This window comes from Streptomyces sp. OR43, from assembly GCF_008042275.1.
Classification (GTDB): Bacteria; Actinomycetota; Actinomycetes; order Streptomycetales; family Streptomycetaceae; genus Streptomyces.
Genome location: NZ_RDBK01000006.1, coordinates 67,476 through 124,466 on the forward strand (window position 1 = coordinate 67,476; position 56,991 = coordinate 124,466).

General features: G+C 72.4%; 49 protein-coding genes (1 of these 49 cut by a window edge). 19 read left to right on the top strand and 30 right to left on the bottom strand.

All coding sequences use genetic code 11. The features are described from left to right. The 16 genes from EAO72_RS42730 to EAO72_RS03460 all read right to left on the bottom strand — a co-directional run. Positions 1–438: alkaline phosphatase family protein (locus EAO72_RS42730; RefSeq protein WP_261991298.1), on the bottom strand; the 438-nt coding region annotated here is incomplete at its 3' end. Beyond that, complete coding sequence (gene eboE, locus EAO72_RS03390; protein WP_148015707.1) at positions 435–1,583, bottom strand: metabolite traffic protein EboE; 1,149 nt, start codon at positions 1,581–1,583, stop codon at positions 435–437. The genes EAO72_RS42730 and eboE, both read right to left, overlap by 4 nt. 4 nt (positions 1,584–1,587) lie before the next feature. Beyond that, entirely contained in the window at positions 1,588–2,436 is an 849-nt protein-coding gene (locus EAO72_RS03395) for a TatD family hydrolase (protein ID WP_148015708.1), read from the bottom strand. Then, positions 2,436–3,107 carry an EboA domain-containing protein gene (locus EAO72_RS03400; RefSeq protein WP_148015709.1) on the bottom strand — a complete coding sequence of 224 codons (672 nt, stop codon included), beginning with the start codon at positions 3,105–3,107 and terminating at the stop codon, positions 2,436–2,438. The genes EAO72_RS03395 and EAO72_RS03400 overlap by 1 nt, the downstream gene beginning before the upstream one ends. Continuing rightward, a complete protein-coding gene (locus EAO72_RS03405) occupies positions 3,104–3,988 on the bottom strand; it encodes a sugar phosphate isomerase/epimerase family protein (protein WP_148015710.1) in 885 nt (294 codons plus the stop codon). The genes EAO72_RS03400 and EAO72_RS03405 overlap by 4 nt, the downstream gene beginning before the upstream one ends. A 55-nt stretch (positions 3,989–4,043) precedes the next feature. Beyond that, positions 4,044–4,928 carry an SCO3242 family prenyltransferase gene (locus tag EAO72_RS03410; RefSeq protein WP_148015711.1) on the bottom strand — a complete coding sequence of 295 codons (885 nt, stop codon included), beginning with the start codon at positions 4,926–4,928 and terminating at the stop codon, positions 4,044–4,046. Then, the gene (locus tag EAO72_RS03415) at positions 4,925–6,043 is read right to left on the bottom strand and encodes an inositol-3-phosphate synthase (RefSeq protein WP_148015712.1); all 1,119 of its coding nucleotides are present in this window, start codon (positions 6,041–6,043) and stop codon (positions 4,925–4,927) included. The genes EAO72_RS03410 and EAO72_RS03415 overlap by 4 nt, the downstream gene beginning before the upstream one ends. Before the next feature lie 227 nt (positions 6,044–6,270). Further along, positions 6,271–9,990, bottom strand: a complete 3,720-nt coding sequence (locus tag EAO72_RS03420) for a ThuA domain-containing protein (RefSeq protein WP_148015713.1) — start codon at positions 9,988–9,990, stop codon at positions 6,271–6,273. 385 nt (positions 9,991–10,375) lie between these two features. After that, positions 10,376–11,380: a sugar phosphate isomerase/epimerase family protein gene (locus tag EAO72_RS03425; protein ID WP_148015714.1), complete on the bottom strand. Its 1,005-nt coding sequence runs from the start codon at positions 11,378–11,380 to the stop codon at positions 10,376–10,378. A gap of 12 nt (positions 11,381–11,392) precedes the next feature. Then, positions 11,393–12,631 carry a Gfo/Idh/MocA family protein gene (locus tag EAO72_RS03430; RefSeq protein WP_148015715.1) on the bottom strand — a complete coding sequence of 413 codons (1,239 nt, stop codon included), beginning with the start codon at positions 12,629–12,631 and terminating at the stop codon, positions 11,393–11,395. A gap of 68 nt (positions 12,632–12,699) precedes the next feature. Beyond that, positions 12,700–13,740, bottom strand: a complete 1,041-nt coding sequence (locus EAO72_RS03435; RefSeq protein WP_148015716.1) for a substrate-binding domain-containing protein — start codon at positions 13,738–13,740, stop codon at positions 12,700–12,702. An 82-nt stretch (positions 13,741–13,822) separates the two neighbouring features. Further along, positions 13,823–14,872 (bottom strand): ABC transporter permease, encoded by a 1,050-nt coding sequence (locus EAO72_RS03440; protein WP_148015717.1) that lies wholly within the window; start codon positions 14,870–14,872, stop codon positions 13,823–13,825. After that, positions 14,869–16,401, bottom strand: coding sequence for a sugar ABC transporter ATP-binding protein (locus EAO72_RS03445; protein ID WP_148015718.1), 1,533 nt, complete (start codon positions 16,399–16,401; stop codon positions 14,869–14,871). The genes EAO72_RS03440 and EAO72_RS03445 overlap by 4 nt, the downstream gene beginning before the upstream one ends. A gap of 224 nt (positions 16,402–16,625) precedes the next feature. Next, positions 16,626–17,807, bottom strand: a complete 1,182-nt coding sequence (locus EAO72_RS03450) for an ROK family transcriptional regulator (RefSeq protein WP_148015719.1) — start codon at positions 17,805–17,807, stop codon at positions 16,626–16,628. A 210-nt stretch (positions 17,808–18,017) separates the two neighbouring features. Next, positions 18,018–18,695: a GntR family transcriptional regulator gene (locus EAO72_RS03455; protein WP_148015720.1), complete on the bottom strand. Its 678-nt coding sequence runs from the start codon at positions 18,693–18,695 to the stop codon at positions 18,018–18,020. Positions 18,696–18,758: 63 nt separating this feature from the next. Further along, positions 18,759–19,709 (bottom strand): beta-ketoacyl-ACP synthase III, encoded by a 951-nt coding sequence (locus EAO72_RS03460; RefSeq protein ID WP_148015721.1) that lies wholly within the window; start codon positions 19,707–19,709, stop codon positions 18,759–18,761. 308 nt (positions 19,710–20,017) lie between these two features. On the opposite strand from EAO72_RS03460, the gene fdhD reads away from it, so the two are divergent. Then, positions 20,018–20,866, top strand: coding sequence for a formate dehydrogenase accessory sulfurtransferase FdhD (gene fdhD, locus EAO72_RS03465; protein WP_148015722.1), 849 nt, complete (start codon positions 20,018–20,020; stop codon positions 20,864–20,866). 26 nt (positions 20,867–20,892) lie between these two features. Here fdhD and EAO72_RS03470 read toward each other — a convergent pair whose 3' ends face one another. Beyond that, positions 20,893–21,918 (bottom strand): bile acid:sodium symporter family protein, encoded by a 1,026-nt coding sequence (locus EAO72_RS03470; protein ID WP_187284918.1) that lies wholly within the window; start codon positions 21,916–21,918, stop codon positions 20,893–20,895. 117 nt (positions 21,919–22,035) lie between these two features. On the opposite strand from EAO72_RS03470, the gene EAO72_RS03475 reads away from it, so the two are divergent. The 4 genes from EAO72_RS03475 (at position 22,036) to EAO72_RS03490 (ending at position 26,811) form a co-directional block, all read left to right on the top strand. Further along, a complete protein-coding gene (locus tag EAO72_RS03475; protein WP_148015724.1) occupies positions 22,036–22,938 on the top strand; it encodes a LysR substrate-binding domain-containing protein in 903 nt (300 codons plus the stop codon). Positions 22,939–23,405: 467 nt separating this feature from the next. Beyond that, positions 23,406–25,205, top strand: a complete 1,800-nt coding sequence (locus EAO72_RS03480; protein ID WP_148015725.1) for an AMP-dependent synthetase/ligase — start codon at positions 23,406–23,408, stop codon at positions 25,203–25,205. A 190-nt stretch (positions 25,206–25,395) separates the two neighbouring features. Further along, positions 25,396–26,232 (top strand): aldo/keto reductase, encoded by an 837-nt coding sequence (locus EAO72_RS03485; protein ID WP_148015726.1) that lies wholly within the window; start codon positions 25,396–25,398, stop codon positions 26,230–26,232. A gap of 99 nt (positions 26,233–26,331) precedes the next feature. Next, on the top strand, positions 26,332–26,811 hold the full coding sequence (locus EAO72_RS03490; RefSeq protein ID WP_148015727.1) for an RICIN domain-containing protein: 480 nt from the start codon (positions 26,332–26,334) through the stop codon (positions 26,809–26,811). Positions 26,812–26,821: 10 nt separating this feature from the next. Here the strand turns inward: EAO72_RS03490 and EAO72_RS03495 are convergent, their stop codons facing one another. Then, positions 26,822–27,757 (bottom strand): class I SAM-dependent methyltransferase, encoded by a 936-nt coding sequence (locus EAO72_RS03495; RefSeq protein WP_148015728.1) that lies wholly within the window; start codon positions 27,755–27,757, stop codon positions 26,822–26,824. Positions 27,758–27,804: 47 nt separating this feature from the next. Beyond that, positions 27,805–28,749 (bottom strand): AraC family transcriptional regulator, encoded by a 945-nt coding sequence (locus EAO72_RS03500; RefSeq protein ID WP_148015729.1) that lies wholly within the window; start codon positions 28,747–28,749, stop codon positions 27,805–27,807. An 81-nt stretch (positions 28,750–28,830) separates the two neighbouring features. On the opposite strand from EAO72_RS03500, the gene EAO72_RS03505 reads away from it, so the two are divergent. Beyond that, positions 28,831–29,697 (top strand): Rossmann-fold NAD(P)-binding domain-containing protein, encoded by an 867-nt coding sequence (locus tag EAO72_RS03505; protein ID WP_148015730.1) that lies wholly within the window; start codon positions 28,831–28,833, stop codon positions 29,695–29,697. Between the two features lie 31 nt (positions 29,698–29,728). Here the strand turns inward: EAO72_RS03505 and EAO72_RS03510 are convergent, their stop codons facing one another. Beyond that, a complete protein-coding gene (locus EAO72_RS03510; RefSeq protein ID WP_148015731.1) occupies positions 29,729–30,469 on the bottom strand; it encodes a class I SAM-dependent methyltransferase in 741 nt (246 codons plus the stop codon). Positions 30,470–30,689: 220 nt separating this feature from the next. Between EAO72_RS03510 and EAO72_RS03515 the strand changes: the two genes are divergently transcribed. Together EAO72_RS03515 and EAO72_RS03520 are read left to right on the top strand one after the other, a co-directional pair. Then, the gene (locus EAO72_RS03515) at positions 30,690–31,295 is read left to right on the top strand and encodes a dihydrofolate reductase family protein (RefSeq protein ID WP_148015732.1); all 606 of its coding nucleotides are present in this window, start codon (positions 30,690–30,692) and stop codon (positions 31,293–31,295) included. 214 nt (positions 31,296–31,509) lie between these two features. Then, positions 31,510–32,472, top strand: a complete 963-nt coding sequence (locus tag EAO72_RS03520) for a LysR family transcriptional regulator (RefSeq protein WP_148015733.1) — start codon at positions 31,510–31,512, stop codon at positions 32,470–32,472. Positions 32,473–32,485: 13 nt separating this feature from the next. Here EAO72_RS03520 and EAO72_RS03525 read toward each other — a convergent pair whose 3' ends face one another. Further along, positions 32,486–32,791 (bottom strand): 4a-hydroxytetrahydrobiopterin dehydratase, encoded by a 306-nt coding sequence (locus EAO72_RS03525; protein WP_148015734.1) that lies wholly within the window; start codon positions 32,789–32,791, stop codon positions 32,486–32,488. 170 nt (positions 32,792–32,961) lie between these two features. Here EAO72_RS03525 and EAO72_RS03530 point away from each other — a divergent pair, with 170 nt between their 5' ends. Beyond that, positions 32,962–33,768: a helix-turn-helix domain-containing protein gene (locus EAO72_RS03530; RefSeq protein WP_148015735.1), complete on the top strand. Its 807-nt coding sequence runs from the start codon at positions 32,962–32,964 to the stop codon at positions 33,766–33,768. On the opposite strand, the gene EAO72_RS03535 is transcribed toward EAO72_RS03530, so the two are convergent. From EAO72_RS03535 to ligA, 3 genes are all read right to left on the bottom strand, one after another. After that, complete coding sequence (locus EAO72_RS03535; protein WP_148015759.1) at positions 33,758–34,501, bottom strand: YoaK family protein; 744 nt, start codon at positions 34,499–34,501, stop codon at positions 33,758–33,760. The genes EAO72_RS03530 and EAO72_RS03535 overlap by 11 nt on opposite strands. 142 nt (positions 34,502–34,643) lie before the next feature. Then, positions 34,644–36,923 (bottom strand): protein translocase subunit SecD, encoded by a 2,280-nt coding sequence (secD, locus tag EAO72_RS03540; RefSeq protein WP_148015736.1) that lies wholly within the window; start codon positions 36,921–36,923, stop codon positions 34,644–34,646. 463 nt (positions 36,924–37,386) lie between these two features. Beyond that, a complete protein-coding gene (gene ligA / locus EAO72_RS03545) occupies positions 37,387–39,486 on the bottom strand; it encodes an NAD-dependent DNA ligase LigA (protein WP_148015760.1) in 2,100 nt (699 codons plus the stop codon). Positions 39,487–39,763: 277 nt separating this feature from the next. Here ligA and EAO72_RS03550 point away from each other — a divergent pair, with 277 nt between their 5' ends. From EAO72_RS03550 to EAO72_RS03560, 3 genes are all read left to right on the top strand, one after another. Then, on the top strand, positions 39,764–40,708 hold the full coding sequence (locus EAO72_RS03550) for a DUF1996 domain-containing protein (protein WP_148015737.1): 945 nt from the start codon (positions 39,764–39,766) through the stop codon (positions 40,706–40,708). A gap of 74 nt (positions 40,709–40,782) precedes the next feature. Next, positions 40,783–41,367 carry a DUF305 domain-containing protein gene (locus EAO72_RS03555; RefSeq protein WP_148015738.1) on the top strand — a complete coding sequence of 195 codons (585 nt, stop codon included), beginning with the start codon at positions 40,783–40,785 and terminating at the stop codon, positions 41,365–41,367. Between the two features lie 74 nt (positions 41,368–41,441). Continuing rightward, a complete protein-coding gene (locus EAO72_RS03560) occupies positions 41,442–42,494 on the top strand; it encodes a LacI family DNA-binding transcriptional regulator (RefSeq protein WP_148015739.1) in 1,053 nt (350 codons plus the stop codon). Positions 42,495–42,513: 19 nt separating this feature from the next. Here EAO72_RS03560 and EAO72_RS03565 read toward each other — a convergent pair whose 3' ends face one another. Continuing rightward, positions 42,514–44,619 carry a phage holin family protein gene (locus EAO72_RS03565; RefSeq protein WP_148015740.1) on the bottom strand — a complete coding sequence of 702 codons (2,106 nt, stop codon included), beginning with the start codon at positions 44,617–44,619 and terminating at the stop codon, positions 42,514–42,516. 144 nt (positions 44,620–44,763) lie between these two features. Beyond that, positions 44,764–45,168 (bottom strand): hypothetical protein, encoded by a 405-nt coding sequence (locus EAO72_RS03570; protein WP_148015741.1) that lies wholly within the window; start codon positions 45,166–45,168, stop codon positions 44,764–44,766. Positions 45,169–45,343: 175 nt separating this feature from the next. Here EAO72_RS03570 and EAO72_RS03575 point away from each other — a divergent pair, with 175 nt between their 5' ends. Beyond that, entirely contained in the window at positions 45,344–46,126 is a 783-nt protein-coding gene (locus EAO72_RS03575) for an MBL fold metallo-hydrolase (protein WP_187284919.1), read from the top strand. Then, complete coding sequence (locus tag EAO72_RS03580) at positions 46,126–46,743, top strand: DedA family protein (protein WP_148015762.1); 618 nt, start codon at positions 46,126–46,128, stop codon at positions 46,741–46,743. Before EAO72_RS03575 ends, EAO72_RS03580 begins: the two co-directional genes overlap by 1 nt. A gap of 12 nt (positions 46,744–46,755) precedes the next feature. On the opposite strand, the gene EAO72_RS03585 is transcribed toward EAO72_RS03580, so the two are convergent. Then, the gene (locus tag EAO72_RS03585; protein ID WP_148015742.1) at positions 46,756–47,820 is read right to left on the bottom strand and encodes an MBL fold metallo-hydrolase; all 1,065 of its coding nucleotides are present in this window, start codon (positions 47,818–47,820) and stop codon (positions 46,756–46,758) included. Between the two features lie 38 nt (positions 47,821–47,858). Continuing rightward, positions 47,859–49,109, bottom strand: coding sequence for an aminotransferase class I/II-fold pyridoxal phosphate-dependent enzyme (locus tag EAO72_RS03590; protein ID WP_148015743.1), 1,251 nt, complete (start codon positions 49,107–49,109; stop codon positions 47,859–47,861). A gap of 320 nt (positions 49,110–49,429) precedes the next feature. On the opposite strand from EAO72_RS03590, the gene EAO72_RS03595 reads away from it, so the two are divergent. From EAO72_RS03595 to EAO72_RS03605, 3 genes are all read left to right on the top strand, one after another. Continuing rightward, positions 49,430–50,584: a mandelate racemase/muconate lactonizing enzyme family protein gene (locus EAO72_RS03595; RefSeq protein WP_148015744.1), complete on the top strand. Its 1,155-nt coding sequence runs from the start codon at positions 49,430–49,432 to the stop codon at positions 50,582–50,584. Continuing rightward, a complete protein-coding gene (locus EAO72_RS03600) occupies positions 50,581–51,609 on the top strand; it encodes a zinc-dependent alcohol dehydrogenase (protein WP_148015745.1) in 1,029 nt (342 codons plus the stop codon). Before EAO72_RS03595 ends, EAO72_RS03600 begins: the two co-directional genes overlap by 4 nt. Before the next feature lie 108 nt (positions 51,610–51,717). Next, complete coding sequence (locus EAO72_RS03605) at positions 51,718–52,701, top strand: hypothetical protein (RefSeq protein ID WP_148015746.1); 984 nt, start codon at positions 51,718–51,720, stop codon at positions 52,699–52,701. Positions 52,702–52,758: 57 nt separating this feature from the next. Here the strand turns inward: EAO72_RS03605 and EAO72_RS03610 are convergent, their stop codons facing one another. Both EAO72_RS03610 and EAO72_RS03615 read right to left on the bottom strand, forming a co-directional pair. Continuing rightward, complete coding sequence (locus tag EAO72_RS03610; protein ID WP_148015747.1) at positions 52,759–53,610, bottom strand: SMP-30/gluconolactonase/LRE family protein; 852 nt, start codon at positions 53,608–53,610, stop codon at positions 52,759–52,761. Further along, a complete protein-coding gene (locus tag EAO72_RS03615) occupies positions 53,607–54,380 on the bottom strand; it encodes an IclR family transcriptional regulator (RefSeq protein ID WP_148015748.1) in 774 nt (257 codons plus the stop codon). The genes EAO72_RS03610 and EAO72_RS03615 overlap by 4 nt, the downstream gene beginning before the upstream one ends. Before the next feature lie 250 nt (positions 54,381–54,630). Here EAO72_RS03615 and EAO72_RS03620 point away from each other — a divergent pair, with 250 nt between their 5' ends. Then, positions 54,631–56,136 carry a bifunctional phosphatase PAP2/diacylglycerol kinase family protein gene (locus tag EAO72_RS03620; RefSeq protein WP_148015749.1) on the top strand — a complete coding sequence of 502 codons (1,506 nt, stop codon included), beginning with the start codon at positions 54,631–54,633 and terminating at the stop codon, positions 56,134–56,136. 195 nt (positions 56,137–56,331) lie between these two features. Continuing rightward, a protein-coding gene (locus EAO72_RS03625) for a class I SAM-dependent methyltransferase (RefSeq protein ID WP_148015750.1) crosses the window boundary here: on the top strand, positions 56,332–56,991 show its 5' portion. The gene runs 150 nt beyond the window's last position; the window shows 660 of its 810 coding nt (coding positions 1–660); it begins with the start codon at positions 56,332–56,334; its stop codon lies off the right edge, out of view.

Sequence of the window (56,991 nt, forward strand, 5' to 3'; positions counted from 1 at the left end):
GGTGTAGCAGTCGGGTTCCTTGCGGCCGTCGGCGTAGTAGACGGGGCGTGGGGTCACGGTGTAGTCGGTGTCGGCGCCCATGGCGTACCACCAGCAGATGTTGGCGACGGTGTAGCCGGGGTGGGTGCGGCGGGCCGCGTCCCAGAGTCTGTCGCCGGCGACGAGTCCGTTGTGCTGGCGCCACAGGAGGACGTCGCCGAGTTCGCGGAAGTACCAGCCGTTGGCGACGATGCCGTGCTCGGCGGGCGTGGTGCCGGTGAGAAAGGTGGACTGGGCGGCGCAGGTGACGGCAGGGAGCACGGTGCCGAGCGRGGCGTGGGTGCCGGACTGTCCGAGGGCCTTGAGGTGGGGCATGTGGTCGAGGAGGCGCGGGGTGAGCCCGACGACGTCGAGGACGAGGAGGGGGGTGGGCGCGCCGGTCGTCCCGGTGGTGGTCATGGCAGCTCCTTGAGGCCGAGGTCGGTCAGGAGGTCGCGGGCGAGGGTGAGTTCGGCGGCGATGCCGTCGGCGAGCTGGGCGCGGGTGCGGGGGCGCAGTTCCGCCGGGAGTGCCTGCCAGGTGTACGTCTCGACCTCCAGGTGCCGGGTGAGGGGGCGTGCACTGCCGACCAGCCGGCTCAGCGTGGCCCGGAGCACGGGAAGGGTGGAGGTGAGCACATGGAAGTGCGCGCGCCACGGGGCGCTGTCGGGCAGGGCCTCGCCGGCGACGGCTTCGTCGAGGTCGTCGGTGCCGCGAAGTCCGGCGGCGGTGGCGACGCGGGTCTGGTGCAGGAAGCGGGGTTCGGCGAAGGCGGCGAGGGCGGCGCGCACTTCGGGGAGGTGGGGGTGTTCGGCGTGCAGGGCCGCGGAGAGCTGGGTCTTGACGGCGGGGATCCCGGCGGCGGTGAGCGCGTCGAGGGCGGTGCCCGGGTCCTCGAAGGAGGTGGCGAGGTGGCAGGTGTCGATGCAGACGCCGATGCGCGGGTGGCCGACGGCGGTGAGGGGCGCGATGGCGTCGGAGGTGGTCTCGACGGTGCATCCGGGTTCGGGTTCGAGGCCGATCCGGATGGACTTGCCCGTGAGTTCGGCGAGGGCGTCGAGGCGTTCGCCGAGGGTGGTGAGCGCGGCGAGTGCGGTGCGGCCCGCTTCGGGGTCGCCCGAGTACGGGGTGCGCCAGGCGAGCGGGAGGGTGGAGATGGTGCCCTCGGTGACGTCGTCCGGCAGGAGCGTGGCGAGGAGCCGGGCGAGATCGGTGGTGTGGGCCAGGCGCTCGGGGTCGGTCCAGTCGGGCTTGTACACCCGGTACTTGACCTCCTCGGCGCCGAATCCTTCGTACGGGAAGCCGTTGAGGGTGACGACTTCGAGGCCGCGGCGGTCGAGTTCGGCGCGCAGGGACCGCAGCTGGGAGGGGTCGTTGATCAGGGAGCGGGCGGCGTCCCGGGCGAGCCAGAGACCGATGCCGAGGCGGTCGCGGCCGAGCCGTCTGCGTACGGGTTCGCAGTGGTCGCGCAGTTGGGCGCGGACGCCGTCGAGGGTTTCGGCCGGGTGCACGTTGGTGCAGTACGCGAGGTGGACGACGGAGCCGTCGGGGTGGCGGAAGCGCATGGCCTCATTCCCCGCCGCGCAGAATGGAGTTGCCCTCGTGGAGCGGTTCGGGGGCCGCGGTGTCGAGGTGGAGGCGGCCGCTCTGGCCGTAGAAGGCGACGGGGTTGCGCCACAGAACCTGGTCGACGTCGTCCTCGGTGAACCCGGCGGCGAGCATGGCGTCACCGACCCGGCGGGTCTTCAGCGGATCGCTTCTGCCCCAGTCGGCGGCGGAGTTGACGAGGACCTTCTCGGTTCCGTGGAGCTGGAGGACGGCGACCATGCGGTCCTCGTCCATCTTGGTGTCGGGGTAGATGGAGAACCCGGCCCAGCAGCCGCTGTCGCGGGCGTCCTTCACGGTGGTCTCGTTGAGGTGGTCGAGCAGCACCCGTTCGGGGTCCAGGCCGGATTCGCGTACGACGTCGATGGTGCGGCGCAGGCCGGCGAGCTTGTCGCGGTGCGGGGTGTGGACGAGGGCGGGCAGGCCGTGGTCGGCCGCGAGCTGGAGCTGGGCGGCCAGGGCGTGGTCCTCGGCCGGGGTCATCGAGTCGTAGCCGATCTCGCCGACGGCGACGACGGAGTCCTTGACGAGATAGCGGGGCAGCGCGTCGAGGACGGGCGTGCAGCGTGGGTCGTTCGCCTCTTTGGGGTTGAGGGCGAGCGTGCAGTGGTGGGCGATGCCGTACTGGGCGGCGCGGAAGGGCTCCCAGCCGAGCAGGGCGTCGAAGTAGTCGAAGAAGCTGGCGGGCGAGGTGCGGGGCTGGCCGAGCCAGAAGGAGGGTTCGACGAGCGCGCGGACCCCGGCGTCGTACATCGCCTGGTAGTCGTCCGTGGTGCGGGAGGTCATGTGGATGTGGGGGTCGAAGATGCGCATCAGGACTCCTGCGTCGAGGCCGTGGGGACCGGGGGTGCGACGGGGCCGGGTGCCGTGAGGGCGAGTACGTGGTGCAGTCCGGCGGGTACGGGGCGTCCGGCCGCGATGCGTTCGGACGCGAAGTCGCCCAGCATCCGGGCGAGTTCGGCGTCGCCGCGCGCTCTTCGGGCCAGCTGGGCGACGGCCTCGACGGGAACGCCGGTGAACAGGCACTTGAGGACGGCGTGGCGCCAGTGGTGCGGGTCGAGGTGGGCGGCGGCGTAGGGGCCGACGGCCGCGGCGATCAGCGTGGTGTCGTTGGTGCGCAGGGCGTCCTCGACGAGCGGCAGGGCGGTGGCGCCCAGGTCCAGCGCGGCCAGGCCGAGCAGGACGGCGCGGCGTTCGGCGGCGGTGCCCTGGTCGTAGAGGCGGGTCAGGGCGGGCAGCCCGGCGCGGGCCTCGGTGAGCAGCAGGACGCGTACGGAGTCGGCGTGTTCGAGTCCGCAGTGCCGGCCGGCGGCGGCGTACCGCAGTTCCCACGGCGGTACGGCGTAGGCGGTGCCGGAGGGTTCGCCGTCCGGGTGGCTGGCGGCGTGGGCGGCCTCGGCGAGGGCTTCGTCGAGCCAGGCGCGCGCGGCACCGCCGAGCAAGGTGTCGAGTTCCTTGCGGGACAGGAGGGGGGTCCGGGTCATGATGTGCTCCCTTCGGCGGTCTCGGCCTCACGCGGCGGGCGGTGCTTGTTCAGGAAGTCGATCGAGTCGCGGGCGAGTTCGGGACCCGCGTGGGAGTGGCGGGGCAGTTCGACGACGGTGAGGCCGGCGTATCCCCTCCTCCCGAGGGCGTCGAGTGCGGCGAGGACGGGCGGGAAGTCGATCTCTCCGTCGCCGAAGGGGAGGTGCTCGTGGACGCCGCGGCGCATGTCCTCGATCTGGACGTGGCGCAGCCAGGGGGCGGCGTCGCGTACGCAGTCGACGGGCAGGGCGGGCTCCAGGCACTGGCAGTGGCCGATGTCGAGGGTGAGCCCGAGGGGTTCCGGGTCGCCGCTCAGTACGCGCAGGTGGTGGAAGTCGGCGAGGGTGGCGAGGAGGTGGCCGGGCTCCGGTTCGATCGCGAGGGGCACTCCGGCGCGTTCCGCCGCGTCGAGGACCGGGGCGAGGGCGCCGGTCAGCCGCTGCCAGGCGGTGTGGGGTGCGGTGTCCGGCGGGGTGACGCCGCTGAAGCAGTGCACGGCGTGGGCGCCGAGGTCGGCGGCGACGTCGACGGCGCGGACCAGCAGGGCGGTCCTGGCCGCGCGGGCGTCCGGGTCCGGGTCCAGGAGGGAGGGGCCGTGCTTGCGGCGCGGGTCCAGGACGTAGCGGGCGCCGGTCTCCACGGTGACGCCGAGCCCGAGCTCCTGGAGCCGGGCGGCGACGCGGCGGGTGCGGGTGGCCAGGTCCGGGGCCATCGGGTCGAGGTGCATGTGGTCGAGGGTCAGGCCGACGCCGTCGTAGCCGAGGCCGGCGAGGAGCCCGAGGGCGTCGTCCAGGCGGAGGTCGGTGAGCCCGTTGGTTCCGTAGCCGAGGCGCAGCGTCATGTGGGGCTCACCTTCCGGGGGAGGGCGCGTGAACGGGGCGAGGCCCAGGACGGGGTCATGTGGGGCTCACCTTCCGGGAGAGGGCGCGGGCGAGCGGGACGAGGCCCATGACGGCGAGCGCGGAACCGGCTGCTCCGGCGCGGGCGGCGAGCGCGGCCTGGAGCGGGATCATCGCCTGGATGCCGCTGCCGACGGCGCGCTGGGTGAGGGGCGGCGACGGGTTGAGCGCGGCGTGCGTGAGGGGGTGTGCGGCGGTGCGGAGGTAGGCGCCGGTGAGCGCGGTGATCAGGAGCCGGGCGGGGGCGTTCCGGGGTGGCTGCCCCTCGTACGCCACGGCGCCGCCGATTCCGGCCACGGCCGCGAGGGCGGCGAGCGGCGCGGTGGTGGAGCCGCCCTGCGTCTCGTGGCGCGAGACGGCGGTGACCGCGTAGGTGTGGGTGCTCAGCAGGGCGGCGGCGGTCAGTGCGGCGCGGGCCGCTCGGGGCGACGGGGCTGCCGCCGTGGCCGTCGCGCCCAGCAGCAGGTCCAGACCTCGCGCCGCCGCCATCGCCGCCGGGCCCGCCGGGGTGTGCTTCAGGCGCAGGTCGTACGCCCATACGGTGGCAGCGAGGCCGGTGGCCACGGCGAGGGCCGGGCGACCCGCGCGGGCGGCGAGCACCAGGCCGGCTCCGGTCAGGGCGCCGGCCGATGTGAGGGCCGCGCGGGGCGAGATCCGGCCGGACGGGATCGGCCGGTGCGGGCGGTCGACGGCGTCCTCGTCGCGGTCGGCCCAGTCGTTGAGCGCCATGCCCGCCTCGTACAGGCAGAGCGAGGCGCCGACAGCCAGGGCGGTGGAGCGGTTGGGCCGCCGTCCGGCGGCCGCCGCGCCCGCGAGGGCGTCGCCCGGGACGGTGAACAGGGCGGAGACTCTGAGCAGTTCCGCCCAGGCGCGTACGCTCACCGCTCGCCTCGCAGCTGTTCGGCGAAGGCGAGCAGCGCCAGGTACTGCTCGGAGAGTGCGGCGGGTCCGCCGTCCGGGTCCTTGAAGTAGAAGCCGAGTTCGGGCCGCGGGCCGGTCAGCCCCACCTCGTGGGCCCGGGCCAGCAGTCGGGCCAGGTCGAGCACCAGGGGCGCGGCGAGGGCGGAGTCGCAGCCCTGCCAGGTGGTCTGGAGCACCATCCGCGCTCCGAGGAACCCGTCGAACGCGATGTGGTCCCAGGCGGTCTTCCAGTCGCCGAGCGCCGGGACGTCGTCGATGTGGACCTCGCCCTCGGGTGCGGCGCCGAGCGTGTCGGCGAGGACGCGTTCCTTGCCGGCGTTCTTCGCGGCGGCGGCGGCCGGGTCGGCGAGCGCCGCCCCGTCCCCGCCGCCCAGCAGATTGGTGCCGGACCAGGCGCGTACGGGCAGGGCGCGCTGGACGAACATCGGGGCGAGCACGGAGCGCAGCAGTGTCTGGCCCGTCTTGCCGTCGCGGCCCGCGTGAGGAAGTCCCGCGGCCGCGACGGCGTCCTGGAGGGCGGGCGCGCGCAGTCCGGTGGAGGGGGTGAAGTTGACGTACGGACAGCCGGCCCGGAGCGCGGCGGCGGCGTAGAGCGAGCTGGGGGGCAGCCGTGCGGCGTCGGGGGCGGGTGCCGGCTCGGTGGAGGACACGTTGACGACGACGGTCCTGGCCAGACCGCCCCGGCGGCCGAAGTCGGTGAGGTCGGCGGCGAACGCGGCGATGAGCTCCTCGTCGGTGCGGGTGTCACCGGGAAGGGGGCCGCCGAGGCGGATCTCCGCGTCGGCCGCCGCGAGTTCGGACCGTACGGCCGAGGGGAGTCCGTGCGGCAGCACTCCCCCGGCGGCCAGCGCCTCGGCCCGTTTGGGGAGCGGGCAGTCCAGGGTGTCGTGACCGCCGAAGACGAGGGAGGCCACGGGTGGCAGGCCGCTGCGGGCGAACGGGGCGGTCTCGGTGACCATGCCGGCGGCCGGGTGGAGTCCCGCCGCGACCGCTGCGCATCCCGCCGTGGCGGTGGTGGCGACGGAGCCGCGTGCTCCGATGAACCAGACTCCGGTACGAACGGCGTGTGCTGACACGGGCTGCCTCCCTGGCTGGGGGTCCTGGCTGGGCAGAGCTGGTGGCGCTGTACGTGAGGGGCCGCCTCGGGTGTCGGACGGCGGGTGCGTGTATGTGAGAGCGCCGCGGGCGGCGGACGGGGTCTGCCTGTACGTGAGGGGCCGCGGGCGGAGTGTGTAGGTACGTGAGGGGCCGCGGGCGGCGGACGGGGTGTGCTTGCCCCGCCCGCCGCCGGCCGGGTGAGTGCCTACGCCGAGGGCAGTTCCCTCAGCTGGATGTTGCGGAAGGACACCTGGTCGTCCGCCCCGTGGTTCTGGAGGCCGATGTAGCCGTCCTTGAGGCTGCGGACCGGGTCGGTGTTGGTGAAGTCGTTGATCTTCACTCCGTTGAGGAAGATCTGGAGCCGTTCACCCTGCACCTTGATCTCGTAGCTGTTCCACTGCCCCGGCGGCCTCAGCACCTGGTCGCGTGCCTTGGTGTTGGCCGCTTTGAAGGTGTAGACGGAGCCGGTGGTGCGGTCGACGGCGTCGGAGGCGTCGATCTGGACCTCGTAGCCGTTGTTCACCGCGGACCAGGGGTCGTCGGACTCGGGGAAGCCGACGAAGACGCCGGAGTTGTCGTCGCCCGCCATCTTCCAGTCGAGCTTCAGGGAGTACGACTTCAGCTCCTTGGCCTGGTAGGTCAGCAGACCCATCCCGCCCTGGGAGCGCAGCTCACCGTCGACCACGTCGAACTTCCCGGGCCCGGCCTGCTTCCAGCCTTCGAGCGTCTTGCCGTTGAAGATCGACCGGTAGCCGGTGCTCGGCTTGCAGTCGCCCTTGACCTGGCCGGCCGCGTACCGGACCCCGCCGAGGAGGAGCTGCCGGAAGTCCGCGTCGGCGTACGACTCCTTGGTGTGGCCGAGGCCGGTGTAGAAGGAGCGGCCGCCCTCGTAGGCCTGGCACCAGGTGATCGGGTGGTCGCCCTTCATGGTGCCGCCGGTGTAGGTCGTCTCGTCGAGCGTGGCGAGGACCTTCACCTTGTCGCGCGGGTTGGTGCGGTAGTTGTACAGCTCGTCGGTCCGCTCCCAGGTGTCGCCCAGGTGGGCGGTGGCCGGGTGCTTGTGGTCCTCGACGCGGACCGTGACGGGCTGGATGGCGGGGTGGCCGGAGAAGTACGCGCCGACGAGTCCGCCGTAGAAGGACCAGTCGTACTCGGTGTCGGCGGCGGCGTGGACGCCCATGTAGCCGCCACCGGTGGCGATGTAGTTCTCGAAGGCCTTCTGCTGGTCGGCGTTGAGTACGTCACCGGTCGTCGACATGAAGACGACGGCGTCGTAGCGGGCGAGGTTCGCCGTGGTGAACTGGCCGGCCTCCTCGGTGGCGTCGACCGTGATGTTGCTGCCCTTGCCGAGTTCCTTCAGTGCCGCGATGCCCTCGGGGATCGCGTCGTGGCGGAAGCCGGCGGTCTTGGAGAAGACCAGGACGCGCTTGGCGGTCTTGTCGGGCGGGGTGTTGGAGAGCTCGAAGTCGTCGATGTCGTAGAGCGCTCCTTCGCCTCCCTTGAAGACGAGGAACAGCTCGGTGGCCTTCTTCGGAGCGCCGCGCAGGGGAACGTCGATGTCCTGGAAGGTCTCCCAGCCACCGGTCACCGGCACCGGTGCGGAGCCGAGGATCTTCCCGGTCGCCGAGCCGGTGCGTACCTCGAGGAAGCCGCCTACGCCGCCGGAGGAGATCCGGGCGGTGAGCTTGGTGGAGTCTCCGAGGATGTACGGCTTGAAGGAGATCCAGTCGTCGTTGTGGATGTCGCCGACGGTCTTGCCGCCTTCGGCGTTGGCCTTGTCGAAGGTGTTGATGCCGGACGAGGCGTTGAAGTGCTCGGCCTGGCGGTGGCGCGGCTGGAGCTGCGACTGGTCGTGGCCGCTCAGCGCGGCCTGGCCGCCGCCTCCGCCGTCGGTGTACGAGGCGTCGATGACGCCGAAGATGTTGGCGTTGGGGTCGTGCCCGCCGTCCATCTCGGTCTTGATGGTGCCGGTGCAGCCGTGCTCCGTGGTGATGGGGTGTCCGTGGCTGTCGTGGCCGAGGACGAAGCGGACCTCGACCTTGGAGCAGTCGATCGTGCCGTCCTCGGGATCGGTGACGGTCACCTTGAACGGAATGTCGTCACCGAAGGTGAACAACTGCCCGTCGCCCGGCAGTTCCAGCTTGACCGTGGGTGCCGTGTTGCCGACGGTCACATGCACGCTGGCCGAACCGGTGCGGCCGGACGGGTCCTCGGCGGTGACGGTCGCGGTGTAGGTGCCGTTCTTCTTGTACGTGTACGCGGGGTTGGCGGCCGTGGAGGTTCCTCCGTCGCCGAAGTCCCATGCGTAGGTGAGGGCGTCGCCGTCACCGTCGGCGGTGCCGGCGGAGGAGAACTGCACCTTGAGGGGTGCGGTGCCCGACGTCTTGTTGGCCGCGGCCTCGGCGATCGGGGAGCGTCCCCCGGTGGCGTTCTCGATGCGGTAGAGGGCGGAGTTCTCGTCGCCGCCGAACCAGGAGAGGCCGTAGTCCAGGACGTACAGCGCCCCGTCGGGCCCGAAGGCCATGTCCATGATCTGGGTGCCGGACCACGGGATGTCGTTGATGGACTGGACCTTGCCGTCGGCGTCCTGCTCGATGCGCTTGATCCACTGGCGGCCGAACTCACCGGCGAAGAAGTCGCCGTCGTACGCCTCGGGGAACTTCACGGGCGAGTCGAGGTCGGCGTCGTAGTGGTAGACGGGTCCGCCCATCGGGGACTCCGAGCCGGTGCCGAACTCCGGTACGGACGCGCCGTCGTACGGGATCCAGGCGGCCTGGGCCGGGGGCAGGTCGACGAGGCCGGTGTTGTGCGGCGAGGTGTTCTTCGGGGCGGCGCAGTCGAAGGCCGCGCCGGAGGTCTTGGTGGCGAAGTCGTAGTCGATGAAGGGGTCGTTGTTGCCCGTGCAGTACGGCCAGCCGAAGTTGCCGGCCTTGGTCACCCGGGCGAACTCCACCTGGCCGGCCGGGCCGCGCTTGGGATCGGCCGCGCCGGCGTCCGGTCCGTAGTCACCGACGTAGACGATGCCGGTCGCCTTGTCGACGGAGAAGCGGAACGGGTTGCGGAAGCCCATCGCGTAGATCTCGGGGCGGGTCTTGTCCGTCCCCGGCGCGAAGAGGTTGCCGTCCGGGACGGTGTACGAGCCGTCGTCGGCGACCTTGATGCGGAGGATCTTGCCGCGCAGGTCGTTGGTGCTGCCCGCGGAGCGGCGGGCGTCGAAGGCCGGGTTGCGGTCGGGGCGCTCGTCGATGGGGCTGTAGCCGTCGGAGGCGAAGGGGTTGGAGTCGTCGCCGGTCGACAGGTACAGGTTGCCGTCCGCGTCGAAGTCGATGTCGCCGCCGACGTGGCAGCACATGCCGCGGGACGTCTGGACGTCGAGGACCTTCTTCTCGCTGCCGAGGTCGAGCGTGCCGTCCTCGTTCAGGACGAAGCGGGAGAGCCGGTTGACTCCGTCGAACGGGGCGAAGTCGGCGGCGGTACCGGTCTCGGGGGCGTCGCCGGCGGGGGTGTCCAGCGGGGGCGCGTAGTAGAGGTAGATCGCCCGGTTCTCGCTGAAGTCCGGGTCGACGCCGATCCCCTGGAGGCCTTCCTCGTCGTGCGAGTAGACGGGGATGACACCGGAGATCCGGGTGTTGCCGGCGCTGTCGGTGATGCGGAGCTCGCCGCTGCGCGAAGTGTGGAGCACGCTGCGGTCGGGGAGCACGGCCAGCGACATGGGCTCGCCGGTCTCGGCGGCGCCCTTGGCGAGGGTGACCTGCTGGAAGTCCTCGGCGGCCGGGGCGGGGGCGGGATGGTCGTCGTGGGCGGCGGCCGTGCCCGCTGTGGCGCTCAGGCTGAGAGTGGCGGCGGCGAGAAGGCCACCGGTGAACAGGGCGAGGGATTTGCGGAGGCGGAGCCTTGTTCTGGTCCTGCTGCGGGTTCTGTGCACGAGTGTCCTCCGGAGAGTGCCGGTGGTACGGGTGGGTACTGCCGTGCCGTAAGCGCGGGGACTGCCGCGCAGGTCAGCGGGGCCTGAGCGGCTCCGGTGACGGGGGTATGACAGTGGGTTATGTCATGTACACGTCTTGGACGGTAGACCTGTTCGTCCGGGACGGAAAGCCCTTGTGCAGCGGCATGTCGAACTTTTTCCTTGCTCAGGACAAAGGGGGGTGTGGGCAGGGCGGAGCGGCCCSGCGGCCCCCGCACACGCCGCCGGGCCGGGTAAGGACTGAGCGTTCTGAGGGGCTCCGCCCCGGACCCCGCGCCTCAAACGCCGGCGAGGCTGAAAACCGAGCCTGATGCGCGGGAGTYCGGGGCGGAGCCCCTCAGAACGCTCAGTCCTTACCGCCGAACGCCGCGTCGAACGACGCGCTCGGCGGGTCGAAGTCGAACTGCTTCAGCGACGTCAGGGCCTCCGGCGCGCCCGCGAGGCGGTCCATGCCCGCGTCCTCCCACTCCACCGAGACCGGACCCTCGTAGCCGATGGACCGCAGCATCCGGAACACGTCCTCCCACGGCACGTCCCCGTGTCCTGCCGAGACGAAGTCCCAGCCGCGGCGCGGATCGCCCCACGGGAGGTGGGATCCGAGCCGGCCGTTGCGGCCGTCCAGGCGCTTGCGCGCCTCCTTGCAGTCCACGTGGTAGATCCGGTCCCGGAAGTCGTACAGAAAGCCCACCGGGTCCAGGTCCTGCCAGACGAAGTGGCTCGGGTCGAAGTTCAGCCCGAACGCCGGACGGTGGTCCACCGCCTCCAGAGCACGGTGCGTCGTCCAGTAGTCGTACGCGATCTCGCTGGGGTGCACCTCGTGGGCGAAGCGCACACCCTCCGCGTCGAAGACGTCGAGGATCGGGTTCCAGCGCTCCGCGAAGTCCTCGTACCCACGCTCGATCATGTGCGGCGGGACCGGCGGGAACATCGCGACCAGGTGCCAGATCGACGAGCCGGTGAAACCGATGACCGTGTCCACGCCGAAGGCGGCGGCCGCCCGTGCGGTGTTCTTGATCTCCTCGGCGGCCCGGCGGCGCACCCCTTCGGGCTCGCCGTCGCCCCAGATCCGGGCGGGCAGGATGCCCTGGTGGCGTTCGTCGATCGGACTGTCGCAGACGGCCTGGCCGACCAGGTGGTTGGAGACCGCCCAGCACTTCAGCCCGTACTTGTCGAGGAGTTGGTGCTGACTCTCCAGATAGCCGGGGTCGGCCAGCGCCTTGTCGACCTCGAAGTGGTCTCCCCAGCATGCCAGTTCGAGGCCGTCGTAGCCGAAGTCACGCGCGTACCGGCAGACCTCCTCCAGGGGCAGATCGGCCCACTGACCGGTGAACAGGGTGAAGGGACGGGGCATGCGCAGGACCTCCTAGAGCTGGACGGGGGTGAGTACGGAGTTCTTCGCGGCGCTCTCCTCCACCGCCGCCAGCACCCGTTGCACCTGGAGTCCGTCGGCGAACGACGGTACGGGGGCGGCGCCTTCGGCGATCGTCCGCACCGCGTCACGGGCCTGGTGGATGAACGTGTGCTCGTAGCCGAGCGCGTGCCCCGGCGGCCACCAGGCCTCCAGGTACGGATGCTCGGGCTCGGTGACCAGGATGCGCCGGAAACCTGCCGTGGTGGCGGGCTCGGTGTGGTCGTGGAAGGACAGTTCGTTGAGGCGTTCCAGGTCGAAGGCGAGCGAACCGAGCTCGCCGTTGATCTCCAGACGCAGCGCGTTCTTGCGCCCCGCCGCCATCCGGGTCGCCTCGAAGGAGGCCAGCGCGCCCGAGGCGAGCCGGCCGGTGAACAGCGCCGCGTCGTCCACCGTCACCGTGCCGTACTCCTCCGCTGCCGCGGCGCCGCCGAGGCCGCCCGCAGGGCCGGCGAGCAGCGGGCGTTCGCGGACGAAGGTCTCGCTCACCGCGGAGACACCGACCAGCGGCTCGCCCGCCAGGTACTGGGCGAGGTCCACGATGTGCGCGCCGAGGTCGCCGAGCGCGCCGGAGCCGGCGTGCTCCTTCTCCAGCCGCCAGGTGAGCGGGGAGGCGGGGTCGACGAGCCAGTCCTGGAGGTAGGTGGCCCGCACGTGCCGCAGGGTGCCGAGGCGGCCTGCCGCGATGAGCGTGCGGGCGTAGGCGATGGCGGGAACCTTGCGGTAGTTGAAGCCGACGATCGCGATCTGGCCGCGTGCGGCGGCGCGCGCCGCCGCCTCGGTCATGGCCTCCGCCTCCGCGACCGTGTTGGCGAGGGGCTTCTCGCACAGCACGTGCTTGCCCGCTTCCAGGGCCGCGATGGCGATCTCCGCATGGCTGTCGCCGGGGGTGCAGATGTCGACGAGCTGGACGTCGTCGCGGGCGATCAACGCCCGCCAGTCGGTCTCCGCCGCCGCCCAGCCGTGCCGGTCGGCGGCGGCCTGGACCGCCGTCCGGTCGCGTCCGCAGATCGCGGCGAGCACCGGCCTCATCGGCAGCTCGAAGACATGGCCCGCGGTGCGCCATCCCTGCGAGTGGGCGGCGCCCATGAACGCGTATCCGACCATGCCGACCCCGAGCGTCGGTGCGCTCGCCATCGGCCGGTACGTCGGCGGCGCGGCCGCCTCCTGCTCCGTCTCTTCCCTACGGGCCATCCGGGCTTCCTCCTCGTCGGTGGTTCGGTGGGTGCGGCGGGAGGGTCAGCACCCTCCCGCGAGACGGCTCAGCTGAAGCCCGTCGGAAGGTACTGGTCGATGTTGTCCTTGGTGACCACGGCCGAGTACAGGGTGAGATTGGTCGGGATCTCCAGCTCGGCGAGCCCGGCCACCCCCTTGGCCTGGCCGAGCGCCCGGGCGAGGTCGATCGCGGACGCCGCCATGGTCGGCGGGTAGAGAACGGTGGCCTTCAGCACGCTGTTGTCCGCCTTGATGGCGTCCATCGCGGACTTGGCCCCGGCGCCGCCGACCATCAGGAACTCGTCGCGGCCGGCCTGCTGGATGGCGCGGAGCGCGCCGACGCCCTGGTCGTCGTCGTGGTTCCACAGGGCGTCGAACTGCTTCTGGGCCTGGAGGAGCTGGGACATCTTCGCCTGGCCGGACTCGACGGTGAAGTCGGCCGCCTGACGGGCCACCAGCTCGATGTTGGAGTAGTTCTTCAGCGCGTCGGCGAAGCCCTTGCTGCGCTGCTTGGTCAGCTCCAGGTTGTCGATGCCCGCGAGCTCGACGACCTTGGCGCTCGACTTGTCCTTGAGCTGTTCGCCGATGTACGTGCCGGCGTTGAGCCCCATGCCGTAGTTGTCCCCGCCGACCCAGCAGCGGTAGGCCTGGGGCGAGGCGAAGATGCGGTCCAGGTTGATGACGGGGATGCCCGCCCGCATGGCCTCCAGGCCGACCTGGGTGAGTGCCTTGCCGTCGGCCGGCAGGATGACGAGGACGTCGACCTTCTTGTTGATGAGGGTCTTGACCTGGCCGATCTGGGCGGCGGTGTCGTTGGAGCCCTCGGTGGTCTCCAGGGTCACCTCGGAGTACTTCTTCGCCCGCGACCTGGCGTTCTCGTTGATGGCGTTGAGCCAGCCGTGGTCGGCCTGCGGTCCCGCGAAGCCGATGGTGACGGGCTTGCCGGGCTTGTTGTCCGCGGCGGGAGCGTTGCTCTGCGCGGCGGTGTCCTTCTCCTTGGGGTCGTTGCTGGTGCAGGCGGTCAGCAGGGCGCCTGCGGAGACTGCGGCGGTACCGAAGAGCAGTCCTCTGCGGCTGGTTTCTGGCATGGCTGTCAAACCCTTCATCCGATGCGGCACGGGATGCGGAACAGGCGGGGGTCGAACGGTGGAGAGGCGGGGTGACGGGGGGTCAGGTCTCCCCGTGGGCCGACGTCCGGCGCTGGACGAGGACGGCGGCGACGATGATCGCGCCCTTGGCGATCTGCTGGACGTCGCTCTGCAGGTTGTTGAGCGCGAAGATGTTGGTGATCGTGGTGAAGACGAGGACGCCCAGGACGGAGCCGACGATCGTGCCGCGGCCGCCGCTGAGCAGGGTGCCGCCGATGATCGCGGCGGCGATGGCGTCGAGCTCGTACAGGTTGCCGTTGGTGTTCTGGCCGGAGCCGGACAGGATGATCAGCATGAAGGCGGCGATGCCGCAGCAGAGCCCGGAGAGCAGGTAGAGGTAGAGCCGCTGGCGTCGAACGTCGATCCCGGCCAGCCGGGCCGCTTCCGCGTTGCCGCCGACGGCGACCGTGCGCCGGCCGAAGGTCGTACGGTTCAGCACCAGCCAGCCGACGACGGTGACCAGGGCGAACATCATGACCAGCGGCGGGACGCCGAGGACGTACGCGTCCGGCAGCCCCAGGTCGAGGACCGACTTGACGGTGACGATCTGCGTCTTGCCGTCCGTGATGTTCAGGGCCAGTCCGCGCGCGGAGGCGAGCATCGCCAGCGTCGCGATGAACGGCACCAGCCTGCCGTACGCGATCAGCACACCGTTGACGAGTCCGGCGCCGAGGCCGACCAGGACGGCGGTGAAGAGGATGCCCGCGAACCCGAAGTCCTGCGTGGCGAGCGTCGTCGCCCAGACGGAGGCGAGGGCCACCATGGCGCCGACGGACAGGTCGATACCGCCGCCGATGATGACGAAGGTCATGCCGACGGTGACGACCCCGATGACGGACGCCTGGGTCAGGATGAGCTGGAGGTTCCCGGTGTCCAGGAAGGCGTCGGGTTCGGTGATGCCGCCGACGACGACGAGCGCGGCGAGGACGCCGAGCAGGGAGAGGTTGCGGACGTCCGCGCGCAGCCCGAAGGCACGCGGGGGCCGGTCCTTCTTCGGGGACGCGGGGACGGACACGGGCACGGCGCCCTTGTCCGGCCCGCTCTGCTGCGCCGAGGAGACGGGCTGCGTCATGACGTCGGGCTCCCTTCCATCACGAGGTCGAGTACGCGGTGCTCGTCGAGTTCCCCGGCGTCCGCCGTATGGACGACACGCCCTTCGCGGAGGACCAGCACCCGGTCGGCGAGGCCCAGGACTTCGGGCACTTCGCTGGAGACGAGCAGAACGGCGAGGCCTTCGTCGGCCAGCCGGCGGATCACGGCGTAGAGCTCGGCGCGGGCGCCGACGTCCACTCCGCGGGTCGGTTCGTCGAGCAGCAGCACCCGGCAGCCGCGCAGCAGCCAGCGGGCGAGGACCGCCTTCTGCTGGTTGCCGCCGGAGAGGGTGCGCACGGGGGTGTCCGGGTTGTCGGGGCGCAGGGAGAGTTCACGGGTGGCGGCGCGGGCCGCCTTGCGTTCGGCTCCCCGGTCCACCCAACCGGCCCTGGAGAAACGGGACATGGAGGACACGGAGACATTGCGGGTGACGGATTCGAGCATCAGCAGGGCCTGCGCCTTGCGTTCCTCGGGGGCGAGGCCGATACCGGCGGCGACGGCGGCGCGTACGCTGCCGGGCCGCAGCGGCCTGCCCGCGACCGTGACCCGGCCCGCGGTGGCCTTGCGGGCGCCGTAGATGGTCTCCAGGATCTCGGAGCGTCCCGAGCCGACGAGTCCGGCGAGGCCCACGATCTCGCCGGGCCTCAGCTCCAGGTCGACGGGGTCGAACTCGCCCTTCCTGGTGAGGCCTTGGACCGTGAGGACCGGGGCCGGCACGGGACGGGCGTCCTCGGGGGTGGCTTCGGGCCGGGGCGGGAAGACGTACTCGACGTTGCGGCCGGTCATCATGGCAACGATGTCGCGCGTCGGCGTGGACTCGGCGGGAAGCCCGACCGCGACGGCCCGGCCGTCCTTGAGGACGGTCACCCGGTCGCCGATCCGGCGGATCTCCTCCAGGCGGTGCGAGATGTAGACGACGGCGACACCGTCGGCGGTCAGCGAGGCGACGATCCTGAAGAGGTTGTCGACCTCGTCGGGGTCCAGGGCGGCCGACGGCTCGTCCATCACGATGAGGCGTACGTCGTGCGAGAGCGCCCGGGCCATGGACACGATCTGCTGCTGGGCCGCGGAGAGTTCACCGACCGCGCGGGCCGGGTCGATCTCCGGATGGCCGAGCCGTTCCAGCAGGGCGGCCGCCGACGTGCGGCCCTCGCGGGTGCGGACGACGAAGCCGGCACTGGTGGGTTCATGGCCGAGGAAGACGTTCTCGGCGACCGACAGGCCCTCGACCAGGTCGAGTTCCTGGTAGATGGTGGCGATCCCGAGGCGCATCGCGGTGATGGGCGACTTGAGTACCGCCGGCGCCCCGCACCAGGTGATCTCGCCGTCATCGGGCTGGTGGGCCCCGGCGAGGACCTTGATGAGCGTGGACTTGCCGGCGCCGTTCTGGCCGAGGAGGCAGTGGACTTCGCCGGCCTGGACCTCCAGGTCCACGCCGTCGAGGGCGCGCACACCGGGAAAGGACTTGGTGATGCCGGACATGGTGAGCAGCGGTGGTTCTGGAGCCATGACGAATCCCCTCGGCGGATGGGGTGCCCCTGCGCGGGCGAGTCCGGAAGCAGGGGGAAGGGCCGGTGAGCGGGCAGGACGCAGTGCGGTCCCGGGGGTGTTCCCCGGGCCCCGGCCGGGGCGCGGGGCGGTGCCTTTGGTGCCGTCGGGCCTTGTGCGGGCCGGTGGAGGGCGGGGCGGGTGCGGGATCGTGCGGGATCAGGCAGGTGGGACGACAAGCGGGATCAGGCGGGTGAGAAGAGGTGGTCGCTGATGAGCCTGGCCGCGCCGATGACTCCGGCGGCGGGTCCGAGCTCGCCCAGCACGATCGGGAGGTTTCCGGTGGCCAGGGGCAGGGACTGCCGGTAGACCTGGGTCCGGACGCTGGCCAGCAGCGTGTGGCCCAGTCCGGTCACCCCGCCGCCGATCACCACCAGACCGGGATTGAAGAAGCTGACGAGTCCCGCGATGACCTGTCCGACCCGGTTGCCGCCTTCACGGATCAGGTCGAGCGAGGTGGGGTCGCCGGCGGCCGCGGCTGCGGCGACGTCGGCGGCGGTGAGTTTCCCGGACGCCTCCAGCCGGGCCGCGAGCTCCAGGGACTGACCGGCGCGGGCCGCGTCCTCGGCGTCGCGGGCCAGTGCGGCGCCGCTGAAGTGTGCTTCCAGGCAGCCCCGGTTGCCACAGGCGCAGGGACGGCCGTCGGGTTCGACCTGGATGTGGCCGATGTCGCCGGCGCTGCCCGTCGTACCGCGGTGGACCTCTCCGCCGACGACGWTGCCGCAGCCGATGCCGGTGCCGATCTTGACGCAGAGGAAGTCGCCCACGGAACGGGCGACGCCCGCGTGCTGCTCCCCCATCGCCATCAGGTTCACGTCGTTGTCGACCATGACGGGACAGCCCAGTTCCTGGCTGAGCGCCTCGCGGACCGGGAAGCCGTCCCAGCCGGGCATGATCGGCGGTGCGACCGGGATGCCTTCGGGGAAGCGGACCGGTCCCGGTACGCCGATGCCCGCGCCGTCGAACCCTTCGGCGAGCCCGGAGGCCCGGAGCTTGGCCGCCATGGACAGCACCTGCTCGAAGATGGCCACGGGGCCTTCGCGTACGTCCATGGGGTGGTTGAGGTGCCCCAGGACCTCCAGTTCCGCGTTGGTGACCGCCACATCGACCGAGGTGGCGCCGATGTCGACGCCGAGGAAGCGCAGTGCGGGGGCGAGCCGGATGTTGTGCGAGCGACGCCCGCCGCGGGATGCGGCGAGTCCGTCGGCCACGACAAGGCCGGTCTCCAGCAGTCTGTCCACCTCGACGGCGAGCTTGGAGCGGGAGAGATCGACCTGATCCCCCAGCTGTGCCCGTGAGTTGGGCCCGCCGTCGCGCAACAGCCGGAGCAGTCGCGCCTGATGCGCATTCGCGGGTCGTGCCGTCATCCGTCTCACGCGCCCCTCCCCGCCACATCGGCCTGTCCGTCGGGCTTTGGAGGGGAACGTAGCAGCGGTTGCCGGGAGTGGGAAGAAGTTGCGCAGGAATCCACCACAACTTTCTCCACCCCGAGGACAAAGGGGGGCGGTGGGCCCCCGGACATGGAAACGTCCCCGACCGCGGCGGCGCCGGCGATCGAGGACGTGAGCGGGGAGGTTCTACGCCTCTTCGCGCTGGTGGTACGTCTGCCGGGTGTGCTCCGTGTGGGTCCGCATGATCGCCGTCGCCCGCTGCTCGTCGTGCGAGGAGATCGCGGCGATCAGGGAACGGTGCTCGATCCAGGACTGCGTACCGCGCTGCCGGGCGACGGGCGTGTAGTACCAGCGGACCCGCCGGTCCACCTGCCCGGCCAGTTCGGCGAGGACGACATTGCCGGCCAGCTCCATGACCTTGGCGTGGAAGGCGGCGTTGGTCGCCACCGCAAGGTCCACGTCGTCGTCGGTGACGGCCTGTTCGCCCTTGGTGCAGAGCTCCTCCAGCGCGGCGATGCCCGCCGGAGTGGAGTGGGCGGCTGCGAGGCGGGCGGCCTCGGCCTCCAGAAGCATCCGGACCGAGAGCAGCTGGTCCGCCTCCTGCTCCGTGGGTTCATGGACGAACGCGCCCTGGGCGGGCCGCAGATCGACCCATCCCTCGGTGTTGAGCCGTTGCAGCGCCTCACGCACCGGCTGCCGGGACACGCCCAGGTGCCCGGCCAGCTCGCTCTCGACCAGATGCTGGCCGGGACGGAGTGCCCGGGTGGTGATGAGTTCGAGCAGCGCCTCGTAGACGCGCTCGCGCAGCGGACCGGGCCGTTCCAGCTTCGGCACAGCCCCCTGCGGCAGTCCTGTGGACAACATCGCGGTCCCCCTCCGGGCGACGAGCAATTGCTTATCGTCTACAGTCTACCGATCTCGCTCCCCTCAGGGACAGCGGATGACCTGTCCCGCGTAGCTCAGGTTCCCGCCGAAGCCGAAAAGCAGCGCCGGGGCGCCGGTCGCGACCTCGCCCCGCTCCACCAGCTTGGACAGGGCCATCGGGATCGAGGCAGCGGACGTGTTACCGGAATCCACCACATCCCGGGCGATGACCGCGTTGACGGCACCGATCTTCCGGGCGACGGGTTCGATGATCCTCAGATTGGCCTGATGCAGCACCACCGCGGCGAGGTCCTCGGGCGTGATCCCCGCCTTCTCGCACACCTTGCGCGCGATGGGCGGCAGTTGGGTGGTGGCCCAGCGATAGACGGACTGCCCCTCCTGGGCGAAGCGCGGCGGCGTGCCCTCGATCCGTACCGCGTCCCCCATCCCCGGCACGGAACCCCACAGGACCGGCCCGATCCCGGGCCGGCCGGCCGCCCCGGAGTCGGCGACCACGACCGCGGCACCGGCGCCGTCGCCCATCAGCACACAGCTGGAGCGGTCGGTCCAGTCGACGATGTCGCCCATCTTGTCGGCGCCGATCACGAGCGCGCGGGTGGCGGCGCCCGCCCTGACGGCGTGGTCGGCGGTGGCGAGGGCGTGGGTGAAACCCGAACAGACCACGTTGATGTCCATCACCGCGGGCGAGGACATGCCGAGGCGGGCGGCGACCCGGGCCGACATGCTGGGCGAGCGGTCGATCGCGGTGGAGGTGGCGACCAGGACCAGATCGATGTCGGCGGGCTGGAGCCCGGCGGCGGCGAGCGCCTTGGCCGCCGCGTGCGCGGCGAGCTCGTCCACCGGCTCGTCGGGGCCGCCGAGGTGCCGGGTCTTGATACCGACGCGGCTGGTGATCCACTCGTCACTGGTGTCGACCATGGCCGCCAGATCGTGGTTGGTGAGCACCTTGGCGGGCTGATAGTGGCCGAGCGCCACGACACGTGAGCCGGTCATGTTCAGGTTCCCCTCGCTACATATGGCAGGAACCATCCAGTCTTGGTCGCTACCGTCCGGTACAAGGGCACGTGATCCCACAGGAATACCGCCCGGAGCTTGGAGGCTTGACAACAGCCCCGACCGACGTCAAGGCATACTGTAGGCAGAATTCTGTCGACTTCACGGTGCCGCCGGCCCGCCGCTCCGGGTGCGGGACAATGACCTCGTCGAGGTCACCCCGCCGCACGGGACCCGGTGATCCACGACATCCTCTGCACCAAGGGCCGTTTCGGCTTCCCTCACGCACAGAATCGGGGCTGACTGTCATGGGACGGGTCACCGAGCGCCGCCGCACCCTCCGCATCCGGGACGGAGCCGTCACCACTCGCCCGGACACCCTCGTCGCCGAGGAGCCCCTGGAGATCCGGCTGAACGGCAAGCCGCTCGCCATCACCATGCGCACCCCGGGCGACGACTTCGCGCTCGCGGCCGGCTTCCTCGTGAGCGAGGGCGTGATCGGCGAGGGGTCCGAGGTGCAGTCGATCGTGTACTGCGCCGGAGCGACGGCCGACGGGGTGAACACGTACAACGTGGTGGACGTGAAGCTCGCGCCCGGCGTCGCGGTCCCCGACATCACGCTGGAGCGCAACGTCTACACGACGTCGTCCTGCGGGCTCTGCGGCAAGGCCAGCCTGGACGCGGTCCGCACCACCACCCGGCACCCGGTCGCCGACACTCCCCCGGTCCGGGTGGCACCCGCACTGCTGGCCGCTCTTCCCGACCGGTTGCGCGCCTCGCAGCGGGTCTTCGACCGGACCGGCGGCCTGCACGCGGCGGCCCTGTTCTCCGAGACGGGCGAGCTCATCGACGTACGGGAGGACGTGGGCCGGCACAACGCGGTCGACAAGCTGGTCGGCCGGGCCCTGACCGACGGCCGGCTGCCGCTGTCCCGGGCGATCCTGCTGGTCTCGGGCCGGGCCTCGTTCGAGCTCGCGCAGAAGGCGGTGATGGCCGGAATCCCGATGCTGGCGGCCGTCTCGGCGCCGTCGTCCCTCGCGGTCGACCTGGCGGCCGAGACCGGACTGACCCTGGTCGGATTCCTGCGGGGGCCCTCGATGAACGTGTACGCGGGAGAGCACCGCATCGCTCTGGAGGAGCCGGCCGTCCAGGGCTGAGGTGCCCCGCGGGCGTTCACGGCCGCTCAGCCCACCGGGGCGGCCTCCCGCGACGCCGCGCTGCCGGAGGTGTCCTCCAGGGGATCCCGGGCCCGACGCTTCGCGATCACGGCGCACACCATGAGCTGCATCTGGTGGAAAAGCATCAACGGCAGCACGGCGAGGCTCGCCTGCGCGCCGAACAGGACGCTGGCCATCGGCAGTCCCGACGCGAGGCTCTTCTTCGAGCCGGCGAACTGGATCGCGATGCGGTCCTCGCGGCCGAAGCCGAGCCGCTTCGCCCCGTACCAGCTCAGCGCCAGCATGACGGCCAGCAGCACCGCTTCGACGGCGAGCAGCGCGCCGAGCCGGGCCGGGGTGACCTGGTGCCAGATGCCCGCGACCATGCCCTCGCTGAACGCGGTGTAGACGACCAGCAGGATCGAGCCCCGGTCGACGAGGCCGAGGACCTTCTTGTGGCGGGTCAGGAAGCCGCCGATCCAGCGGCGCAGCAGCTGTCCCGCGAGGAACGGCAGCAGCAGCTGGACGCCGATCTTCAGCAGCGCGTCCGCGGAGAAGCCGCCCCCGCTGTTCCCGAGGAGCGCCGCCGCGAGCAGCGGGGTGACGAAGATGCCGGCGATCGAGGAGAAGGAGCCCGCACAGATCGCGGCGGGCACGTTGCCGCGGGCGATCGAGGTGAACGCGATCGACGACTGGATGGTCGAGGGGACAAGGCAGAGGAAGAGGAGGCCGCTCTGCAGCTGGGGTGTCAGGACGTACGGCACCAGCCCCCGGCTCGCCAGGCCCAGCAGCGGGAAGGCGACGAACGTGCAGGCCAGGACGGTGAGGTGGAGCCGCCAGTGCTTGAGCCCTTCGACCGCTTCGGCGGTGGAGAGCCGGGCGCCGTAGAGGAAGAACAGGAACGCGACCGCTCCGGTGGAGGCCCCGCCCGCCACGTCGGCCGCGGCACCCGACGCCGGCAGCAGAGCCGCCAGTACGACGGTACCGATCAAGGCCATGATGTACGGGTCGACGGGCAGCCAGGACGGCAATCGCGGGGTTCGGCGGCTCATGTGCTCCACGTGTCTCTCGTTCAGAAGCGTGCGCCCCCCATCCTGCGCCCGATCAGCCACATCGGGAATCCCGTATACCGCTCTGACTGTCATCACGATTCGCGATAACTTGGCGCCATGTACGACCCGGCACAGCTGCGCACCTTCCTCGCCGTCGCCCAGACCCTCAGCTTCACCGCGGCCGCGCGCCGGCTCGGGGTGCGGCAGTCCACGGTCAGCCAGCATGTGCGGCGGCTTGAGGACGCGGCCGGGCGTCAGCTGTTCACCCGGGACACGCACCGGGTCGACCTCACGGTGGACGGCGAGGCGATGCTCGGCTTCGCGCGGACGATCCTGGAGGCCCACGAACGGGCGTCGGCGTTCTTCACCGGCACCCGGCTGCGCGGGCGGCTGCGCTTCGGGGCCTCGGAGGACTTCGTGCTGACCCGGCTGCCGGAGATCCTCCAGTCGTTCCGCCGCGACCATCCGGAGGTCGAGCTGGAGCTGACCGTCGAGCTGTCCGGGACGCTGCACCAGCAGCTGGCCGCGGGCCGTCTCGACCTGGTGCTCGCCAAACGGCGGACCGGGGACACCCACGGGGAACTGGTCTGGCAGGACGCGCTGGTCTGGATCGGCGCCCCGCGGCTGCGGATCGACCCGGACGGGCCGGTACCGCTGATCCTCTTCCCGCCGCCCGGCATCACCCGGGCCCGCGCGCTGGAGGTGCTGGAGGAGCAGGGCCGCTCGTGGCGGGTCGCCTGCACGAGCGGCAGCCTCAGCGGCCTGATCGCCGCCGCCCACGCGGGGCTCGGAGTGATGGCGCACAGCCGCGGCCTGGTTCCGCCGGGGCTCGTTCCGGTGGCGGCCCGGGCGGGGCTCCCGGACCTCGGCGACGTCGACTTCGTCCTGCTGCACGGGCGGCGGCGGGACGGTGCGCAGCAGGCGGCGGACGCACTGGCCGCGGCGATCCTGGCGGGCGGCGACCGGCTGATCCGTCCGCGCGGCGGTGTGGGGGCGATCGGTCCGCAGGACCGCGCATGACGGTGTGCCGGGAGGGGGAGGATCAACGGGGCACGGCGACGCCTCGGCTCCTCCCCGAAGCAGCCCGGACCGGTCCGGCTCTGACCGAGCGGCCCTGACCGAGCGGCCCTGGGCGGTCGGCCCTGACCGAGCGGCCTTGGGCGGTCGGCCATGTCCCGAGCGGCCTGGTCCCGTCGGTCCGGTCCGGTCGACCCGACAACGGCGGACGTATCACCCATATCCGCACACAACCGCGTGATCGCGGCGTACAGATTCGGTGGAGATTCCCGCGCGAGCCACTTACCCCATGGTCAGAAGCATGCCCGGGCCTTGCCCATCTGGCCGGATTTCACCACCTGACCCGTGCATATCGAACCTGGTACGGGCCTCTCCCGGCACTCCCGGCGCGGCGTCCCGTGGGGTAGCGTCACGGCGCTGTGCGGAGCGCCACAAGGAGCAGGTCATTGCGTGAGTTCACTGTCCCACCCATGGCGGCCGCGCCCCACGTAGGCGGCCTCGCCGATGTCGTGTTCGACTACGCCGAGGAGGATCCGCACCGGGTCGCGCTCGGCCGGAAAGACGCGGACGGACGCTGGCGGGACGTCACCTCGGCGACGTTCCGTGACGAGGTGCTGGCGTTGGCCAAGGGGCTGATCGCGCACGGCGTGCGGTTCGGCGACCGGGTCGCCCTGATGTCGCGCACACGGTACGAGTGGACCCTCTTCGACTTCGCCCTGTGGACGGTGGGTGCCCAGTCCGTTCCGGTCTATCCGACGTCGTCGGCCGAGCAGGTCCTGTGGATGCTGCACGACGCCGAGGTCTCGGCGGTCATGGTCGAGCACGAGGACCACTCGATGACGATCGCTTCGGTGATCGACCGGCTGCCGCAGCTGAAGCGGCTCTGGCAGCTCGACGCCGGAGCGGTGAGCGAGCTCGTGGAGGCCGGCGCCCATGTCGAGGACGAGGTGGTACACCGGCACCGGCGCGCGGTGACCCCCGAGTCGGTGGCCACCGTCATCTACACCTCGGGCACCACGGGACGCCCGAAGGGCTGCGTGATCACGCACGCCAACTTCATGTTCGAGACGGAGACGATGGCCTCCCGCTGGGAGTCGGTCTTCCACTCCAAGCCGGGTGACGAGGCGGCGACGCTGCTCTTCCTTCCGCTGGCGCACGTCTTCGGGCGGATGGTGGAGGTCACGGCGATCCGCGGCCGGGTGAAGCTGGGCCACCAGCCGGAGCTGTCGGCCAAGGCGCTCATGCCGGACCTGGTGTCGTTCCGTCCCACGTTCATCCTGGCGGTGCCGTACATCTTCGAGAAGGTCTTCAACGGCGCCCGGCGCAAGGCCGAGGCGGAGGGACGGATCGGTCCCTTCGACAAGGCCGTCGACATCGCGGTGAAGTACGCGGAGGCGCTGGAGGCACGGGCGTTCGGCACCGGTCCCGGACCGTCCGCCGGGCTGCGGATGCAGCACCAGTTCTTCGACAAGGTCGTGTACAAGAAGGTGCGCGACGCGATGGGCGGCCGGATCCGGCACGCCATGTCGGGCGGCTCGGGGATGGACCGGCAGCTCGGGCTGTTCTTCGCGGGCGCGGGCGTCACCGTGTACGAGGGCTACGGCCTGACCGAGACGACGGCCGCGGCCACGGCCAACCCGCCGGAGCGCACCCGGTACGGCACGGTGGGGCAGCCGATCCCCGGCACGACCGTGCACATCGCCGACGACGGCGAGGTGTGGGTGTACGGCGCCCATGTGTTCGGCGGCTACCTGGGCGCCCCGAAGGCCACCGCCGCGGTCCTCAACGACGGCTGGCTGGCCACCGGCGACCTGGGCGCGCTGGACGAGGACGGCTATCTGACGATCACCGGGCGCAAGAAGGAGATCCTGGTGACGTCCGGCGGCAAGAGCGTCTCGCCGGCGGGCCTGGAGGAGCGGGTCCGGGCCCATCCGCTGGTGGCACAGTGCATCGTGGTCGGCAACGACCGGCCGTACATCGCGGCGCTGGTCACCATCGACCAGGAGGCCGTGGAGCACTGGCTCGCGATGCAGGGGCGGCAGGCGCTGACCCCGGGAGAACTGGTGCGGGACCCGGACCTGGAGATGGAGGTCCGGCGCGCGGTGGTGGCCGCGAACACGGCGGTCTCCCAGGCCGAGTCGATCCGTACCTTCCGGATCCTGGCCCACCAGTTCACCGAGGAGCACGGCCTGCTGACACCGTCACTGAAGCTCAAGCGCAAGGCGATCGAGACGGCGTACGCCTCCGAGGTGGACGCGCTCTACCGCTGACCGGCCCCGGCCGGTGCGCTGCTCGGTGCGCCGCCGCGCGGACCTGCCTGCGGCTCGGGGCGAGTGCCGCTCCGGCGGCACGCCGCGGGAGTACCGTTTCCGCTGAGAACCGCGCCCGTACGGGAATGTGCGGGCCGCCTTGATCGTTCCCCCTGGGAGTCCCATCCCACAACGTTAGGATCGACCGCTCGTGAGCCAGGTCCCCTCCCTCACCCTCAACAACGGCGTCGAGATGCCGCAGCTCGGTTTCGGAGTCTGGCAGGTGCCGGACGACGAGGCCACGGCGGCGGTCGCCACGGCCATCGAGTCCGGGTACCGCAGCATCGACACCGCCGCGATCTACCAGAACGAGGTGGGCACCGGGAAGGCCATCGCGGCCTCCGGTGTCGCCCGCGAGGAGCTCTTCGTCACCACGAAGCTGTGGAACTCGGAGCAGGGCTACGACGCGACGCTGCGCGCCTTCGACGCCTCCCTCGACAAGCTGGGCCTCGACTACGTCGACCTGTACCTGATCCACTGGCCGGTGCCGGCCAAGGACGCCTACGTCGACACGTACCGGGCATTCGAGAAGATCTACGCCGACGGCCGCGCGAAGGCCATCGGTGTGTCGAACTTCCTCCCCGAGCACCTGGAGCGCCTGCTGGGCGAGACCTCCGTGGTGCCGGCGCTCAACCAGATCGAGCTGCACCCGCAGCTCCAGCAGGCCGAGTCGCGTGCGCTGCACGCCCGGCACGGCATCGCGACCGAGGCGTGGTCCCCGCTCGGTTCGGGCAAGGGCCTCCTGGAGGTCCCGACGGTCGTCGCGGTCGCGCAGAAGCACGGCCGCACCCCCGCCCAGGCGGTGCTGCGCTGGCACCTCCAGACGGGCAACGTGGTGATCCCCAAGTCCGTGACGCCGTCGCGGATCGCGGAGAACATCGACGTGTTCGGCTTCGAGCTGGACGCCGACGACCTGGCCGCGTTCGCTGCGCTGGACGAGGGCAAGCGGCTCGGCCCGAACCCGGGCGAGTTCAACGCCGGCGCCTGAGGGCCTGACGTACCGCCGCCGAACCACCTGTGACCGCCGCCCGGCCCGGAGCCGGGCGGCGGTTTTCGCCGTACGAGGCGTACGAAGGGAATACCGGGGATGACCGGGGACACGCCCGTTGTCGGGACAGGCCTTTACCGGCTGCGCAACGTGGGCAGCGGGCTCGTGCTGGAGGTGCGGGACGCCGCGAAGGGCGGCGGCGCACCGGTGCAGCAGAACGACGTCGACGGATCGGCCGCCCAGCACTGGGCGTTCACCCCCGTCCACGAGGGCGCAGCTCTGCACCACGTGGTCAACGCCCACAGCGGCAAACGGCTGGACGTGCGCGGAGCCTCCACGGAGAACGGCGCCGTGATCCAGCAGTGGCGGGCGAACAACTTCGGCGCCCAGGAGTGGCTGGTCGAAAGACACCTGGAGGCACCCGGCACGGTGACGCTGGTGAGCTTCGTCAGCGGACTGGTCCTGGAGGTCGCCGACGGCAGTACGGCGAAGGCGGCGCCCGTCCGGCAGTGGGAGGACACCGACTCCCCCGGCCAGTGGTGGCGGCTGGAGCCGGTGTCCGGCACGGCTTCCCCGTGAGCTGTCCCGCTCAGGCGCGGCGGCCCAGGTGGACCGTGCGGGCCAGCAGCAGGTAGGTGTCGGGGCGCCGGCGCAGTCCGGCCGGGTCCTCGGGGTCGAGCAGCCGGTCCAGCACCGTGAGGTCGTCGGCGGCGAGCCGGTCGCGCAGCCCGTCGCGGCGGCGGGTGAGTTCGGCGATCACGTGCTCACGCGCCACGTCGCCGAGCGGCGCGGGAAGGTCGAGCAGGAAGCTGCGGGTGCCCTGGGGGGCGAGTCCCACCGCGGTGAAGAGGGCGGCCCAGTCCTCGTTCTCGCGCCGGGCGCCGGGCAGGTCCGCGCGCATCTCCTCGAAGAGCTCGGCCTGCACCGCCTCCATCCTGGCCTCCAGGCCGGGCCGGCCGAAGCCGAGGTCGCGCGGGAGCTGACGCGGCTGCAGCCCGCCCTCGACGAGCGCGACCGTGCCGCCGGGGTTCAGCAGCGCGGCGAAGCCGGCCAGCACGGCGCGCTGGTCGCCCATGTGGTGCAGTGTGTTGCCCGCCCAGATCAGGTCCGCCTGCCCCAGCCCGGTGAGTTCCCCGGGGAGTTCGGCGTGCCGGGTGGCGACCCGGTCCCCGAGCCCGAGCCGCTCGGCGCGGGCGCGGGTGCGCTCCAGCAGGGCCGGGGTGCCGTCGACCGCGACGACCTCCGCGTCGGGGAACGCCTCGGCGAGCAGACAGGAGATCACGCCCGGTCCGCTCCCGATGTCCAGGACCCTGCGCACCTTCGGTGCGTCGGGCAGGCCGGCGATCCAGCGGGCCGCCTGCGTGTACTGCTCGCTGCTGAGTTCGGCGTTCTGTTCCAGCAGCGGACCCATGACGTCCCAGTCGGGGTCGCTGGGTCCGTGGTGGTGTCCCTGCGTCCCGCCGTGCTGGTGGTCGTGCGCGTGGCCGGCGTCGTGGTGGTGGCCGTGCCCGGTGTGGTTGCTCATGGGAACAGCCTCACTACTGTGTGGCCGTCGGGCAAACTTTGTTGCCGTTACGGCAAGCCGCCGCCTTTGCGGTACTCCTGCGGGCTGACCCCGCGGACGCGTTTGAAGGCGGTGCTGAAGGCGAACGCCTGGCTGTAGCCGACCTTGTGGGCCACCGCCTCGACGGTGGCGTCGGTCCCACGGAGCAGATCCGCCGCGACGGCGAGGCGCCAGCCGGTCAGATAGGCCATCGGGGGTTCTCCCACGAGTTCGGTGAAGCGCCGGGCCAGACCGGCGCGGGACACCCCGGTCCGCCCGGCCAGCGCCGCCACCGTCCAGGGGTGGGCGGGTTCGTTCTGGAGCAGCCGCAGCGCCTGGCCGACGACGGGGTCTCCCAGGGCCCGGTACCAGGCCGGGGCCTTTGCGCCCGGCCGGGAGAACCAGGTACGCAGGGCGTCGATCAGCAGAAGGTCCAGGAGGCGGTCCAGCACCACGCTCTGGCCCGGCTCGTCCCGCGCGATCTCGTCGTCGAGGAGCGCCGGCAGCGGTCCCGGCCGGCCGCTGGAGGGCAGGACGAGCAGCGGGGGCAGCGCGTCGAGCAGCCGTCCGCTGATCTCGCCGTCCAGCAGGTACGTGCCGACGAGCACGGTCGTCGAACCGTCAGGCGCGTTGCCCCAGGTTCGTACCCCCAGATCCATCGACTGGGACAGGGGCTCCCCGTGCAGGGTCGTGCAGGTGCCGCCCGGGCCGATCCGTGCGCGGGGTTCGGTGTCCGGCAGGTCCGCGACGGTGTACGGCTCCGGTCCGCGCGCGACGGCCCGGTCTCCCGGGCGCAGCAGCGCAGGTTCGGCGCCCGCGGCGGGAACGATCCAGGCCTCGCCGGCGGTCACGGACATCAGACAGAGCGGGGCCCGGTCCTCGATCCGTACGGACCAGGGCGGCTCCATCACCATGCGCAGCAGAAAGGCGCCCCGGGCCCGCGGCCCGTCCAGCAGTCCGGCGAGTGCGTCCATGCAGGGCAGCGTAGACGCACGCGTAGGGAGGTGAGCGGCTCGGGGATGGAGTGCGCGGGGCAGGGCGGAGAGGCTTGGGTCATGACACGGAACACGGAGAACCAGAAGCAGGAATTCCCCGGCGCGCGCCCGGTGCTGGTGACGAGCGGGACGGGCAAGACGGGCGGCCGGGTTGCCGCACGCCTGGCGGCGCGCGGGGTGCCGGTGCGGGCCGGATCGCGCAGCGGCGCGGTGCCGTTCGACTGGGCGGAACCGTCCGGGTGGGAGGCCGCGCTGAGCGGCGCGGACGCGGCGTACGTCGCGTACTACCCCGATCTCGCGTCGCCCGGCGCACCGGAGGCGATGAGTGCCTTCGGGGAGATCGCCGGGCGGTGCAGGGTGCGGCGGCTGGTGCTGCTCTCGGGGCGGGGCGAGCCGCAGGCCGTGGTGGCCGAGGAGGCGTTGCGCGCGGCTGCGGGTGATGCCGAACTCACGGTCGTGCGCTCGGCGTTCTTCGCGCAGAACTTCAGTGAGGGGGCGCTGCTGGACGGGGTGCTGGGCGGTGAGGTGGTGTTCCCGGCGGGCGGATGTGCCGAGCCGTTCGTGGACGTCGACGACTTGGCCGATGTGGTCGTCGCGGCGCTCTGCGGGGACGGCGGCGGGGGCACGGTCCTGGAACTGACCGGCCCCCGGGCGCTGACCTTCGCCGAGGCCGCCGCCGAGCTCACCGTCGCGACGGGGCGCGAGGTGCGCTACGTCGCGGTGACGGGCCATCAGTACGCGGCGATGCTCCGGCAGTACGGGGTTCCGGAGGCCGAAGCGGAGTTCCTCGCCGGGCTGTTCACGTACCTGCTGGACGGGCACAACGCGCGGGTGACCGACGGGATCAAGCAGGCTCTGGGCCGCGACCCGAAGCCGTTCGCCGCGTTCGCCGCCGAGGCGGCGCGGAACGGTGCCTGGAACGCGTGACTTGTGCCCGGTGGGGCGCCGCCCGCCGCGCCTACCGGCGGCGGAACGCCAGCAGCCGGTACTGCGGGTCCGCGCGCCGGCGGTCGGGTCCGGGCAGCGCGTCCAGGACCCGGCCCAGCTGCTCGGCCGCCGCGCCGGGCAGCGCGAGGCGCGAGGCGTAGTAACCGCGCCGCACCCCGCGTGCGGCGCTCAGCGGGGTCCGTCCCTGCCCGTGCCCCCGGAACACCGCACTGCCCACCACGTCGAGGCCGTACGCGGCGCCGTACTCGATGATCCGCTCCGCACCGTCGGACGGGGCCGGCGCGAGGTACGGCGCGAACGCCTCGTCGATGTCGCTGCCGACGTCGTGCCCGGCATCCTTGTCGACCGTGGTGACGAACACGCCACCGGGCCGCAGCACCCGGGCCGCCTGCGCCACCACCGCTCGCGCGGCGCCCTCCTCGCGCAGCAGGTGCAGCAGCCAGACGGCCGTCACCGCGTCGACCGCCGCGTCGGGCAGCGGCAGCCGGCGCGCGTCGGCGAGCACGACACCGGCGATCCGCTGCCGGGCGACGCGGGCCATGCCGTGCGCGGCGTCGGAGCCGAGCACCCGCAGACCGGGGCGGCCACCGGCGATCCGCTCGGTGACGATCCCCGTACCGCAGCCGATGTCGAGCAGGGTCCGGGCGGCGGGCGGGACCAGGCCGAGCACCGCACCCGCGGCCGCCTCCGCCCGGGGCACGCCGCCGCGCGTGGCGTCGTAGACGGCCGCCTCGTCGTCGTAGTTCAACATTCGAACGACTCTAGAACAGGGTGTCGACGTGCTGCGGTGAACAGCTGGGGCTGGTGCGGCTGGGACTTGGCTCCGTCGGTGACCCCTGGGCGATCTGCGCCCCGGCCCGGGTGAGCGTGGCGGTCGGCCGGGCGGTTCTCTCATCACTCCACAGCGTGGCCGATGAGTTTGTGGCTCCCGGCCGGTCCAAACTCGTGAGACCTCAGGAAAGGACACCGCCATGCCGGAGCTTCTTGTCGACTTCATCACCTCCCTCGACGGCTACGCATCGGGAGAGGGCTGGCCCGGGTTCTGGGGCCTCGAGGGCCCGGAGTACCTCGCGTGGCTCGGCGAGCAGCCCAAGGCCACCTACCTGATGGGAGCGAACACCTACCGTCTGATGTCGGGCTTCGCCGCAGGCGAGGTCCCGACTGGTCAGGACGAGTTCCGCCCCGAGGAGGAGGCGTCCGTCGACGAGCTCACGCAAGCGTCCAAGGTGGTGTTCTCCTCCTCGCTGAAGGAGCCCCTGACGTGGGCCAACTCCACGCTCGTCCGCGACGACGCCGTCGAGGCGGTCCGCGCCATGAAGTCGAGTGGCTCGGGGTTCCTCAGCACGATCGGCAGCCTCAGCCTGTGCCGGTCCCTGCTGCGTGCCGGACTCGTCGACCGGTTCCGGGTCGTGATGTTCCCGGTGATCACCGGGGCCACGGGTGAAGAACGCATCTACGACGGCTATCCGGACGTCGCCCTGGACATGATCGAGCACCGCACCTTCGACGGCCGCATCCAACTGGTCGAGTACAGGCCCCGCGTGCTCGAGCACCCGCCGCTCGCCGTCCCTGCGTGACGCCGCCCCGTGCTCCGGTCCCGACGGCCGCCGGTCCGACGCCGGCGGGCGGCCGACGGCGGTGCTCCCGACCCACCTGGCCCCGAGCCCTCGCCGCTCCCGGTCGCGCCCGTCGGCCCGATCCGCAGGGCCCGGCGATTCGTCGAGGGAAAGCCTGACCGCCGAAACACCGGTCCCGATTGCCAGCGGGCCAACGGGGCCATAACTTGCGGTTATGGAGCTGGAGTTGCGCCATCTGCGAACGGTACGTGCCATCGCCGACACCGGAAGCCTCACCAAGGCGGCCGCCGCGCTCGGTCTCGCCCAGCCCGCGCTGAGCGCGCAGCTGCGACGGATCGAGAAGGCGCTGGGCGGCCCGTTGTTCGACCGGGACCACACCGGTGCCCGGCCGACGCTGCTGGGCGAACTGGTGCTGGAGCGGGCCCGGGTGGTACTGCCCGCGGTCAGCGAGCTCCAGGCGGAGGCGGTACGGTTCGCCAACGCGTGGGGCGCCATGGAGCGCTTCCGGCTGGGCGGCACCCACGGCCCGCTGCTCGGTGGGCTCGTCGACCGGCTGGCCGCGGCGCACCCCACGGCACCGGTGTCCACGTACACCGCCTGGTCGGTGACCGAGCTGGCCTCCCAACTGGTCGATGGGCGCCTGGACTTCGTTCTCATCGGGGCGTGCGGGGAGAGTCCACCGCCGGTGGCCGACCGGCTGGAGTGGCAGGTCATCGGCGTCGACCCGGTCTTCGTGATGCTGCCGGAGAACCATCCGCTGGCCGGCGAGGCCGAACTGGAGCTTTCCGCGCTGGCCGACGAGTGCTGGGTGGACGTACCCGGCGACGGCTGTTTCGCGGACTGCTTCGTGGCCGCCTGTGCACGCGCCGGCTTCAGCCCGGTGTCGGTGTACGAGACGGACACCGCGTCCGTCGTCCATCTCGTGCAGGTGGGCCGGGCGGTCGGACTGTGCCGGGCGACGTTCCCGCCGACGCCGGGCGTGGTGACCCGCCCGGTGACCGGCTCACCGCTCAGCTGGCGCCATCTGCTGGGCTGGCACCCACGGTCCGCTGCCGCGTCGGCGGCGGCGGGAGCGGTGAGCGGGCACACCCGGGCGGCGTACGCCCAGGCGGTGGAGCGCAGCGCCAGTTACACACGCTGGCTCGCCGCGCACCCCCGCTTCGGTGCCGCGTCCTGACCGCCGGGCGGGCCTACTCCGCGCCGTGTCCGGGGGCGACGTCCTCGACGGCGGCGGCCAGGGCCAGGTCCTTCTCGGTGACCCTGCCACCCGCGTCGTGGGAGTTCACGGAGAGGGCGACGGTGTTGTAGCCGAGCCTCAGGTCGGAGTGGTGGTTTAGCTCGTCCTGGATCCGGGCGACGTGCACGGTGAGTGCGGCGGCGGCGAAATGTGACGGGAGCCGGTAGGTGCGGATGATCCGGTCCTCTTCCAGCGTCCAGCCGGGCAGGTCGCGCAGCCGGCGCTCGATCTCGTCCTTCGGCAGGGGTGCGGCGGGCATACGGTGGCTCCCTCACTAGCGGGTGTCGGTCTTGGCCGGGGTGTCGGCCGTACTCGGGGTGTCGGCCGTACTCGGGGCGTCGGCCGTACTCGGGCTGTCGGCCGTACTCGGAGGTACCGGCCTTACTCGGGGGCATCGGTCGACGATGCCGGTGACGTTACGGTCTCGGTATGACAACTGTCGCGCTTGACACGGGGGTAGGGCCGCTGCTGCGCAGCTGGCGGGAGCGGCGCCGGATCAGCCAGCTGGAGCTGGCGCTGCGGGCCGACTCCTCGGCCCGGCACATCTCCTTCATCGAGACGGGCCGCTCCCGCCCCAGCGAGGAGATGGTCCTGCGGCTGGCCGGCCATCTGGACGTGCCGGTGCGGGAACGCAACGCCCTGCTGGTGGTGGCCGGTTACGCCCCGCGCTTCACGGAGACGGCGCTCGACGACCCGGCGATGGGCGCGCTGCGGGAGGGTATGGACCGGCTGCTCCAGGGTTACGACCCGTATCCCGCGTTCGTCGTCGACGGCCTGTACACCGTCGTGGCGGCCAATCAGGGGATGACCCGGATGCTGGACGGGGTGGCGGAGCATCTGCTGGCCCCGCCGCTGAACGCGATGCGGCTCACCCTGCACCCGGAGGGCCTGGCCCCACGCATCCGGAACCTGCGGGAGTGGCGAGCCGATCTGCTGGCCCAGATGGAGCGTCAGATCGCGCTGGTCCGTTCGGCGGAGCTGCGCGCGCTGTACGAGGAGGTCGCGGGCTATCCCGTGGACGGGCCGGCGGATGGAGTGGACGGGTCCTCGCCCTCGTCCTCCGTGCCGTTCGCCCTGCCCCTGGTCATCGAGCACGGAGAGCAGGTGCTCTCCTTCGTCGCCTCCATCGCCACGTTCAACACCCCGATGGACGTGACGGTCGCGGAGCTGGCCATCGAGACGCTGCTGCCGGCGGACGCGGCCACCGCCGCGTATCTGCGGGCGCTCATCGGCTGACGACGGGCCGGGTCCACGGGGCATCCGCCCGGGCCAGGACGCAGGCGGCCAGGGAGGCCACGGCGAGGATCACCACGGCCAGCACAAGCGGCAGGACCGGGTGTCCGTGCAGGACGCCCATGGCGCCGACGAGAGCTCCGGCCAGCATGGCTGCCGCCGAGAGGACCCGGCGGCCCGCCTTGCTGCCGGGGCCTCCGGCGAGCCGCCCGTCGGAGGCGATACCGGTGATGGTCAGGGTGAGCACGGTCGTCTTGAGGTCGGGAACGGCGAGCGCCCGCGCGACGGCGTTCTGCAGGCCGAGGCCCAGGGCGAGCAGCGCGATGAGGGTGAAGCGCACACCGCCGGTGTACGGGCTGCCCGAGACGAGCGTGACGACGAGCGCGGCCAGGACACATGCCGTCTCCGCACCCAGTGCGTGCAGCAGCATGCGGCCGCGGTGCGCGTGGGACCGGTGGACGAACCGTCCCCCGGTCACCGCCCCGGCCACGAATCCACCGAGCGCGACGAACGAGGCGACCAGGGAGAATCCGGGGGCTCCGGCGAAGGCGAACCCGGCGAAGACCACGTTCCCGGTCATGTTCGCGACGAAGACCCGGCCCAGTTCCAGATAGCTGACGGCGTCGACCAGCCCGGTGACGACGGTCAGGGCGAGCATCAGCGGCGGCAGCGGCCCGTGCCGGTCGCTCATGTCCGGTACGAGGGTGGTCCATGCCTCACGCAGCACTACGGGCACGGGCATCGGCACGGGCGCGCTCCGATCACGGGACGGTTGATCAGGATGGTCCCCGTCGTGTCCCCCGTCATGGGCGCGACCGGGCGCGTCGTCCCCGCACCGCTCGAACGGCGCAGGGACGACGGCCCGGCAGGGCTCGGAGCTACACACGGGCCCCGTTGTCGAGTGGATCGCGGCGCCCGGCCCCGGACTTCTTGCGCGGTGTGTGCGCGGGCGGCGGGGCCTTGCTGGCGCGCTCCAGGAGAAGGGCGGCAGGCACGGCCGTCATGACCGACGAGTACGTCCCCACGACAATGCCGATCAGCAGGGCGAGGGCGAAGTCCGCGAGGGAGTCGCCGCCCAGCACCGCCAGTGCGACGAGGATGAACAGGGCACCCATGCCCGTGTTGACGGTTCTGGGGACGGTCTGCAGGACGGCCCGGTTCGCCACATCGGACAGCGGCTTTCCACGAGCCTTCGCCCACAGCTCCCTGACCCGGTCGAACACCACGACGGAGTCGTTGACGGAGTACCCGATGACGGTGAGGAGCGCCGCCAGGAAGATGCCGTCGACGGTGCGTCCCAGCCAGGCGAAGGCCCCGACCAGGATGACGACGTCGTGGACGAGCGCCCCGACGGAGGCGACGGCGAACGTCCAGCGGAACCTGATCGCCAGATAGCCCAGTTGGACGAGCACCGCGATGGCCAGGGCGATCAGGGCGTTGCGCCGCAGCTCGTCGCCCAGGCTGGGCCCGATGAGTTCGTCGCGGACCTTGGTGGTCTCGCCGCCCTCCTCGGCCAGGGCGGCGCGCAGGGCGTACTCGTCGTGGTTGTCGAGGTCTCCGGTGCGCACGGAGATGTCGCCGGCGCCCGCCGTGGTGACTTCGGCGTCACCGAAACCCGCACCGGCCAGTGCGGTGCGCGCGCTCTCCACGTCGACGGGCCGGCTGGTGGAGTACTCGACGAGCCGGCCACCGGTGAACTCGACGCCCAGGTTGACGCCGCGCACCAGGATGCCCGACACCGCGACGGCGATCAGGACGGCGGAGATCAGCAGCCAGCGCCGGGGCGCACGCATCAGCTGCGGATCACGGCGGTTGATCCAGGTCCGGACCCTGCCCGGACTCGCGATGCCGTTGACGCCCCGGTAGTCACTGACGAACCGGGAACGGGCCGCCGTCTCGGTGAGGGCGCGGGCGATGACGAGCGCGGAGAACATCGATGCGAGAACGCCGATGCCGAGCGTGACCCCGAAGCCCTTGACCGGTCCCGAGCCGAGGAAGAAGAGCAGGCCCGCCGCGATGAGCGTCGTCACGTTGGAGTCGGCGACGGCACTCCAGGCGTGCCGGAACCCGGCGGTGAGCGAGGTGCGCAGCGGCTTGCCCGGGCGCAGCGCGTGTTCCTCCCTGGCCCGCTCGAAGACCAGCACGTTCGCGTCGACCGCCATCCCGATGGCCAGGACGAACCCGGCGAGGCCGGGCAGGGTGAGGGTGACACCGAGCGCGACGAGCGCGGCGTACGAGATCACCCCGTACGCCCCGAGGGCCACGGCGGCGAGGGCGCCGAAGAGCCGGTACATGACGGTGATGAACAGTGCCGTGGCGGCGGCGCCGATGACGGCGGCGCGGGCGCTGGCTTCGATGGCGTCGGCGCCGAGCGTCGGGCCGACCGTACGCTGCTCGACGATCTCGACGGGCACGGGCAGCGCTCCGCCCTGGATCAGCAGGGCGAGTTCACGGGCCTCGTCGGCGCTGAAGGAGCCGGTGATCTGAGTCGATCCGGAAGGCAGTCCGGTGTTGCAGGCGACGGTCGGGGAGACCTGCGGCGAGGAGATCACCTTCTTGTCGAGGACGATGGCGACGCGGCGACGTTCGTCCTGGACGGGGTGGCAGGCCGCCTCCCCGGTCAGCCGGGTCCAGTCCCGGCCTGCGTCCTTGTGGAAGCCGAGGGAGACGGACCATCCGGCGCCCTGCTGGGCGTCGAACGCGGCGGATGCCTCCTTGACCCCCGCGCCCGAGATCGCGGCGGGGCCGAGCGCGAGGGTGCGGCCCTCCTCGTCGGGGAGCACCGTTCCGTCGCCGGCCGCGTCGCCGGGGCCCTGGACGGCGTGGAAGGTGAGCTGGGCGGTCCTGCCGATGACGTCGGCGGCCTTGCGCGGGTCCTGGACGTCCGGGAGTTCGACGATGATCCGGTCCTCGCCGGAACGGGTCAGGGTCGGCTCGGTGACACCGAGCGAGTCGATGCGCTTGCGCAGCACCTCCAGGGTGCGGTCGGTGCTCTCGCGGTCGGCCTTCGCGGTGTCGGAGTCCTTGGCCTGCAGCACCATGCGGGTGCCGCCCTGGAGATCGAGGCCGAGTCTGGGGGACATGGTCAGCGTGATGAGCACGGAGACGAGCAGCACGGCCGCAGCCAGAACTGCCCGCACCGTGGTGGCGCGGGTCATGCGTGATTCCTCCGAGGGGCGGCCGCACCCGCCCCACCCCGGCCGCCGCGAAGGGCGTCAGGACGGCGGAAGCGGCACGGTGTCGGTGAGCGGGACCGGTGAGTGGTCCCCGGGCCGGGGAACGGCGGCCCTCGGAGGCCCGCGCACGCCCGGAAGCGCCACACGGAAACGCTCGGCGGCTACGGAGGGCGGGGCGGGCGCGGAAAGGAGGACGGGGGGGTTCGGCCATGCCTCGCTATGTGCGGGTCAATGGGTGTGTGTGAACGGCCGCCTGAGCGGGCCGGGGGTGAGGGGCGATGCGTTCTTTGCGCGACGGACAGCGGAACGCGGTGGTTGGTGGCTGGGGAACGTGGTGGTTGGTGGCAGGGAAACGCGGCGGGAGCAGTAATGGTTCCGTACCCGCGGCCGGCGGCCGGGCCTCCGGCCGCCGGACTCCCCCTCCCTGTCCGGCGGCCTCGCGCCGTCACCCCTCGGACGGCAGGAACTCCGCGATCAGTTCGGCGAACTCCTCCGGGCCGGCGATCCGCACACCCAGGTCCTCCGCCTTGGTGCGCTTGGACCCCGCCTTCTCGCCGGCGACCAGGAGTGTGGTGCGCTTGGAGACGCTGGAGGAGGACTTCCCGCCGGCGCGCTCGATCAGCTCGTTCATCTGATTGCGCGAGAGCTTCTCCAGGGCCCCCGTCATCGCTCCGGTGACCACCACGGTCATCCCGTCCAGCGGCCGCCCGTCCGCGCTGCCGCCCTCTTCCGCCTCGCCCTCCTCGCCCGGCTCCGGCGGCGGGGTCGCCCCGGGCTCGGTCATGGTGACCCCGGCGGCGACCAGCTTCTCGATCAGCGGGGCCAGCTCCACCAGCTCCGCGACGACGCCGGCGGCCTTCTCCTTGCCGATGCCGTCGACCCGCTGGAGCGTCTCGACGTCGGCGGCTCTGATCCGGTCCATGTCCGCGAAGTAGCGCGCGATCCGCCGGGACATGGAGCGCCCGGTGCCCCGCACGCCGAGGGCGCAGAAGACCCGGGAGAGCGGCTGGGCACGCGCCGCGTCGATCGCGGCCAGGAGGTTGTCGGTGCTGGTCTCGCCCATCCGTTCCAGGGCGAGCAACTGGTCGCGCTCCAGGGTGAACAGGTCGGCGAAGTCGGCGACCAGTCCGGCGTCGACGAGCTGGACCACCCGGGTCGCGCCGAGGCCCTCGATGTCGAGCTGGTCGCGCCCCGCCGCGTACGAGATGGAGGCCACCAGACGGCAGTCGCGGCCACGGACGCAGCGCCAGCGCTGCTCGCTCGTGTCGATCTCGGAACCGCACTGCGGGCACGCCTCGGGGAAGACGACCGGCTGCTCGTCACCCGTCCGCAGATGGGCGACGGGGGCCTCGATGCGGGGAATGATGTCGCCCGCCTTGTAGACCATCACATGGTCACCGATCCGCAGATCACGGCGGGTGATGTCGGCCGGGTTGTGCAGCGTGGCGTAGCTGACGGTCGATCCGTCGATCTCGACCGGCTCCAGCACGGCGCGCGGGGCGATGATGCCGGTACGGCCCACATTCCACTCGACGCCGAGCAGGCGGGTGACCTTCTCGACGGCCGGCAGCTTGTACGCGATGGCCCAGCGCGGTGCCCGGGTGCCGGATCCGGCGTCACGCCGGTCGGCGGCGAGGTCCGCCTTGATGACGATGCCGTCGATACCGAAGGGCAACGAGGCACGCAGCGAAGCCACTTCCTCGACCCGCGCCTGGACGTCCTCGACGGTGGCGACGGTGCGCGGCGCGACTGCCGTGTCCGCCGCGGTGTGCACACCGAGGCCGGCGACGTAACCCAGGGTCTCGCTGTGGGGCAGCTCGGCCAGCGTGGCGGTGAGCTCCTCGGAGTCGGGCAGCGGCAGTGCGCCGTACGCGAAGAACGTCATCTCCACCGTGTAGGGACGGTCCTTGGCGCGCAGGGTGCCCGCCGCCCCGTTGCGCGCGTTGGCGAAGGGTGCGCCGCCGTGTTCCGTGCGCAGCGTGTTGGCCTGCTCGAACTGCTCGGCCGTCATCAGGATCTCGCCGCGCATCTCGATCGTGACCGGCTCGGCGAGCTGCCGGGGCAGCCCGACGACGGTGCCGATCGCGTGCGACACGTCCTCGCCGGCGGTGCCGTCGCCGCGGGTGATCAGCTGCTCCAGCCGGCCGGCGCGGTAACGGGCCGCGACGGCGAGCCCGTCGAGCTTCGGCTCGACGCTCCAGGCGCTGACCGGCCGGCCGATCCGGCGCTCCAGCGAGGTGGTCCAGGTGGCGAACTGCTCGGCCGAGAAGACGTTGTCCAGGGAGAGCATCGGCACCGTGTGCGGCACGTCCCCGACCGCCACGCCGCCGGCCACCTTGCCGGTCGGCGACTGGGCCAGCACGTCCTGCGGGTGGTCCTGTTCGTACGCGGCGATCCCGCGCGCCAGCCGGTCGTACGCATCGTCGTCGAGCGCGCTCTCGCCCGTGGCGTAGTACGCGGCGGCGGCCTGCGACGCTTCTTCGACCGCGGCGGCGTAGGCGGCGGTATCGGCGAGCACAACAGCTGAGTTCGTCATGGCCCCCATCTTGCCGTCCACCACTGACAACGCCCTGGTCATGGCCTCCACGGCCCCCTCCGGGCCGGCCTCGGAGCACCGTTCGTCCGCCTATGCGGTGCCCTCCATCGATACCTCACGACAGAGAGCGCTCTCCCACATCAACTTTCCTTCAACTAGATTCAAAGGGAAGGAAGTTGCAGGTCCGCGCCTGCTATTGACATGCTCCCGACGCACTTCTACGTTCCTTCGAGAGAGCGCTCTCTCGCATCGTCAAGGAACCCCACTTCCCCCGAACAGGAGTGCCGTGCTCTTCTTCCCTCATCGACGCACCGGTGAAGACACCCACCGCGGAACACCCCGGCGGTACCGCACCGCGGCGCTCGTCGCCGCCGCGCTCGCCCTGTCCTTCCTCCAGGCCGCCAACGGCAACGCGTCCGTCGGGCCCAGCACGGCGGCCGGGGCCCCGGCCTCTCCCAAGGCGGCTGCCGACGTGGTCCGGGTGGCCGAGTTCCTCGCCGAGTGCCCGTACACCCACCGGGCCCCCGACGACCCGATCGTCTTCCCGGGTCTGCCCGGGGCCTCGCACATGCACAGCTTCTTCGGCAACGACTCGACGAACGGCAACTCCGACCTCGCCTCCCTGGAGAAGGCCAGGACCAGTTGCGCCCCCGACACGGACCTGTCGTCCTACTGGGTACCGACCCTGTACGACGGCGACAAGGAGGTCGAACCCACCGGCACGACCTTCTACTACCTGGGCGAAGGGGTCCGGGACGACGTCATCCAGCGCATCCGGCCCTTCCCCCGCGGTCTGCGCATCGTCGCGGGGAACGCGAAGGCGACCGGCCCCGACGACAACACGATCTCGCGGTGGTCGTGCCTGCACCACGGCGAGGTCGACCCGTCCCACGACTTCGTGAACTGTCCGGCGGGCGCGATGCTGGAGTCGTATCTGGACTTCCCGCAGTGCTGGAACGGCCGGGACCTCGACTCGGCCGACCACAAGAGCCACATGGCGTACCCCGTCGGCGGTGACTGCCCGTCGACCCACCCGGTGCCGGTTCCCAAGCTCCGCCAGGTGCTGCGGTACCCCGTCAACGGTGACCCGGCCCGGTTGCGACTGGCGTCCGGCCGGGGCTACACGATGCACGGCGACTTCTTCAACGTGTGGCCCGAGGCCGAAATGGCGCAGCGCGTCCGCGACTGCATCAACGCCATCGTGAAGTGCGGTGCCGACGGCACCCCCTGACCGAACGGCACCCGTCCGACGCCCGTCCCGGGACAGCGCGTCCTGGGGCGGGCCCCTTCCCCGAGGACCTCGTGATGAAGGCGGCCCGCACCACCGCAGCCCTGTCGCTGCTGCTGCTCCTGACCGGCTGTGCGGCCCCGGCGGACGCCGAGCGGCCGCCGGCCGGGCCGAGCGCCACCGCGTCCGCTCCCCCGCTCACGGTCCCGGCCGATCCGACGGACGCCGCCTGGGTCCAGCTCATGACACCGATGAACGAGCAGGCCGTCGCGCTGCTGACACTCGCCGGCAACCGGGCCGCTGATCCCCGCATCCGGACCTGGGCGGCCGCCCTGCGCACGGCACAGAACGGCGAACTGGCCCAGCTGCGAGCCCTGTTGGCCCGGATGGGACTGCCGGACACCAATGTGCACGAGGGACACGACATGCCAGGGATGGTGACGGAGCACGATCTCGCACGGGCCCGCACCGTCGAGGGCGGGGCCTTCGACCGCTTTCTCGTGGCGCAGATCGGCGACCATCTGCGCCAGTCCGCGCAGGTGTCGCGCTCCGAGACGAAGGCCGGCACCCGCCCTGACGCCAGGCGGCTCGCCGCCGCCCTGGTGTCGGCCCGCCGGGCCGGACTCGACCGGCTCGCGGGCCTGTCGTCACGGACCGGGTGATGCCCCGGCCACCGCATGCCCACGGCTTCCACGGCCGTTTCCGCACCGCTCGTACCACCCGGTATAAAGACTGCATGACTGCCGACGTGCCCCTGCCCGCCCGTCYCGCCACGCTGGAGGACGTCGCACTGGTGGCCGGGGTGTCGCGGGCGACGGTGTCCCGGGTGATCAACGGGGCGACCACCGTGGACCCGGCGCTGCGGCGGATGGTCGAGGAGGCGGTGGGCACCACCGGGTACGTGCCCAACCGTGCGGCCCGCTCGCTGGTGACCCGGCGCACCGACTCGATCGCGCTCGTCGTCTCGGAACGGGAGCGGCGCACCGTGTCCGAGCCCTTCGTCGGCCGGATGTTCTCCGACCCGTACTTCGGGCGGGTGGTCAGCGGACTGCTGGAGGTCCTGCGTCCGGCGGGCATCCAGCTGGTCCTGATGCTGGCCGACGACCAGGAGTCCCGCGACCAGTTGCTGTCCTATCTCCGCCACGGCCATGTCGACGGGGTGGTGCTGATCTCGTCGCACGCCGAGGATCCGCTCCCGGGGCTGCTGCACGACACGCGGCTGCCCGCCGTGCTCGCCGGGCAGCCCCGCAGGCCGACCCCGATCACCTATGTCGAGGCGGACCAACGGGCCGGGGCCCAGCTGGCGGCCGATCACCTGGCCTCACTGGGCCGTCACCGGATCGGCACCGTGGCGGGCCCGCAGGACATGCCGGCGGGTCAGGCGCGGCTCAGCGGATTCCTGGACGCGCTCGCCGCTCACGGCATCCGGGACGTGGCGGCCGCCGAGGGCGACTTCACGCATGCGGGCGGCGCGGCGGCGATGCGGCGGCTGCTCGCGGACCGGCCGGACCTGGACGCGGTGTTCATCGCGTCGGACCTGATGGCCCTGGGTGCCGTTCCCGTGCTCTTGCGGGCCGGCAAGGACGTCCCCGGGGACGTCGCTCTCGTCGGGTTCGACGACAGCAGCGCGGCCCTGGCCTGCGATCCGCCGCTGACGACCGTGCGGCAGCCGGTGGAGGAGATGTCCGCGGAGATGGCGCGGCTGCTGCTGAAGCAGATCGGCAAGCCGGGGACGCCGGCGCCTTCGGTGATCTTCCATCCGACGCTGGTCCGGCGGCAGTCGGCCTGACCCGGGACCCCTGCCGCGGTCAGGCACCCGTGCCGGTGCCCGCCTCCTCCTCCGCGCCGGTGAGGCCGCCACCGGCGTCCCGTACGGCATCCGTCGTCCGCACCGGAACCTGCGGCCCCGAGACCTCGCGCAGCCAGCGTCGCAGAACCCGGTGCACGGCTTCCGCGCCGACCAGTTCGGACGCCCGCCGGCCGCCCTCTGCGGCGACCGCCTCCAGCGGGTCCGTCATGTCGCCCGGCCACAGCAGGAACGGCCGGGACTGCTCGCCGCCGAGACCGCCGTGTGAACCGATCTGCTCCTCGAAGGCGTGCACGGTGCCGGTTGCGGGGTCGTACATCGAGTTGACCATCACATCGGCGACGTGCGGGAACGTGTCGGTGCGCCGGATCGCGTCGGCCGCGCCGGGGCCGAAAGGCGCCAGCGGGCCCTGTCCGTCCTTCAGCTCCGCCACGGGGATCCGTGTGCCGTCCCGCCCGAGGACCACCGATCCGTCGCGCTCGCTGTGGACGAGCAGGAAGCCGATGCCGGGGTGGTTGGCGAGCGTGCCGAGCAGCGCCGGGTGGCGGCGGTCGAGCTGTTCCTGCGAGGCGCGGCCGGCGATGTCGGGGAAGGAGATCAGGCCGAGGTTGCCGGAGGCCAGGACGACCGGGTCGGAGGCTTTCGCCGGCTGCTTCTCCTCGCCGCCGGCGACCGGGCGGTGGAGCGCGATCCGGACCGCGTCACGCGCCTCGGAACCGCTCCGCGTGCGCTGGGCCCTGCGGGGGACCGGCAGTCCGCTGCCCGCCCGCACCAGGTCCTTGAGCGTCAGCCCGTACACCCCGGCGAAGGTCACCCCCGGGCTCTGCCCGTGGTCGGACAGGAGCACGACGCGGTAGTCCCGCGGCGTGTGTTCGGCGACCTTGACGATCAGGGCGAGCGAGCGGTCCAGCCGGGCGAGGACCTTCTCGGCGTCCCGGCTGCGCGGCCCCGAGTGGTGGGCCACCTCGTCGTACGCGACGAGATCGGCGTAGACGGCGGTCCGTCCCCCGAACATGTCACCGATGACGGCGGAGACCACCACGTCGCGTTCGACGACGGTCGCGAAGGCCCGGATGAAGGGGTAGAGACCGCCGCGCTTGATCCGGGGCGTCTCCTTGCGGATCCTGGCCCGGGTCGACTGGCCGATCTCGCGTCCGACCTCGGCGACGAAGGAGAGCGCGGTCCGGACGGCGTTGGCGGGGTCCGAGAAGTACGCGAAGTAGCCGGCCCGGGAGCGGCGGCCCTTGCCCCGCCGGGCGGCCATGGACAGGACGAGGGCGAGCTGGTCGGCGCCGCCGCTGAAGAGGTTGCCGCGGCTGGCACCGTCGACGGTGAGCAGTCCGCCGTCGTGGGTGCGCACGATGGCGCGGCGCTGGAGTTCGAGGGCGCTCGCCGGTCTGCTGGAGACCATGACGTCGCCGGTCTCCTTCTCGTACCAGCGGAAGGCGGGGACATCGTGGTTGCTGCCGTGCAGGATGCCGAGCTGGCTGGCACCGGTCTGGCTGGACCAGTCGGTGCGCCACGGGGTGAGCCGGTGGCCCTGGGTGTCGGCCAGCCAGTGCGCGACGGTCGGCATGACGCCGTCGGCGGCGGCCTGCGCGAGGACGTCGTGGCCGACGCCGTCGAGCTGGATGAAGACGGTGCCGGGCGGTCCTTCGCCGCCCGCGCCGCCCGTGCCGCTGCGGCGGCGGCGCCGTTGGGCCAGGCGCGAGAGTCTGCGGCGGTAGGCGTTGTCGTCACGGACGGCGAGCGCCGTGGAGGTCGCGGAGGCGACGGCGGACATGACGGCCGCGACGACGACGGCCGTCTCCGGGGCCGCGGCGCCCCGCCCGTCCGGGATGAGCCACAGCGCGATCAGGAGCAGCGAGCCGTTGAGGAAGAAGACCAGCATGCCGAGGACGAAGGCCGGCACGATGAGCAGGGCCCGCACGAGCACCGGCCAGACCAGTGCCGAGAGCAGGCCGAACGCGCCCGCGCCCCACGCCGCGGTGAACGCGGTCTTGGTCACGCTGTCGCCGTCGTCCGACTGGAGCTGGACGTCCGGCAGAATCCCGGCGAGCGCCAGCAGGGTGACCGTCGAGACCCCCCACACCACGATCACTCGCATCAGGGCGCTTCCGGCTGTCCGCCATCGCCCGTCACCCACGCCGCTGCCACCTCACGTCCGGGCCCTCCCGTTCCGGGCCCCGCCCCAGCCTTTCACAGCGAGGTCGGTGCGCCGCGGAGCCGTGGGTGGCGGGCGGCCCGGCGGTCAGCAGCCGTCGTAGCCGGCGGTCGGCATGGAGAGCCTGCGGTGCACACTGGCTTTCGTACGGGCGCTGTACCGCGGTTCGTCGAGACCGGCGATCTCCAGGCGTACGCCGCGTCGCTCGCACTCGGCGGCGAACTGCGGGACCGAGGCGACGGCCCGGGCGAGCACCCGGTGGGTGGGCGCGACGAAGAGTTCGACCTCGCCGCCCTCGACGTCGGCCCAGAGTCCGTGGTGGTCGGGGCGCAGTCCGTAGAAGCGCAGCTGCCGGGTGACGACGTAGCCCTGGTCGGCGGCCCATCGGGCGCACATGGCGTGCTGGCTGCGGGTGTCCACGAGGAACGGCTCGCTGTCGAGTTCCTCCAGCGGCGTGAGACTGGCGATGGCCGCCACGCGTACGTCCCCCATTGACTGTCCCCCGTGCTAGGCGTTCTGCGACCCTACCGGCCTGATTCCCGTTGCAGAAGGCGCACGTCGGGGCGGGGATGGGGCGCCCGGAGGCGGCCGGGGTGCGCCGGGGGCCGCTGTGGGCGCCGTCCGCCCCGTAGGCTCGTCGGCAGGTCCGACGAGCGGGAGGCGGCAGGTGCCGGTGGAGATCACCTGGTGGGGTCATGCCACGTGCACGATCGAGGACTCCGGGGTGCGGGTCCTGACGGACCCCCTTTTCGTACGGCGCTTCGCGCATCTGCGGCGGCGGCGCGGTGAGCTGCCGGGACCGGTGGCCGCGGTCGCCGATGTCGTGCTGATCTCGCATCTGCACTCCGACCATCTGCATCTGCCGTCCCTGGCCCGCATCGCGCCGGGCGCCCGTCTGATCGTCCCGCTGGGGGCGGTCCGGGCGGTGCCGGGGCTCCGGGTGCTGCGCAGGATGCGCGGGCTGCGGATCACCGAGGTGGCGGCGGGCGACGAGGTGCGCGTCGGTGCGGTACGGGTCAGGGCCGTGCCGGCCCTGCACGACGGGCGGCGCCTCCCGGTCGGCCCGCACCGCTCCCCCGCGCTCGGATACGTCGTCGAGGGCGAGGCCCGGACGTATTTCGCCGGGGACACCGGGCTCTTCGACGACATGGCGGACGCGGTCGGTCCGGTGGACGTGGCCCTGCTGCCGGTCGGCGGCTGGGGGCCGTATCTGGGCCACAGCCACCTCGACGCGACGCGCGCAGCCGAGGCGCTGGTCAGGATCGCGCCGCGGGCCGCGGTGCCGGTGCACTACGGCACGTACTGGCCGATCGGGATGGACGGGGTCCGGCCCCACGAGTTCCACTCGCCGGGTGACGAGTTCGTCCGCCAGGCGGCGATGCGGGCGCCCGGGGTGGCGGTGCACCGGCTGGAGCACGGCGAGCATGTGCGGCCGGGGGCCACCGGGTGATACACGAGTTCGTCCGGCAGACGACACAGCTGCCGCCCGAGTCGACACAGCAGGCCGTCGGCTATCCCTCGCTGTTCCTGCTGGTGGCGCTGGGCGCTCTGGTGCCGGTGGTGCCGACGGGCGCGCTGGTGAGCTCGGCGGCCGTGGTGGCCTTCCACCAGTCGTCGCCGTTCTCGCTGCTGATCGTGTTCGGGGTGGCGTCGTCCGCGGCGTTCCTCGGGGACGTCTGCCTGTACTGGCTGGGGCAGCGCGGGGTGCGGTCGAAGAACGGCTCCCGGTGGCTGCGGGCGATCAGCGACCGGGCCGCGCCGGAGCGGCTCGCGCAGGCGCAGCGGAAGCTGGACGAGCACGGCGCGATGGTGCTGGTGCTGTCCCGGCTGGTGCCGGCGGGGCGGATCCCGGTGATGCTGGCGTGTCTGCTGGGCCGGATGCCGCTGCGGCGGTTCGCCCGGGGCGATGTGCCGGCGTGTCTGGCCTGGGCGGCCACGTACCAGCTGATCGGGATCCTCGGCGGTTCGCTGTTCCCGGAGCCGTGGCAGGGCGTCGTGGCGGCGGTGGGTCTGACGCTGCTGATCAGCGGGGCACCGGCCCTGTGGCACCGGCTGCGTGGCCGGTGACTCCCGACAGTCTCAGCCGCTGACCGGACGGGGCTCGCTCGTGGTGTCGAGGATGCGTGAGCCTCCGATGGGCAGGTCCCAGAGCAGCTCGCGCGGGTGGCCGGCCCGTCGCCAGGCGGTGCGCAGCCGGGTGAGCGGTTCGAGTACGGGCTCCGCGGAGAGCAGGAAGGCCGCCCAGTGCATGGGTGCCATGGCGCGGGCGCCGAGATCCTCGTACGCCTGCACGGCCTCCTCCGGGTCGGCGTGCACATCGGCGAGCCACCAGCGGGGCTCGTACGCCCCGATGGGCAGCAGGGCGAGGTCGATGCCGGGGTGGCGGCGGCCGATCTCGGTGAACCAGTGGCCGTATCCGGTGTCGCCGGCGAAGTAGATCCGCTGCCCGCGGCCGGGCCCGGTGGTGTCCTCGATGACCCAGCCGCCCCACAGCGAGCGGCAGGTGTCGGTGAGGGTGCGCTTGGACCAGTGGTGCGAGGGCACGAAGTCGAAGCGGACGCCGTCCAGTTCCGCCGACTCCCACCAGTCGAGTTCGGTCACGCAGCCGAAGCCTCGGCGGCGGCACCAGCGGCCCAGTCCGGCCGGGACGAACAGCGGGGTGTGCCGGGGCAGCCGGCGCAGGGTCGGTGCGTCGAGATGGTCGTAGTGGTTGTGGCTGATGACGACGGCGTCGACCGTCGGCAGGTCGTCCCAGGGGACGCCGACGGGGGTGATGCGGGCCGGGGTGCCGAGGATGCGGCGGGACCAGACCGGGTCGGCGAGCACGGTCAGTCCGCCGGTGCGGATGATCCAGCTGGCGTGCCCGGCCCAGGTGACGCAGGTGGTTCCGGCCTGGATGGCGGGGAGCGGTTCGGGGGCGTACGGCAGCCGGTGGATGCCACGCAGTCCCTCGGCGTTGGGCCGGATGGAGTGTTCGCGCGCCAGCCGGGACATGCCCGTCAGGCCGGGGAGCGGCGCGGTGAGCCGGTCGGCGAAGCTGCTGGGCCAGGACCGCGGCTCTCCGAGGGGGCGCGGGTGCACGACCTCGCCGCAGGACACCATGCGCGGCTCCCGGGCGAGGGAGCGCTCTGTCCGTTCCGTCATCGAGGGACTCCCGTCTCGGAGAGCGTCGGCGCAGCGTGTCAGCGCAGTTCGTCGAGGGCTGCCCGGAACATGCTCAGCGCTGCCGCGACATGCGGCAATTCGAGGGGTTCGGCCGCGGTGAGGGACTCCGTCCGCTGCCGCGGTGTCGAGCCGAGCAGCGAACCGGTGCCCAGCCGCACCCGCAGGGCGCCCAGTTCGTCGCCGAAGCGGTGGCCGCCCGGAGCGGGGGCACCGAGGCGGTCCGTCAGGTACTCCTCCAGCTCCAGCGAGTCCGTGACCCCGCGGGCGGCGAGCCGGGAGCGCAGCGGGCCGAGGTCCGCGTACAGGTGACGGCCCGCCTGCGGGGGTCTGGCCAGCGCGCCGGAGGCGAGGACCGCGTGGTGGGCGGCCGCGGCGACCCGGGCCTGGAGGGCCGCGGCGCGGCGGACGCGTTCGGTGACGGCGTCCGGTTCGTGCAGCGCGTGGGCGGCGGCGGCCGCGACCGGACCCGCGACGAGGGCGCCGAGCGCGGTGAGGATGTCGAGCGTACGGGCGTGGCGCACCGCGGACCGCGCGGTGTCCGGGAACCGGGCGACGGCGACGGGCCAGGCCGACGGGGTCAGCGCGCCCGCCAGGTCGGTGACGACCGTGACGTCGTCGGGGCACATCTCGGCCGGGCTGAGCAGCACCGTGTCGTGCGGGCGGTGCAGGGTGTCGCGCCACGTCTCGTCGCTGACGATGTGCAGTCCTTCGGCGACGGCCGCCTCGCACGCCTCGCGCACCAGTTCCGGCGGGGCGACCGTGGCCGTGGGGTCGTCCACCACCGAGATCAGCAGGAGCCGCGGTCTGCCGCCTTCTGCGCGCACCCTTCGTACGGTCTCCAGGAGCGCGTACGGGTCGGGCACGCCGCCGCATTCGGCGGGGGTCGGGACCTGGTAGGCGGGCCTGCCCAGCAGCCGGGCCTGCGGGATCCAGGAGGCGGGACAGGGGCGCGGGACCAGTACGTCGCCGCCGTGCGCGGCGATCAGGGCGAGCACCAGCGGGGAGGTACCCGGCGCGGCGGCGATGTGCTCGGGTCCGCCGTGCAGTCCGCGGCGGTCCCAGTAGGCGCGGGCCGCCTCGCGCAGGGCGGCGGAGCCGCCGGCCGGTTCGGGTTCGCCGCGGCCCGCCGCGGCCGCCAGCACCTCGGCCAGTTCGGGCAGCACGGGCAGGCCGGGGTCCGGCGCGGGCGGTCCGTACCGTACGGGCCCGCGGTCCTCGCGGACCCCCGGCCCGCCGCGCCCCTGACGTCCGGTCCGCTCCCGGCCCATCCGGGCCTCCTTCGCCGCCGCTCGGTCACCGTGCCCGTCGACCGGGCCGTGTCCGCTCCTTTATACGAGGGAATGGAGCGGGGCGCCTGCGCCAGGGCCTGTCGTCGCACTGCCGTCGCACGGCAGACGGCAGTGCGACGACAGGCCCTGACGCGAAGCCGTCCGGACGGTCGTAGCACGGCCTCGGCGAGGCCGCCCGGCGGCCCGCGAACCGCACCGCGACGCGACGGCCCATTGACACTCGCCCCGCCGCGTCATTACGGTCACGCCAGGATTTCGAACGAGTGCCGAGATATCGAACAAGTCGAGGGGCAACTCCCGTGCGTATCACCGGAATCAGCACACATGTGGTCGGAACACCGTGGCGCAACCTCACCTATGTGCAGGTCCATACCGACGAGGGCCTCACCGGTGTGGGCGAGACCCGGATGCTCGGCCGCACCGACGCGCTCATCGGCTATCTGCGCGAGGCGGAGGCCAATCACCTCTCCGGTTCGGACCCGTTCGCCGTCGAGGATCTCGTACGCCGGATGAAGTACGGCGACTACGGGCGGGCCGGTGAGATCGTCATGTCCGGCATCGCGGTCGTCGAGATGGCCTGCTGGGACATCAAGGGGAAGGCGCTCGGCGTTCCCGTCTGGCAGTTGCTCGGCGGAAAGGTCACCGACCGGGTCAAGGCGTACGCCAACGGCTGGTACACCACCGAGCGGACCCCGGAGGCCTATCACAAGGCGGCCTCGGCGGTCGTCGCGCGGGGCTACCGGGCGCTGAAGATCGACCCCTTCGGGACGGGCCACTTCGAGCTGGGCCAGGAGGAGACCCGGTACTCCGTGTCGCTCATCGAGGCGGTCCGGGACGCCATCGGTCCGGACACCGAGCTGATGCTGGAGATGCACGGCCGCTTCAGCCCCTCGACAGCGGTGCGGATCGCCCACGAGATGGCCCCGTTCCGGCCGGCCTGGCTGGAGGAGCCGGTGCCGCCGGAGAACCTGAAGGCCCTGGCCAAGGTGGCGGGCAAGGTCGACCTGCCGATCGCGACGGGTGAGCGCATCCACGACCGCATCGAGTTCCGCGAGCTCTTCGAGTCGCAGGCCGCCGACATCATCCAGCCGGACGTCGGCCACATCGGCGGCATCCTGGAGACCCGGAAGCTCGCCGCGACGGCGGAGACCCACTACACGCTGATCGCCCCGCACAACGTCGGCGGTTCGGTGCTGACGGCCGCCAGCCTCCAGGTCGCGGGCTGCACCCCCAACTTCAAGATCCTTGAACACTTCAATGACTTCGCGGACGCCGACATCAAGAAGGTCGTACGCGGCGCCCCGCAGGTCGACCCGGAGACCGGCTGCTTCGAGCTCTCCGACGCTCCCGGTCTCGGAGTGGAGCTCGACGTCGACGCGGCCGCCGAATTCCCGCAGCAGCAGGCCCGGTTCGACCTGTGGGCCGACGGCTGGGAGAAGAGGCAGCCCAAGTGAGCGGCACACCTGCCCGCTCGCGGGCGATCACGATCGACCGGCCGGGCGAGCACCGGCTGACGGACGGGCCGGTCGTGGAGCCCGGCCCCGGCGAGGTCCGGGTGCGGGTGGCCGCGGCCGGGATCTGCATGAGCGACCGCGAGGTGTACGACGGTCATCGCGACCCGGGGTACGTGCGCTACCCCGTGGTGCCCGGCCACGAGTGGTCGGGCACCGTCGAGGCGGTGGGCGCCGGCGTCGACCCCGCCCTGATTGGCCGGCGTACGGTCGCGGAGGGGTTCCGTTCCTGCGGCAGCTGCGAGCGGTGCCGCAGCGGTGAGACCTCGCTGTGCACCGCGGGGTACGACGAGACGGGCTTCACCCTGCCCGGCGCGTTCGCCGACCATGTCGTGCTGCCCGCACGGCTGTTGCACCCGCTGGCCGACGACGCGGACCTGCGCGCCGCGGCGCTCCTGGAGCCCGCGGCCGTGGTCGCCGCGGCCGTACGGGCCGGGGCCCCGGAGCCGGGTGAGCGGATCGCGGTCGTGGGCGCGGGCACGCTCGGGCTGCTCGCGGTCCAGCTGCTGGCCGCGGTGTCTCCCGGTGAGCTCACGGTGATCGACCCACGGGACGAACGGGCGCGCCAGGCGCTGCGCTTCGGGGCGGGCGAGGCCCTGGCGCCGAAGGAGGCCGCGGAGGTGCGGGGCCGCTACGACCTGGTGGTGGAGACGGCCGGGGCATCGACCACCGCCGCCGACGCCTGCCTGCTCGCGCGGCGCGGGGGCCGGGTCGTGCTCACGGGGATGTTCGCGCCGGGGGCCGTCGGCATCGACCCGGTGCATCTGTCGCTGAGCCAGCTCACGGTGCGCAGTGTGTTCGGGGCGTCGTCCGCTTCCTGGTCGTACGCGGTGCGGGCGTTCACCGCGGGACTGCTCGATCCGGCGGCCCTGATCACGCACGAGTTCCCGCTGGAGCGCTTCGCGGAGGCCGTGGCGCTGGTCGGGGGCGGCGGCGCGGGGACGGGCAAGGTGCTGATGCGCCCCTGAGGGCGGCCCGGCGCGCTCTCGCCCGGACCACGCCGGGCCGCGGGGCCGTCCCGCCCGTCACCCTTCTCGCCGAACCTCGTCCGACCCACCGAACACGAAAGGTCGCCCATGACCTCCGTATCCCCTGCCCCGTCCCGATCCCGTACCGGCGGCCGGCGTCCGGGCGAGCCCGCGCTGAGCGCGCTCGGGCTCGGCGCTCCCGCCGCCTCCCCGGCCGACGCGTCCCCGCACTCCTTTCCCGACGGCGGCACCTGGCGTACCGAGATCCCGTCCGTGGAGGGCCCCGAAGCGCTGTCCGTCGTACTGAAGGAGAGCGCGCGGCTGGATGTCCCCGTCCACCGGGTCAGCCAGGGCAGCGGCGTCTGGATGCTCAGTGACAGCGAGATCACCGACATGGTCGAGGGCTGCGCCGAACGCTCCATCGAGCTCTGTCTGTTCACGGGTCCGCGCGGCAGCTGGGACACCGGCGCCTCGTTCCGCACCGATTCGGGCGGGGCCGGGCTGCGCGCCCGCGGCCACGACGCCCTGGCCGGCTGCGTCGAGGACGCGCTGCGCGCCTGCGAACTCGGGGTGAAGTGCCTGCTGGTGGCGGACGAGGGAGTGCTGTGGACGCTGCACCGGCTGCGTGAGCAGGGCGTGCTGCCCGCCGACACGACGTTCAAGGTGTCCGCCCTGGTCGGCCCGGTGAACCCCGCGTCGTTCGCCGTGTACGAGCAGCTGGGCGCCGACTCGGTGAACATCCCGTCCGACCTGACGCTCGCTCACTTCACCGAGATCCGGCGTGCGTCGGCGGCCCCGATGGACCTGTACATCGAGGCCCCGGACGATCTCGGCGGATACGTGCGGATGTACGAGGCGGCCGAGCTGATCCGGCGCGGCGCCCCGCTCTACCTCAAGTTCGGCCTGTCCAAGGCGCCCGGGATCTACCCGTACGGTGCCCATCTGCGCGATGTCGCCCTGGAGACGGCCCGCGAGCGGGTCCGGCGCGGCCGGCTGGTCCTGGATCTGCTGGCCCGGCACGGCGCCGACGGGAACATGTCGCCGCTGGGCTCCCGGCTGCCGGGCACCCTGCGCCGCTTCCCGACGCGCTGATCCACCGCCGGGCGGGTGCGTCGTCCGGACCCGCCCGGCATCCCCGGCGCCCGGGGCTCAGCCCGCGAAGGCCGTGCCGGGCAGGCCCCGGCCCACGTCCGGCAGGACCAGCAGCGAACCCGAGAGCGGGTGCGGTGCGCCGAGGCCGGTGCGGGCGGTCGAGATGTAGAGGTCGCGCAGGTCCCGGCCGCCGAAGGCGCAGGCCGTCGGGCGTCGCACCGGCAGTCCGACGACGCGGTCCAGCCGGCCGTCGGCCGTGTAGCGGCGCAGCGCGGCGCCGTCCCAGAGGGCCACCCAGACAGCGCCCTCCGCGTCCACCGTCAGACCGTCGGGGTAGCCCGCGCCCTCCTCCACGGTCGCGAACGGGCGGCGTCCGCTGACCTGGTGGCCGTCCACGTCGAAGACGTCGATCCGGCGGGTCGGGGTGTCGATGTAGTACATCAGCCGGCCGTCCGGGCTCCATCCGGTGCCGTTGCTGCACGCCACCCATGGCAACACCCGGGTGGCCGTGCCGTCGGGGGCGACCCGGGTGAGGCTGCCGCCGGTCTCCGACTCGTCGTAGCGCATGGTGCCGGCCCAGAGCGCCCCGTCCGGCGCCACCGCGGCGTCGTTCCCGCGCCGTCCCGGTTCGGCGTCGTGCACGAGCCAGCGGAAGGCGCCGTCCGCGTCGTAGAGCCCGATCCCGTCGCGCAGATTGACGACGAGGCCGCCGCCGGCCCGTGGCTTGGCCGCGCCGACGTGCTGTTCGGTGGCCATGACGGTACGCCGGCCGTCCGCGGGGTCGTAGGTGTGGATCCGGGCGGAGAGGATGTCGACCCAGATCAGCCGCTCGGCGACCGGGTCCCAGGTCGGGCCCTCCCCGAGCGCGGCGTGCTCCCGTACGGCGACATCGAGGTGCGGTCGGCTCACTTCTCCCTCCGGTGGTGTCCCAGCCGGCCGGAGAGCGCCTGCGCGCCCTCGGCGGCGAGCGCGGCCAGTTCGGCCTCGCGCTCCTCGGTCCAGCGGATCATGGGTACGGAGACGGAGAGCGCGGCGACGACCCGGCCGGACCGGTCCCGTACGGGCGCGGCGACGCAGCTCACATCGGGGTTGGACTCCCGGTGCTCGACCGCGATGCCCCGTTCCCGTACGGAGGCGAGCGCCGCCCGCAGGGTTCCTTCGTCGGTGATGCTGTCGGGGGTCATCCCGGTGAGTTCGAGCCCGTCGAGGCGGGCGTCCAGCTCCCGCTCGGGGAGGGCCGCGAGGAGCATCTTGCCGACCGACGTGCAGTGGGCGGGCAGCTTGCGGCCGGCGGCCGACACCATGCGGACCGCGTGGGTGGAGTCCACCTTGGCGATGTAGATGACGTCGGTGCCCTCCAGGATCGCCACATGGACGGTCTCGCCGCAGGTCTCCGCGACCTGCCGCGCCACCTGCTGCCCCTCGGCCGCGAGGTCGAGCTGTTCGGCGTACCGGCTGCCCAGCTGGTAGGTGCGGACACCGAGCCGGTAGCGGCCGGGCTGGTCGGGGATGGTGACCAGGTACGAGCGGGCGGCGAGCGTGGTCAGCAGCTCATGGACGGTGGTGCGCGGAAGCTGGAGCTTGCGGGTCACCTCGGGCGCGGAGAGCGTACCGTCGCCGTGGAGGAAGAGTTCGAGTACGTCCAGCGCCCGGGTCACCGCGGGGACGAGTCGCCCCATGGTCGTGCACCACCCTCTCGTGTTCGACATTCCGGCCAGTGACCGGCATCACGAACACAGGCTAAGCGCGGCGCACTTGCCGGGGCAATGACGAGGTGATGTGCGGCACCCAGGGCGGTGGCGGACGAGGCGCTTTTGCCCCGGTATGGACGGGAATGATCGCCACATGGCACCGCCGCGCAGGCCCCCGCGCGCACGGTTCGGGCGCGCCTGCCGGTTCGGCGGGGGCGCGCAGGGTATTCGCTGTTCCATGTCTTCACCGAGCTTCTCTTCACCTCTGCCGCGGCCCGCCGGGCTGCGGGGCGCCCTTCAGCGGAGCGACCTGGCCGTGTTCCAGAACCTGGCGGAGCGGCACTGGCCGGCCGCAGGCCCTGTGCTGCCGCGGCTCAGCCGCAGCGCGAATCACGGGCTGCTGTGGGTCGGCGCGGCAGCCGGCATCGCCGCGTTCGGCGGCAGCGCCCGGGCACGGCGGGCCGCGCTGCGCGGAATCGCCTCGCTGGCGGTGGCCTCGGCCGCGATCAACACGGTCGGCAAGGGCGCGGTGCGCCGTGAGCGGCCGATACTGGATGCCGTTCCGGTCATACGGCAGCTGAAGCGCCAGCCCGTCACCACGTCCTTCCCCTCGGGGCACGCCGCTTCGGCTGCCGCGTTCGCCACCGGGGTGGCACTGGAGTCCAAGGGGTGGGGTGCGGTCGTCGCGCCCGTCGCGCTGTCGGTGGCCGCCTCCCGCGTCTACACCGGCGTGCACTACCCGAGCGATGTGCTGGCCGGTGCCGCGCTCGGGATAGGGGCGGCGTTCGCCCTGCGCGGCCTCGTACCGACCCGGGGCCAGCTGCCCGCACCGGGCAGGCCGCCCGCCGACGCGCCCGCGCTGCCGGACGGGCAGGGCCTGGTCGTCGTCGTCAACCAGGAGTCGGGTACCGCCACGGCGACGGCGTCGCTGGTGCGGGACGCACTGCCGCACGCGGACGTGGTGGAGTGCCCGCCGTCGGAGCTCTCGGCCGCACTGGAGAAGGCGGCCGGCCGCGGCAGAGCACTGGGGGTGTGCGGGGGCGACGGTACGGTCAACCGGGCGGCGGCGGTGGCTGCCGTGCACGGGCTGCCGCTCGCCGTGTTCCCCGGCGGGACGCTGAACCACTTCGCGTACGACCTGGGCATAGAGACGGTAGCGGACGTCTGCTCCGCCCTCGCCGACGGAAGCGCGGTGCGCGTGGACCTGGGCCGGTTCCGGCCCGGCCCGGACGGACCCGGCGGCGCCCACGGGTACTTCCTCAACGCCTTCAGCCTGGGCGTCTACCCGGAACTGGTGCGGACCCGCGAGCGCTGGGCGCCACGGATCGGCGGCTGGCCGGCCGGTGTCCTCGCGGCGGCCGAGGCCTTGCGCGGCCAGCGTCCGCTGGAGGCCGAACTGCAGGGCCGCAGACGGCCCCTGTGGCTGCTGTTCGTCGGCAACGGCCTGTTCCAGCGGGTCGGCCCGGCGCCCGGCCGGCGGCACAATCTCGCGGACGGGCTGCTGGACGTACGCGTCGTGCACGGTGGCCGGACGCCCGGGCTCAGGCTGCTGGCGGCCGCCGTAGCCGGCCCCCTGACCCGCTCCCCCATTCATGCGGCGGAACGGCGCCGGCGTATCCGCGTCTCCGGCCTGAAGCCCGGAACCCCGTACGCGTACGACGGCGAAGTGGCGCACAGCACGGGCGACCTGATGATCGACAAGCTGCCGGAGGCGCTGACGGTCTACTGCCCGCGACCGGTGTGAGACCGGCCCGATCCGGGTGAGCGAGGGGCGGCCGACGCCGAGTCGGCCGCCCTTTTCGCGTCGGCCCACTTCCCGAGCTGTCCAGATAGCAAGATACCCATCTCATCATTCGGCATCAGGGCCTACGGTGACCGTACCGATCAGCGCTTCGCGGCCCGCGCTTCGCGGTTCGCTCCCGAGAGAGGATGCACGGTCATGCCGAAGGAGACCGCCGTCTACACCCACGGCCACCACGAGTCGGTGCTGCGTTCGCACCGCTGGCGCACCGCCGCCAACTCCGCGGCCTACCTCATCGGTGAACTCCGCTCCGGCATGAGCGTGCTGGACGTCGGCTGCGGGCCCGGCACCATCACCGCCGACCTGGCCGCACTGGTCGCCCCGGGCCGGGTGACCGCGGTCGACACCACCCGGGAGATCCTCGCCCAGGCGGCCGACGCCGCATCCGAACGCGGCCTGGACAACGTCGAGTTCGCCGTAGCCGATGTGCACGCCCTGGACTTTCCCGACGACTCCTTCGACGTGGTCCACGCCCACCAGGTGCTCCAGCACGTCGGCGACCCCGTGCAGGCACTGCGTGAGATGCGGCGGGTCTGCCGTCCCGGCGGCATCGTCGCGGCCCGCGACAGCGACTACGCGGCCATGAGCTGGTTCCCCGAGTCGCCGGTGATGGACGGCTGGCTGGAGCTGTACCGCCGGGTGGCACGGGCCAACGGGGGCGAGCCGGACGCGGGCCGCCGGCTGCTCTCCTGGGCCCGCGAAGCGGGCTTCACCGACATCACGCCGACGGCCGCCTCCTGGTGCTTCGCCACCCCGGAGAGCCGGGAGTGGTGGAGCGGCCTGTGGGCGGACCGCACG

Bases quoted from the DNA above. Each gene is read 5' to 3' on its own strand.
- eboE (WP_148015707.1), bottom strand. From the start codon at position 1,583: ATGCGCTTCCGCCACCCCGACGGCTCCGTCGTCCACCTCGCGTACTGC.
- EAO72_RS03395 (WP_148015708.1), bottom strand. From the start codon at position 2,436: ATGCGCATCTTCGACCCCCACATCCACATGACCTCCCGCACCACGGAC.
- EAO72_RS03400 (WP_148015709.1), bottom strand. From the start codon at position 3,107: ATGACCCGGACCCCCCTCCTGTCCCGCAAGGAACTCGACACCTTGCTC.
- EAO72_RS03405 (WP_148015710.1), bottom strand. From the start codon at position 3,988: ATGACGCTGCGCCTCGGCTACGGAACCAACGGGCTCACCGACCTCCGC.
- EAO72_RS03425 (WP_148015714.1), bottom strand. From the start codon at position 11,380: ATGCCCCGTCCCTTCACCCTGTTCACCGGTCAGTGGGCCGATCTGCCC.
- EAO72_RS03430 (WP_148015715.1), bottom strand. From the start codon at position 12,631: ATGGCCCGTAGGGAAGAGACGGAGCAGGAGGCGGCCGCGCCGCCGACG.
- EAO72_RS03435 (WP_148015716.1), bottom strand. From the start codon at position 13,740: ATGCCAGAAACCAGCCGCAGAGGACTGCTCTTCGGTACCGCCGCAGTC.
- EAO72_RS03440 (WP_148015717.1), bottom strand. From the start codon at position 14,872: ATGACGCAGCCCGTCTCCTCGGCGCAGCAGAGCGGGCCGGACAAGGGC.
- EAO72_RS03445 (WP_148015718.1), bottom strand. From the start codon at position 16,401: ATGGCTCCAGAACCACCGCTGCTCACCATGTCCGGCATCACCAAGTCC.
- EAO72_RS03455 (WP_148015720.1), bottom strand. From the start codon at position 18,695: ATGTTGTCCACAGGACTGCCGCAGGGGGCTGTGCCGAAGCTGGAACGG.
- EAO72_RS03460 (WP_148015721.1), bottom strand. From the start codon at position 19,709: ATGACCGGCTCACGTGTCGTGGCGCTCGGCCACTATCAGCCCGCCAAG.
- fdhD (WP_148015722.1), top strand. From the start codon at position 20,018: ATGGGACGGGTCACCGAGCGCCGCCGCACCCTCCGCATCCGGGACGGA.
- EAO72_RS03470 (WP_187284918.1), bottom strand. From the start codon at position 21,918: ATGAGCCGCCGAACCCCGCGATTGCCGTCCTGGCTGCCCGTCGACCCG.
- EAO72_RS03475 (WP_148015724.1), top strand. From the start codon at position 22,036: ATGTACGACCCGGCACAGCTGCGCACCTTCCTCGCCGTCGCCCAGACC.
- EAO72_RS03480 (WP_148015725.1), top strand. From the start codon at position 23,406: ATGGCGGCCGCGCCCCACGTAGGCGGCCTCGCCGATGTCGTGTTCGAC.
- EAO72_RS03490 (WP_148015727.1), top strand. From the start codon at position 26,332: ATGACCGGGGACACGCCCGTTGTCGGGACAGGCCTTTACCGGCTGCGC.
- EAO72_RS03495 (WP_148015728.1), bottom strand. From the start codon at position 27,757: ATGAGCAACCACACCGGGCACGGCCACCACCACGACGCCGGCCACGCG.
- EAO72_RS03500 (WP_148015729.1), bottom strand. From the start codon at position 28,749: ATGGACGCACTCGCCGGACTGCTGGACGGGCCGCGGGCCCGGGGCGCC.
- EAO72_RS03505 (WP_148015730.1), top strand. From the start codon at position 28,831: ATGACACGGAACACGGAGAACCAGAAGCAGGAATTCCCCGGCGCGCGC.
- EAO72_RS03510 (WP_148015731.1), bottom strand. From the start codon at position 30,469: ATGTTGAACTACGACGACGAGGCGGCCGTCTACGACGCCACGCGCGGC.
- EAO72_RS03515 (WP_148015732.1), top strand. From the start codon at position 30,690: ATGCCGGAGCTTCTTGTCGACTTCATCACCTCCCTCGACGGCTACGCA.
- EAO72_RS03520 (WP_148015733.1), top strand. From the start codon at position 31,510: ATGGAGCTGGAGTTGCGCCATCTGCGAACGGTACGTGCCATCGCCGAC.
- EAO72_RS03525 (WP_148015734.1), bottom strand. From the start codon at position 32,791: ATGCCCGCCGCACCCCTGCCGAAGGACGAGATCGAGCGCCGGCTGCGC.
- EAO72_RS03530 (WP_148015735.1), top strand. From the start codon at position 32,962: ATGACAACTGTCGCGCTTGACACGGGGGTAGGGCCGCTGCTGCGCAGC.
- secD (WP_148015736.1), bottom strand. From the start codon at position 36,923: ATGACCCGCGCCACCACGGTGCGGGCAGTTCTGGCTGCGGCCGTGCTG.
- ligA (WP_148015760.1), bottom strand. From the start codon at position 39,486: ATGGGGGCCATGACGAACTCAGCTGTTGTGCTCGCCGATACCGCCGCC.
- EAO72_RS03555 (WP_148015738.1), top strand. From the start codon at position 40,783: ATGAAGGCGGCCCGCACCACCGCAGCCCTGTCGCTGCTGCTGCTCCTG.
- EAO72_RS03565 (WP_148015740.1), bottom strand. From the start codon at position 44,619: ATGCGAGTGATCGTGGTGTGGGGGGTCTCGACGGTCACCCTGCTGGCG.
- EAO72_RS03570 (WP_148015741.1), bottom strand. From the start codon at position 45,168: ATGGGGGACGTACGCGTGGCGGCCATCGCCAGTCTCACGCCGCTGGAG.
- EAO72_RS03585 (WP_148015742.1), bottom strand. From the start codon at position 47,820: ATGACGGAACGGACAGAGCGCTCCCTCGCCCGGGAGCCGCGCATGGTG.
- EAO72_RS03590 (WP_148015743.1), bottom strand. From the start codon at position 49,109: ATGGGCCGGGAGCGGACCGGACGTCAGGGGCGCGGCGGGCCGGGGGTC.
- EAO72_RS03605 (WP_148015746.1), top strand. From the start codon at position 51,718: ATGACCTCCGTATCCCCTGCCCCGTCCCGATCCCGTACCGGCGGCCGG.
- EAO72_RS03615 (WP_148015748.1), bottom strand. From the start codon at position 54,380: ATGGGGCGACTCGTCCCCGCGGTGACCCGGGCGCTGGACGTACTCGAA.
- EAO72_RS03620 (WP_148015749.1), top strand. From the start codon at position 54,631: ATGTCTTCACCGAGCTTCTCTTCACCTCTGCCGCGGCCCGCCGGGCTG.